This is a genomic window from Colwellia sp. BRX10-1 (genome assembly GCF_014077545.1).
Lineage (GTDB): Bacteria > Pseudomonadota > Gammaproteobacteria > Enterobacterales > Alteromonadaceae > Colwellia_A.
The window spans coordinates 57,672-115,342 of the sequence record NZ_JACGWC010000007.1 but is presented as its reverse complement, the minus strand read 5'-3'; the positions used below and the strand labels follow the sequence as shown (position 1 = coordinate 115,342).

The 57,671-nt window shown below is 37.4% G+C and carries 57 protein-coding genes (2 of these 57 cut by a window edge); 26 read left to right on the top strand and 31 right to left on the bottom strand.

The genetic code is table 11. From position 1 onward, the window contains the following. Both H4J75_RS08380 and H4J75_RS08375 read left to right on the top strand, forming a co-directional pair. Window positions 1-1,324, top strand: partial view of a sigma-54 dependent transcriptional regulator gene (locus H4J75_RS08380; RefSeq protein WP_182221854.1) — the 3' portion only. 77 nt of this gene lie to the left of the window's left edge; 1,324 of the gene's 1,401 nt are visible here — the last part of the coding sequence; its start codon lies off the left edge, out of view; its stop codon occupies window positions 1,322-1,324. Further along, window positions 1,317-2,654: a PAS domain-containing sensor histidine kinase gene (locus tag H4J75_RS08375; RefSeq protein WP_220465269.1), complete on the top strand. Its 1,338-nt coding sequence runs from the start codon at window positions 1,317-1,319 to the stop codon at window positions 2,652-2,654. The genes H4J75_RS08380 and H4J75_RS08375 overlap by 8 nt, the downstream gene beginning before the upstream one ends. Window positions 2,655-2,699: 45 nt before the next feature. Here H4J75_RS08375 and H4J75_RS08370 read toward each other — a convergent pair whose 3' ends face one another. Beyond that, on the bottom strand, window positions 2,700-3,878 hold the full coding sequence (locus tag H4J75_RS08370) for a lipopolysaccharide assembly protein LapB (protein WP_182216452.1): 1,179 nt from the start codon (window positions 3,876-3,878) through the stop codon (window positions 2,700-2,702). Between the two features lie 390 nt (window positions 3,879-4,268). On the opposite strand from H4J75_RS08370, the gene H4J75_RS08365 reads away from it, so the two are divergent. From H4J75_RS08365 to H4J75_RS08335, 7 genes are all read left to right on the top strand, one after another. Next, on the top strand, window positions 4,269-5,525 hold the full coding sequence (locus H4J75_RS08365) for a hypothetical protein (protein WP_182221852.1): 1,257 nt from the start codon (window positions 4,269-4,271) through the stop codon (window positions 5,523-5,525). A gap of 115 nt (window positions 5,526-5,640) precedes the next feature. Next, a complete protein-coding gene (locus H4J75_RS08360; RefSeq protein WP_182221851.1) occupies window positions 5,641-6,456 on the top strand; it encodes a CbbQ/NirQ/NorQ/GpvN family protein in 816 nt (271 codons plus the stop codon). Then, entirely contained in the window at window positions 6,449-7,066 is a 618-nt protein-coding gene (locus tag H4J75_RS08355; RefSeq protein WP_259366341.1) for a cytochrome c oxidase subunit 3 family protein, read from the top strand. The genes H4J75_RS08360 and H4J75_RS08355 overlap by 8 nt, the downstream gene beginning before the upstream one ends. 18 nt (window positions 7,067-7,084) lie before the next feature. Beyond that, window positions 7,085-7,339: a cytochrome C oxidase subunit IV family protein gene (locus H4J75_RS20490; RefSeq protein ID WP_182216457.1), complete on the top strand. Its 255-nt coding sequence runs from the start codon at window positions 7,085-7,087 to the stop codon at window positions 7,337-7,339. A gap of 82 nt (window positions 7,340-7,421) precedes the next feature. Further along, window positions 7,422-7,802, top strand: coding sequence for a hypothetical protein (locus H4J75_RS08345; RefSeq protein WP_182216459.1), 381 nt, complete (start codon window positions 7,422-7,424; stop codon window positions 7,800-7,802). A 135-nt stretch (window positions 7,803-7,937) separates the two neighbouring features. Continuing rightward, window positions 7,938-8,378, top strand: coding sequence for a cytochrome c (locus H4J75_RS08340; protein WP_146796219.1), 441 nt, complete (start codon window positions 7,938-7,940; stop codon window positions 8,376-8,378). Window positions 8,379-8,382: 4 nt separating this feature from the next. Continuing rightward, window positions 8,383-9,771, top strand: coding sequence for a cbb3-type cytochrome c oxidase subunit I (locus tag H4J75_RS08335; protein WP_182216461.1), 1,389 nt, complete (start codon window positions 8,383-8,385; stop codon window positions 9,769-9,771). 453 nt (window positions 9,772-10,224) lie between these two features. Here the strand turns inward: H4J75_RS08335 and H4J75_RS08330 are convergent, their stop codons facing one another. The 9 genes from H4J75_RS08330 to H4J75_RS08290 all read right to left on the bottom strand — a co-directional run bounded on the left by H4J75_RS08330 (window position 10,225) and on the right by H4J75_RS08290 (window position 17,110). Then, complete coding sequence (locus H4J75_RS08330) at window positions 10,225-10,485, bottom strand: LPP leucine zipper domain-containing protein (RefSeq protein ID WP_182216463.1); 261 nt, start codon at window positions 10,483-10,485, stop codon at window positions 10,225-10,227. Between the two features lie 78 nt (window positions 10,486-10,563). Next, the gene (locus H4J75_RS08325) at window positions 10,564-11,040 is read right to left on the bottom strand and encodes a potassium channel family protein (RefSeq protein WP_182221850.1); all 477 of its coding nucleotides are present in this window, start codon (window positions 11,038-11,040) and stop codon (window positions 10,564-10,566) included. Between the two features lie 25 nt (window positions 11,041-11,065). Then, window positions 11,066-11,395: a hypothetical protein gene (locus H4J75_RS08320; protein ID WP_182216467.1), complete on the bottom strand. Its 330-nt coding sequence runs from the start codon at window positions 11,393-11,395 to the stop codon at window positions 11,066-11,068. 3 nt (window positions 11,396-11,398) lie between these two features. Beyond that, window positions 11,399-12,037: a hypothetical protein gene (locus H4J75_RS08315; protein WP_182216468.1), complete on the bottom strand. Its 639-nt coding sequence runs from the start codon at window positions 12,035-12,037 to the stop codon at window positions 11,399-11,401. Between the two features lie 96 nt (window positions 12,038-12,133). Beyond that, window positions 12,134-12,823 carry a PspA/IM30 family protein gene (locus H4J75_RS08310; RefSeq protein WP_182216470.1) on the bottom strand — a complete coding sequence of 230 codons (690 nt, stop codon included), beginning with the start codon at window positions 12,821-12,823 and terminating at the stop codon, window positions 12,134-12,136. A gap of 23 nt (window positions 12,824-12,846) precedes the next feature. Next, window positions 12,847-13,260: a YjfI family protein gene (locus tag H4J75_RS08305; protein ID WP_070375922.1), complete on the bottom strand. Its 414-nt coding sequence runs from the start codon at window positions 13,258-13,260 to the stop codon at window positions 12,847-12,849. A gap of 135 nt (window positions 13,261-13,395) precedes the next feature. Further along, entirely contained in the window at window positions 13,396-15,102 is a 1,707-nt protein-coding gene (locus tag H4J75_RS08300; RefSeq protein WP_182216471.1) for a polyamine aminopropyltransferase, read from the bottom strand. A 117-nt stretch (window positions 15,103-15,219) separates the two neighbouring features. Continuing rightward, window positions 15,220-16,122: a DUF350 domain-containing protein gene (locus H4J75_RS08295; RefSeq protein WP_182216473.1), complete on the bottom strand. Its 903-nt coding sequence runs from the start codon at window positions 16,120-16,122 to the stop codon at window positions 15,220-15,222. A 22-nt stretch (window positions 16,123-16,144) separates the two neighbouring features. Then, on the bottom strand, window positions 16,145-17,110 hold the full coding sequence (locus H4J75_RS08290) for a hypothetical protein (RefSeq protein ID WP_070375925.1): 966 nt from the start codon (window positions 17,108-17,110) through the stop codon (window positions 16,145-16,147). 185 nt (window positions 17,111-17,295) lie between these two features. Between H4J75_RS08290 and glnE the strand changes: the two genes are divergently transcribed. Then, window positions 17,296-20,169 (top strand): bifunctional [glutamate--ammonia ligase]-adenylyl-L-tyrosine phosphorylase/[glutamate--ammonia-ligase] adenylyltransferase, encoded by a 2,874-nt coding sequence (gene glnE, locus H4J75_RS08285; protein ID WP_182221849.1) that lies wholly within the window; start codon window positions 17,296-17,298, stop codon window positions 20,167-20,169. Between the two features lie 31 nt (window positions 20,170-20,200). Here glnE and H4J75_RS08280 read toward each other — a convergent pair whose 3' ends face one another. Then, the gene (locus H4J75_RS08280; RefSeq protein ID WP_182216477.1) at window positions 20,201-20,881 is read right to left on the bottom strand and encodes a TcpQ domain-containing protein; all 681 of its coding nucleotides are present in this window, start codon (window positions 20,879-20,881) and stop codon (window positions 20,201-20,203) included. A gap of 116 nt (window positions 20,882-20,997) precedes the next feature. After that, the gene (gene lpxL / locus H4J75_RS08275) at window positions 20,998-21,936 is read right to left on the bottom strand and encodes an LpxL/LpxP family Kdo(2)-lipid IV(A) lauroyl/palmitoleoyl acyltransferase (protein ID WP_182216478.1); all 939 of its coding nucleotides are present in this window, start codon (window positions 21,934-21,936) and stop codon (window positions 20,998-21,000) included. A gap of 84 nt (window positions 21,937-22,020) precedes the next feature. Here lpxL and hldE point away from each other — a divergent pair, with 84 nt between their 5' ends. After that, a complete protein-coding gene (hldE, locus tag H4J75_RS08270) occupies window positions 22,021-23,445 on the top strand; it encodes a bifunctional D-glycero-beta-D-manno-heptose-7-phosphate kinase/D-glycero-beta-D-manno-heptose 1-phosphate adenylyltransferase HldE (protein WP_182216480.1) in 1,425 nt (474 codons plus the stop codon). A 118-nt stretch (window positions 23,446-23,563) separates the two neighbouring features. Here hldE and rdgC read toward each other — a convergent pair whose 3' ends face one another. After that, the gene (rdgC, locus tag H4J75_RS08265) at window positions 23,564-24,484 is read right to left on the bottom strand and encodes a recombination-associated protein RdgC (protein WP_070375929.1); all 921 of its coding nucleotides are present in this window, start codon (window positions 24,482-24,484) and stop codon (window positions 23,564-23,566) included. A gap of 135 nt (window positions 24,485-24,619) precedes the next feature. After that, window positions 24,620-26,365, bottom strand: coding sequence for a HAMP domain-containing sensor histidine kinase (locus H4J75_RS08260; RefSeq protein ID WP_182221848.1), 1,746 nt, complete (start codon window positions 26,363-26,365; stop codon window positions 24,620-24,622). Between the two features lie 318 nt (window positions 26,366-26,683). Between H4J75_RS08260 and H4J75_RS08255 the strand changes: the two genes are divergently transcribed. The 4 genes from H4J75_RS08255 (at window position 26,684) to H4J75_RS08240 (ending at window position 31,306) form a co-directional block, all read left to right on the top strand. After that, on the top strand, window positions 26,684-27,610 hold the full coding sequence (locus H4J75_RS08255; RefSeq protein ID WP_182221847.1) for a porin: 927 nt from the start codon (window positions 26,684-26,686) through the stop codon (window positions 27,608-27,610). 197 nt (window positions 27,611-27,807) lie between these two features. Then, the gene (phoB, locus tag H4J75_RS08250) at window positions 27,808-28,509 is read left to right on the top strand and encodes a phosphate regulon transcriptional regulator PhoB (protein WP_146796261.1); all 702 of its coding nucleotides are present in this window, start codon (window positions 27,808-27,810) and stop codon (window positions 28,507-28,509) included. A 48-nt stretch (window positions 28,510-28,557) separates the two neighbouring features. After that, entirely contained in the window at window positions 28,558-29,853 is a 1,296-nt protein-coding gene (phoR, locus tag H4J75_RS08245) for a phosphate regulon sensor histidine kinase PhoR (protein ID WP_182221846.1), read from the top strand. 487 nt (window positions 29,854-30,340) lie between these two features. Then, window positions 30,341-31,306, top strand: a complete 966-nt coding sequence (locus H4J75_RS08240; protein WP_182221845.1) for a PstS family phosphate ABC transporter substrate-binding protein — start codon at window positions 30,341-30,343, stop codon at window positions 31,304-31,306. Window positions 31,307-31,663: 357 nt separating this feature from the next. Here H4J75_RS08240 and H4J75_RS08235 read toward each other — a convergent pair whose 3' ends face one another. From H4J75_RS08235 to H4J75_RS08220, 4 genes are all read right to left on the bottom strand, one after another. Then, window positions 31,664-32,161, bottom strand: a complete 498-nt coding sequence (locus H4J75_RS08235) for a glycine cleavage system protein R (protein WP_182221844.1) — start codon at window positions 32,159-32,161, stop codon at window positions 31,664-31,666. Between the two features lie 36 nt (window positions 32,162-32,197). After that, window positions 32,198-32,578 carry a PilZ domain-containing protein gene (locus H4J75_RS08230; protein WP_070375936.1) on the bottom strand — a complete coding sequence of 127 codons (381 nt, stop codon included), beginning with the start codon at window positions 32,576-32,578 and terminating at the stop codon, window positions 32,198-32,200. 157 nt (window positions 32,579-32,735) lie between these two features. Then, window positions 32,736-34,415: an energy-dependent translational throttle protein EttA gene (gene ettA, locus H4J75_RS08225; RefSeq protein ID WP_070375937.1), complete on the bottom strand. Its 1,680-nt coding sequence runs from the start codon at window positions 34,413-34,415 to the stop codon at window positions 32,736-32,738. A gap of 208 nt (window positions 34,416-34,623) precedes the next feature. Continuing rightward, complete coding sequence (locus H4J75_RS08220; RefSeq protein ID WP_259366342.1) at window positions 34,624-36,132, bottom strand: leucine-rich repeat-containing protein kinase family protein; 1,509 nt, start codon at window positions 36,130-36,132, stop codon at window positions 34,624-34,626. A gap of 27 nt (window positions 36,133-36,159) precedes the next feature. On the opposite strand from H4J75_RS08220, the gene H4J75_RS08215 reads away from it, so the two are divergent. Together H4J75_RS08215 and H4J75_RS08210 are read left to right on the top strand one after the other, a co-directional pair. After that, the gene (locus tag H4J75_RS08215; protein WP_182221843.1) at window positions 36,160-36,615 is read left to right on the top strand and encodes a hypothetical protein; all 456 of its coding nucleotides are present in this window, start codon (window positions 36,160-36,162) and stop codon (window positions 36,613-36,615) included. Between the two features lie 188 nt (window positions 36,616-36,803). Continuing rightward, window positions 36,804-38,405, top strand: coding sequence for a YdiU family protein (locus tag H4J75_RS08210; RefSeq protein WP_182221842.1), 1,602 nt, complete (start codon window positions 36,804-36,806; stop codon window positions 38,403-38,405). A 128-nt stretch (window positions 38,406-38,533) separates the two neighbouring features. Here the strand turns inward: H4J75_RS08210 and H4J75_RS08205 are convergent, their stop codons facing one another. The 3 genes from H4J75_RS08205 to H4J75_RS08195 all read right to left on the bottom strand — a co-directional run bounded on the left by H4J75_RS08205 (window position 38,534) and on the right by H4J75_RS08195 (window position 42,772). Continuing rightward, complete coding sequence (locus H4J75_RS08205; protein WP_182221841.1) at window positions 38,534-39,715, bottom strand: chorismate mutase; 1,182 nt, start codon at window positions 39,713-39,715, stop codon at window positions 38,534-38,536. A 200-nt stretch (window positions 39,716-39,915) separates the two neighbouring features. Further along, window positions 39,916-40,308 carry an MAPEG family protein gene (locus tag H4J75_RS08200; protein WP_070375942.1) on the bottom strand — a complete coding sequence of 131 codons (393 nt, stop codon included), beginning with the start codon at window positions 40,306-40,308 and terminating at the stop codon, window positions 39,916-39,918. Window positions 40,309-40,360: 52 nt separating this feature from the next. After that, on the bottom strand, window positions 40,361-42,772 hold the full coding sequence (locus H4J75_RS08195; RefSeq protein ID WP_182221840.1) for a penicillin acylase family protein: 2,412 nt from the start codon (window positions 42,770-42,772) through the stop codon (window positions 40,361-40,363). 182 nt (window positions 42,773-42,954) lie between these two features. Between H4J75_RS08195 and H4J75_RS08190 the strand changes: the two genes are divergently transcribed. The 4 genes from H4J75_RS08190 (at window position 42,955) to msrQ (ending at window position 45,787) form a co-directional block, all read left to right on the top strand. Continuing rightward, window positions 42,955-43,506 (top strand): DUF2058 domain-containing protein, encoded by a 552-nt coding sequence (locus tag H4J75_RS08190; RefSeq protein ID WP_182216498.1) that lies wholly within the window; start codon window positions 42,955-42,957, stop codon window positions 43,504-43,506. A gap of 121 nt (window positions 43,507-43,627) precedes the next feature. Next, window positions 43,628-43,990 (top strand): glutaredoxin, encoded by a 363-nt coding sequence (locus H4J75_RS08185; RefSeq protein ID WP_182216499.1) that lies wholly within the window; start codon window positions 43,628-43,630, stop codon window positions 43,988-43,990. Window positions 43,991-44,092: 102 nt separating this feature from the next. After that, complete coding sequence (gene msrP / locus H4J75_RS08180; RefSeq protein ID WP_182221839.1) at window positions 44,093-45,112, top strand: protein-methionine-sulfoxide reductase catalytic subunit MsrP; 1,020 nt, start codon at window positions 44,093-44,095, stop codon at window positions 45,110-45,112. A gap of 81 nt (window positions 45,113-45,193) precedes the next feature. Next, complete coding sequence (gene msrQ, locus H4J75_RS08175) at window positions 45,194-45,787, top strand: protein-methionine-sulfoxide reductase heme-binding subunit MsrQ (RefSeq protein ID WP_182221838.1); 594 nt, start codon at window positions 45,194-45,196, stop codon at window positions 45,785-45,787. Window positions 45,788-45,848: 61 nt separating this feature from the next. Here the strand turns inward: msrQ and H4J75_RS08170 are convergent, their stop codons facing one another. The 3 genes from H4J75_RS08170 to H4J75_RS08160 form a co-directional block, all read right to left on the bottom strand. Then, a complete protein-coding gene (locus H4J75_RS08170) occupies window positions 45,849-48,080 on the bottom strand; it encodes a M4 family metallopeptidase (RefSeq protein ID WP_182221837.1) in 2,232 nt (743 codons plus the stop codon). A gap of 341 nt (window positions 48,081-48,421) precedes the next feature. Then, complete coding sequence (locus tag H4J75_RS08165; protein WP_182221836.1) at window positions 48,422-48,781, bottom strand: hypothetical protein; 360 nt, start codon at window positions 48,779-48,781, stop codon at window positions 48,422-48,424. 40 nt (window positions 48,782-48,821) lie between these two features. After that, the gene (locus H4J75_RS08160; protein WP_070375959.1) at window positions 48,822-49,100 is read right to left on the bottom strand and encodes a peptidylprolyl isomerase; all 279 of its coding nucleotides are present in this window, start codon (window positions 49,098-49,100) and stop codon (window positions 48,822-48,824) included. A 247-nt stretch (window positions 49,101-49,347) separates the two neighbouring features. Here H4J75_RS08160 and H4J75_RS08155 point away from each other — a divergent pair, with 247 nt between their 5' ends. Continuing rightward, on the top strand, window positions 49,348-50,241 hold the full coding sequence (locus H4J75_RS08155; RefSeq protein ID WP_182221835.1) for a hydrogen peroxide-inducible genes activator: 894 nt from the start codon (window positions 49,348-49,350) through the stop codon (window positions 50,239-50,241). Between the two features lie 174 nt (window positions 50,242-50,415). Next, window positions 50,416-50,784 carry a hypothetical protein gene (locus H4J75_RS08150; RefSeq protein WP_182221834.1) on the top strand — a complete coding sequence of 123 codons (369 nt, stop codon included), beginning with the start codon at window positions 50,416-50,418 and terminating at the stop codon, window positions 50,782-50,784. A 30-nt stretch (window positions 50,785-50,814) separates the two neighbouring features. Here the strand turns inward: H4J75_RS08150 and H4J75_RS08145 are convergent, their stop codons facing one another. From H4J75_RS08145 to H4J75_RS08130, 4 genes are read right to left on the bottom strand one after another with little or no spacing between them, the layout of a single operon-like run. Beyond that, window positions 50,815-51,210, bottom strand: a complete 396-nt coding sequence (locus H4J75_RS08145; protein ID WP_182221833.1) for a CBS domain-containing protein — start codon at window positions 51,208-51,210, stop codon at window positions 50,815-50,817. After that, the gene (locus H4J75_RS08140; protein WP_070375962.1) at window positions 51,207-51,557 is read right to left on the bottom strand and encodes a P-II family nitrogen regulator; all 351 of its coding nucleotides are present in this window, start codon (window positions 51,555-51,557) and stop codon (window positions 51,207-51,209) included. The genes H4J75_RS08145 and H4J75_RS08140 overlap by 4 nt, the downstream gene beginning before the upstream one ends. A gap of 4 nt (window positions 51,558-51,561) precedes the next feature. Next, the gene (locus tag H4J75_RS08135; RefSeq protein ID WP_182221832.1) at window positions 51,562-52,428 is read right to left on the bottom strand and encodes a DUF1538 domain-containing protein; all 867 of its coding nucleotides are present in this window, start codon (window positions 52,426-52,428) and stop codon (window positions 51,562-51,564) included. Continuing rightward, window positions 52,428-53,165 carry a DUF1538 domain-containing protein gene (locus H4J75_RS08130; RefSeq protein ID WP_182216512.1) on the bottom strand — a complete coding sequence of 246 codons (738 nt, stop codon included), beginning with the start codon at window positions 53,163-53,165 and terminating at the stop codon, window positions 52,428-52,430. The genes H4J75_RS08135 and H4J75_RS08130 overlap by 1 nt, the downstream gene beginning before the upstream one ends. Window positions 53,166-53,447: 282 nt before the next feature. Here H4J75_RS08130 and H4J75_RS08125 point away from each other — a divergent pair, with 282 nt between their 5' ends. Both H4J75_RS08125 and H4J75_RS08120 read left to right on the top strand, forming a co-directional pair. Beyond that, window positions 53,448-53,825 carry a PA2779 family protein gene (locus tag H4J75_RS08125; protein ID WP_182216513.1) on the top strand — a complete coding sequence of 126 codons (378 nt, stop codon included), beginning with the start codon at window positions 53,448-53,450 and terminating at the stop codon, window positions 53,823-53,825. A 52-nt stretch (window positions 53,826-53,877) separates the two neighbouring features. After that, entirely contained in the window at window positions 53,878-54,810 is a 933-nt protein-coding gene (locus H4J75_RS08120) for a PA2778 family cysteine peptidase (RefSeq protein ID WP_259366343.1), read from the top strand. 143 nt (window positions 54,811-54,953) lie between these two features. Here H4J75_RS08120 and H4J75_RS08115 read toward each other — a convergent pair whose 3' ends face one another. From H4J75_RS08115 to H4J75_RS08105, 3 genes are all read right to left on the bottom strand, one after another. Then, entirely contained in the window at window positions 54,954-55,418 is a 465-nt protein-coding gene (locus tag H4J75_RS08115; RefSeq protein WP_182221830.1) for a hypothetical protein, read from the bottom strand. Window positions 55,419-55,420: 2 nt separating this feature from the next. Continuing rightward, window positions 55,421-56,233 carry a PEP-CTERM sorting domain-containing protein gene (locus tag H4J75_RS08110; RefSeq protein WP_182216520.1) on the bottom strand — a complete coding sequence of 271 codons (813 nt, stop codon included), beginning with the start codon at window positions 56,231-56,233 and terminating at the stop codon, window positions 55,421-55,423. Window positions 56,234-56,550: 317 nt separating this feature from the next. Continuing rightward, a complete protein-coding gene (locus H4J75_RS08105) occupies window positions 56,551-56,688 on the bottom strand; it encodes a hypothetical protein (protein ID WP_182216521.1) in 138 nt (45 codons plus the stop codon). A 403-nt stretch (window positions 56,689-57,091) separates the two neighbouring features. On the opposite strand from H4J75_RS08105, the gene H4J75_RS08100 reads away from it, so the two are divergent. Continuing rightward, window positions 57,092-57,671, top strand: partial view of a GntR family transcriptional regulator gene (locus H4J75_RS08100; protein ID WP_070375969.1) — the 5' portion only. The gene runs 89 nt beyond the window's last position; only the first 580 of its 669 coding nucleotides appear in the window; it begins with the start codon at window positions 57,092-57,094; its stop codon lies off the right edge, out of view.

Below are 57,671 nucleotides of genomic sequence, written 5' to 3'. Positions count from 1 at the left end.
GAATTTTGATATTTTAGCGATGACCACGCCAGAAGCTGTTTTGGAAAATTTAAAGCGTGAAAGTGTAGATCTCGTTTTAATTGACATGAATTTTCAACAAGACACCACTTCTGGTGGTGAAGGGTTACAGTTAGTTGAGGCTATTCAACAGTTTGACGAAACTCTGCCTATTATTGTTATGACCGGCTGGGCAACTATTGATATTGCAGTTGATGCTATGCGGGCCGGCGCAAAAGATTTCATCCAGAAACCGTGGAACAATGAACGTATGCTAAGCGCTATTAATACGCAATTGAAATTAGCCAGTATCGATAAAAAGCTCAACCGACTCAATCAAGAAAATAAACTACTCCGCTCACAGTCGTTTCCTAAAAATAATGGCATTATTGCGCAATCACCCGTAATGAAAACATTGTTGTCATCGTTAGAAGAACTCGCAAAAAGTGATATGAGTATCTTACTTACCGGTGACAATGGCACGGGGAAAAGTATGCTTGCTTCTTATGTGCATCAACAGTCATCGCGAGCTGAAAATTCTTTCGTTCCAGTAAATATGGGCGCTATTCCAGAAAGCTTATTTGAAAGCGAAATGTTTGGTCATTTAAAAGGGGCATTTACAGACGCTAAAGAAAACAGGGTTGGCCGTTTTGAAATGGCAGAGCAAGGCACGTTATTTCTGGATGAACTTGCCAATATCCCGATGGCTCAACAAGCTAAGTTATTAAGAGTATTAGAGGAGAAAAAATTTGAAGTAGTCGGAAGTAGTAAATCACTGAGCGCGGATGTACGTATTATTTCAGCCACCAACTGTGATTTGGCAAAAGCTATTAGTGAACAGCAATTTAGACAAGATTTATTTTACCGTTTAAATACCATTCAACTACGTATACCTTCATTGCACGAACGTATTGAAGATATTGAGCCTTTAGCCCATTATTTTTTACAACGCTTTAGTGCTAAATATAATATTGTCGCCCCTGAGTTATCATCGGATGCTGTTAAAAAGTTACAACAGTATACTTGGCCGGGTAATATTCGTGAGCTAAGCCATCTTATGGAAAAACTACTTTTTACCTGTAAAAAATCGGTGATAGGTGGACGAGATTTATTACTTGAGGATATTCATCCTTCAGCAAGTGAACTTGATGAGAATAGAGGTGATAAACTCGCTAATTATTCGTCATTATCTTTAAATGAAATAGAAAAAATATCAATGATCGGCCGTTTGAAACATCATCGAGGTAACGCCACAGAAACGGCCAAATCTTTAGGGTTAAGTCGCAGTGGCTTTTATCGTCGTATGGGTAAACACGGCCTTGACTAATCAACAACGAAAACAAAAAAATGATCATAGCTTGCTAGCTCTGTTTTTGTGCTTGCCTTGTTTGCTTATAACAACCGTAGCACTTTATATAGCCAATGTGTCTGCTTATTTAATTGCTTTTATACTTATTATTTTGGCGTTAATTGCTGTTTTTATTGTTGTCATTTCTGAGCAACGTTCTCAGCAACAAATAAGAACCTTGGCCAATATTTTGGAATCAATGATTGATGGCGATTATAGTTTGCGTGGCCGAGAGCAAGAAAATAAGGCTTTTCAAGAACTACTCACTCTCGTTAATAACCTCGCAGACACACTGGCATTAAGTAAAATTGAAGCGAAAGAGAGTCGGCAGTTACTTGAGCGAATAATGCAACAAATGGATGCAATGGTTTTAGCGGTTGATGAACAAGGTCGGATTGTATTGGCAAATGATTCGGCCCAAAAATTATTACAAATAGATATGTCTCAACACGCTCATTTATTGCTGACAAGCCTAGTGATAGGGAAAGTTATTAGTGAAGCACAAAGCGGTATTATTGATTTTGAACAACCCCAGCTTAGTGGTGAACACTTCCTTTTTAAAGAATACTTTTTAAGTGAAGGCAAGCAACATCAACTCTTTTTAATCACCTCAGCACAACGATTATTATTAGAAAAAGAACGAAAATCTTGGCAAAGTTTATTGCGTGTTTTAAGTCATGAAATGAACAATTCTTTAACACCTATCTCTAGTATTAGCCAATCGATAAGTTCTAAATTACAAGATGGGCAGAAAGCCTTAAATCGCGAGTCTTTATTAACGGGGGTTGATATTATTAACGAACGAGCAAGTTCGCTTAGTTCCTTTATTGCCAGCTATAGTCAGCTTTCTCACTTGCCTGAACCCAATAAAAGTAGATTTGCCTTGCAAGGCTTTATTAGCCATTGTATTGCGCTTTTTAATGATTGTCGTATTCTATTTCCAGATAATTCTATTGATTTAGAGCAGGTAAATATTTACGCAGATAAAGCTCAGCTTGAGCAAGTCTTTATAAATGTCTTTAAAAACGCCAAAGAAGCCATGCAGAGAACTCGTAGCACAGATAAAATTATTGAAGTGTTTTGTCATGAGGATGAAAAATATTTTCACATTCACGTCTGTGATTCAGGTAGCGGGATAGCTAACAAAAATAACTTATTTGTCCCTTTCTATACGACAAAACCACAAGGCAGTGGTATTGGCTTAACGTTATGCAAACAAATATTATTTAATCATGATGGACTTTTATCCTTAAAAAACAGAGAAAATGTCGCAGGAGTTGAAGCTGTCATATCGCTTCCTAAAGGTTGATACGATAAATTATCAACTACACTCGATATTTACCAATATTACCGTTTAGATATTTCTAGCAATGCTTTGGTTAATATTATAGAGCTTTTTTTCATCAAGCTCATAGGTCCACTCCAGTGCTTTAACTAACATAGCTTGGGCCATCTCCATTTTTTGTTGCTTTATGTAAATACGGTATAGTTCCATATAGGCTTGGTTTAAATAGGGCGCTTTCTTCAATGCTTTTTTAAAGTGTCTTTCTGCTTGTTTAATATCATTGTTTTGTGTTGCGACATAAGCCTGAGTTAACGATTTATAGGGGCTAGGGTCGTCTAATTCTTCCATCTTACTTTGCAGAAAACTCACTTCTTCCATTCGCTGTTGAGACTTAAGTAGCATAATATAATTACTTAATAGTGCTATGTTTGGTTTTCCTCTATCTATACCTATTTTGTAGATTGCTTCTGCCGTTTTTACATCGCCAGCCCTACGATGAATAACGGCTAATAAATTAATTGTTTCGATATTTTTAGTGTCATATTTATAGGTGGTACTAGCATACATAAAGGATTTCGCTAAATTTTTATCAGCTAAAGCGTCAGCAGCTATATTCTTATAATACATAGCTACAAAGGTATTATAAGAAAACGTTCCTCCTCTACGATTATTTTTATTTGGGAAGTAATCAATGGTTATACCGGAGGGAGAAAAATAGAAAAAGTTATCATCAGCAACAAAAGAAGGATCATAAATTACTGTTTGTACATGCGAAGATGACAAAATAACATCTTCTTTTTTAGAAAAAATCGGTAAGGTATACACATTACGATATGAGAAATACAACCCCAAAAGCTTAGCATAAGCAGTTGTTAAAATGGCCAAACTCATACAGTTACCTTTATTAAGACGCATTACGGTAGTGGCATTATATGTTTCACCATAATAGGTAAAATTGGCCATGTTCTCGTTAAGTATCTGATAGAGTGCTTGGTGAGGTTCATAGCCCGTAGCTACTTTTTTCTCAAAATCTATTTTTACTTTTTTCTGTTGGTCTTGCGTTAGGTAAAACAGCTCTTGCTCATTTAATGGCGCTATTTTTGTTTGTTCAAATAAGTTGTAATTAATAGGAATATTGATGTGTTGTTTAATATCAGATTTTGAGCCATCTATAGATGTAGTTGAACAGGCTGAAAAACAAAAGATAATATCAAAAGTAAAATTATTTTTATGCGATGCATTTGTCATCCTTAACATTCGGGTATAGTTATCTCGTCTTGCCACGGGATAACTTAACTACGAAGAGCTCTGTACTTAAATTAACAGAATAATAACTTATAATAAAGTGCTGTTGAAAACTAATCATTACACGTCACTTTTATCGTTCCGTTTAACTACACGCTATGCTTTATCGATGCTAATTATAAGTTGGGCGGTGTAGATGCATAAAGATTAAAGTTGGCTAGCGTTTTTTTTCGCAGATTAAATCAACAAAACACTCCTCATTTGCTATAATCGATACACTTAATTGCAATACCTAATAAAACGTGGATTTTTCACGCTTTTTTTATATTATTTCTAATCTATGCTTAACCGTATTATTAGTGATAATTCCTTATACGGAGTTTATATAGTTTCATGAGAAAGTTGTTATCTTCACCTGTTAATATGCCCTTGTCTGATGCTGAAAATCAGGTTTATCAAAATGCCCTTAAATATGTCACGCCATTGAGCCTAAATTTAATGGCGGTTAAAGTGACACATCGTCCAGATGATTTTCTGGGCTGGTGTGGCGAGTTGGCCCGACTATGTCGTGAAGAACTTAATAAGGATCTTTTAGAAGATGAGCAACTTTTACCGCTTAAGAAGCTACAAGATATTCTTGAAGCTGGCTTTACGCTTAGTCAGTTTAAAATGGCTAGAATTGCTCCTTGGCCAATATTTGCCAGTTTTATTGAACAACAAAGCACGATTCATGCTTTAGATGAACGTTTACGTTTATTGAATTATCTTGACGAAATTCGCCAACAACCTTTAGCAGACTTAATTGTTGAAGACCGTTTAGCTTTTTCTGGTAAGCACACAACTCAGCATGACTACAGCATTTATAATTTTGATGTTGAATGGTTTGCGGGCACTAAAGGTGCAAAAGTTTTTCATACCTTGCTTGAGCAGTCGCCAGAAAAGTTTGATGCAGCATTAGCGCACATTCCTTTAACTGGAGAAGTAAGTCATGCAAACTACCAAAGTTTTGTTAACGACTTCCAACAAATTTTTAAAGAATATACGCAAACAAAAGCCCAAGGCGAAAAAGCGCCTTTAGCTGTAGCTACACGTCTATTAGCGATGCGCAGACCGGATCAATTTATTGCATTAAATAACAATAAAATTGATATTCTTTGCCAAGGCTTATCGATTGCTAAACTAAAAAACACAGATTTTTCATCTTACTGGCATGACATGATTGGTACTATGCGTACTTTTGCATGGTGGCATCAAGCACAACCAGAGATAGCTGAAGCAAACAGTGATGTAAGTGAGGGCGAAGAAAGCGCTCAAGATGAAGCTACTGGCAACAAAGAGAATCGTGAACTTATTCTTTGGAAAAATCGTGCGGTATTAATTGATTTGTTTTTATTTGCTGATGCTGACTTAGCACCAAATTCAAACTACATTAAGTTACGTGAAAAAATGCTTAATAAAGCGAAGTCGAAGTCAAAGGCGACGCCTAAAAAACGTAGTAAAGAGTCAGCTGAAATATTAGTGGACAAAGCGCTTACCTCAGAAGATCTTCCAGCGTACTTGCAGGGTAAACGTGACTCAATTATTATTCAGGTTAAAAATGGTAAAAGTGTTGAACAAGCTATCGGTTTAATGCGCGCAATTTTTGGCTAATTAATCGCTATTTTCATGCTCAATTGATCGGAATCAACTAAGGTCCATTCAAATTTGCAGCTAACTCATTTAGGGCGTATTTTAACGTTAAGTTAAATTACGCCTTTGAGTTTTTATGAACACCGTTAATCTTAAACCTTCGACCAAAACTGACGATTCTTTATATTATAAAGAACAAAAGAATGAAGTCTCCTTATTTGAATATGCCTATCACCATCAATTACCCGTATTAATTAAAGGGCCAACAGGTTGTGGTAAAACGCGTTTCATTGCCCATATGGCAGAAAAACTCAATAAACCCCTTTATACTGTTTCTTGTCACGATGACTTAACCGCTGCTGATTTAGTAGGTCGCCATTTAATTGGTCCCAACGGCACCTATTGGCAAGATGGTCCGTTAACAAAGGCTGTTCGTGAAGGCGGCATTTGTTATTTAGATGAAGTCGTTGAAGCACGCAAAGACACAACCGTTGTATTGCATCCATTAGCTGATGACCGTCGCGTATTACCCCTTGAACGCACCGGTGAGTTAATAGAAGCCGCCCCCGGTTTTATGCTGGTTGTTTCTTATAATCCCGGATACCAAAATATATTGAAAGGTATGAAGCCAAGTACACGTCAGCGTTTTGTGGCACTGCGCTTTGAATACCCTACTGCGGAATTAGAACAAGAAATTTTAATTAAAGAAGCAGGGGTTGATCCCCATTTAGCTTTTAAATTAGTTGAACTTGCCCAAGCTTTACGTCGTTTAGAAAAAAACGATCTCGATGAAGTTGCTTCAACACGTTTGTTAATCTATGCAGCGAAAATGATTTCAAGTGGTATGAATCCTATCGAAGTTTGTCGTTGTTGTTTAGCCGAACCATTATCAGATGATATTGATACGGTTAATGCTTTAATGGATGTTGCTAGAATTTACTTTGATGAGTAACAGCGTTATTACTTCAAAAACTTCAGAACTTCGCGAGGTTAAAGTAGCTGACAATATGGTTAATAAAAGACTGCCGGGTGATTTAGCCATGTGGTTTTTTATTCTTGCTGAACTTACTGTCTTTGCTATATTTTTTATTGGCTTTGCTATTACTGAGCAATTACATAGTGATATGTTCATTGCGAGTAAAGCTAAGCTTCACCCGATTGCGGGTTTAATTAATACGATTGCCTTAATCACCAGCAGCTTATTTGTTGCTTTATCTGTTCGAGCTATTCATCTTCATCAAGTTAAACAATCAATTAACTTACTCGTCATTTCACAAGTTATTGCCTGTATTTATTTAGCAGTAAAAATTTGGGAATATCAGTTTCTCTTCAATATAGGCATTGATATAGAGACAAATACTTTTTTTACTTTGTATTTTCTTATTACCTTCTTCCATTTTATGCATGTACTTTTAGGTATGGTTATTCTGCTTATTATTGGCGTAAATGCTAAGAAAGGTGCTTATCAAGAGGACGTCTCTGGCTTTGAATCGGGTGCAAGTTATTGGCATATGGTTGATATGTTATGGATTATTTTGTTTCCACTTATCTATGTTATTTAAAGAGGCGGTAATGACACTATGATCACTTTGAAACAAACAATTATAAGTTGGCTACTTTTAATTATATTGACCTTTAGTTCAGTTTATATCGGACAGGTTATAAAATCCCCAGAGTACTTAATTGCTTTTGTATTATTAATTGTTTTCCTTAAAGGGCAGCAAATTACCGATGTTTTCATGGAACTTCGCACAGCGCCTAAAATGTGGCGGATATTATTACTTGGCTATGTATTTATAATTCCTGCTGTTATTTGTGTAATTTATCTTTTGTAGTGATGTTTAAGGCGTTGGGCGGTCTATTCAGATTAATCATTGAGCTAAACAATAGTGTTACTTTTAGTTAAGAGAGGTTTATATGAAAAATTCAGTTGAGCAGTCATCGAACCAACACCATTCAGCCAAAGATGGCCGAGATGCTATTATTTATCAATCGTTATTTTTGATGAATTTATTACTTATACCTGGCCTGTCTTTTTTAATTTTAATATGGTTATTTATTAAAAAAAAGCACCAGAAAGGCTGGCAATGTATTCATCTATACCGCTCCATTCAATTGTCTATTTTAGCCGGCTTTTTTATTATCGTAATTCCGCTTGTTGTCTTACTAACAACTGATGCTTTTGAAGTGTCTTTAATGGTGATGATCATTTACTTTGTTACTATGCATGCCGCTTTTGTTTTGCTGGGAATGCTAAATGTTTCTAGGGCAATGGCGAAAAAACTTCCACTTTTTTGATATAACGCATACTTACCTTTTTTTTAGTCACAAATTATTACACATTCTTTAAAACTTGATAGAAATCAAGTCTCCTTATTTAAGAGCGGTTTATTATCCTCAAGCTTTATTATCGTTTTTACTAAGGAAAACACCATGTCAGAGCGTTTTACTAAAGGCATGGCTCGGAATATTTATTATGGAGGAAGCGTATTCTTCTTCTTAATATTTCTAGCTTTGACCTACCACACCACCAAAGTGATGCCTGAAAGGGATCACCGTGAAAATATTACCGAAGCTGTTGCTCACGGTAAAGAACTTTGGGAAGAGAATAACTGTATCGGTTGCCATTCATTAATAGGTGAGGGGGCTTATTTTGCACCTGAACTCGGTAATGTTTATAAACGCCGTGGCGGTGAAGCGGGCTTTAAAGCCTTTTTAAATGGTTGGATGAAAGCTCAGCCGTTAAATATCCCTGGCCGTCGTCAAATGCCAAACTTTCATCTTAGCGATAAAGAAATTGATGACTTAGCAGAATTTTTGAAGTGGACGTCAGAGTTAGATACTAATGACTGGCCACCGAATATTGAAGGATAATGCGATGAACACTTTAAAATATCAATCTCAAGCGGTCGCAAAACCTTATTTCATTTTTGCATTAATACTCTTTGTTGGCCAAATTCTATTTGGCTTAGTTATGGGGTTACAATATGTTGTTGGTGACTTTCTTGCTGGCGCAATTCCTTTTAACGTAGCACGTATGGTGCATACCAATCTACTAATAGTCTGGCTATTATTTGGGTTTATGGGGGCTGCTTATTATATGGTTCCAGAAGAATCTGAAACTGAACTTTATAGTCCTAAATTAGCTATTATCTTGTTCTGGATATTTGCCGCCGCAGGTGTTGCAACTATCTTAGGATACCTATTAGTCCCTTATTCAACTTTAGCTCACTATACGTTAAATGAATTATGGCCAACGATGGGACGTGAGTTCCTTGAACAGCCTACTATCACAAAAATTGGTATTGTTATTGTTTGTTTAGGCTTTTTGTTTAACTTAGGTATGACTATTTTAAAAGGCCGTAAAACAGCTATTAACATGGTGTTGATGACAGGTTTAATTGGTTTAGCCGTATTCTTCTTATTCGCATTCTATAATCCAACTAACTTAGCACTTGATAAGTACTTTTGGTGGTTTGTTGTTCATTTATGGGTAGAAGGTGTATGGGAATTAATCATGGGCGCAATTTTAGCTTATGTGTTGATCAAAATAACAGGTGTTGACCGAGAAGTTATTGAAAAATGGTTGTATGTCATTATTGCAATGGCGTTAATCTCAGGTATTTTAGGTACAGGTCATCATTTCTACTGGTTAACTACTCCAGAATATTGGCAGTGGGTGGGCTCTGTATTCTCAGCAATAGAACCTTTACCATTCTTTGCGATGGTATTGTATGCCTTTAACATGGTTAATCGCCGTCGCCGTGAGCACCCTAATAAGGCTGCGACACTCTGGGCATTAGGCACGTCAGTAATGGCATTCTTAGGTGCAGGTGTTTGGGGCTTCTTACATACATTAGCACCAGTAAACTACTATACCCATGGTTCACAAATTACTGCTGCTCATGGTCACATGGCTTTTTATGGTGCTTATGCGATGATCGTAATGACAATTATTTCATATGCTATGCCTAAGTTACGTGGTATCGGTGAAGCTAATTGTAATCGTGCCCAAGTACGTGAAATGTGGGGATTTTGGTTGATGACTGTTGCTATGGTTTTCATCACATTATTCTTAACAGGTGCTGGTGTATTACAAGTGTGGTTACAGCGTATACCAGAAAGTGGTGAAGCGTTAAGTTTTATGGTAACTCAAGATAAACTTTCAATATTTTATTGGCTACGTGAAATTGCCGGCGTGTTTTTCTTAATTGGTTTAATTTCCTTTATCTCAAGCTTTTGGGTGAAAGAAAAAGTAGCTAGCTAAGTACTAGTATATGTTGGTATTAATCAACAGAAAATGAAAGCCGGTTACTGAAAAGTAACTGGCTTTTTATGTTCAGGATGGTCTTTCTCATACATCCTGTTTTTCTAGGCATTAGTGTATCTCTGTACGTCTACGTTATGTCGTGATGCTGTGACTGCATGGATGCAATAAGTAGAGTAACGCAGGAGCAGTAACCGAGATGGCAAGGAACGACGATGTTCACAACGGTATGGCCATTTCTAGGCATTCATATAGTCACATGGTCTTGATACTCCTTGATGTCGATGTAAGAGTCGATAATGGTATTTCTTAGACAGGCTGTCCTTCAAGGCGTTTGTCCATCATTGCACGCCAATAGTCATAGTTTGTTGATACGAAAATAGCAGGCATAAAAAAACACGAGGCTGATATAATCAATCTCGTGTTTTATTTAATAGACCTATGGTCTAACCGTTATTTTTTGTAGCTAGAAGCAATGTTATCCATGCGTTCATTAGCATTAGCAACAGATGTTTTAACACCTTCTATTGTTTCTGTATTCATTGTTTGCTGACTTTTTACATCGGCAACTTCATCCGTTAAGGCATTAACTTTATTAGTTAGTGTATCAACCTTTTGGTTTAGGCTACTTACACTTGCTTCTAAAGCGTCAGTGTTAGCACAGCCTGTTGCCGTCATGATAAGTGCTGCTAGAGCAATAGTTTTAATTAACATAGTGTTTTCCCTTTTATTATATTTAAAAGACAAGTATGGCATAATATAATAAATTTATTACACATTATTTATTAATATTTACTTGGTTGATTTGTGAATAACTTCTTCAATTTTATTGGCTAATAAATCAATTTTCACTTCGAGTTGCTTATTATGATCAAGTATTTCTTTATTTTGTCGGCGCAATTCTCTATTTTTAACGTCTGTGTTAGAAAATCCAAAAAAACGATTAATGAACTGCGCGCCAATAAAACTCATTAATCCAACACCAATATAGAACATACACATAACAACGACCCTGCCACCTGTAGTTACAGGATAGTAATCACCATAACCTATGGTACTAGAGCTCACTTGTAGCGCCCAGAAAGCATCATTATATGTTTTTATATTGGCCGTAGGTGCGGGTAATTCGAAATGCAGTAACAGTTTCGCTGCTCCAGCCATAATCAAATAGAGTGTCAATATTGTTAAGATTAATATATATCGAGATTTATAATTCTTAATACCAAATTCATCGATAGTGTAATGTTTAAGTCTATGGCGCATCATCATAATGTTTATAATTTCATTTTTGCAGTTAACTATTATTGTTTTGCGTAACATGTAGAATTAAATCATCCATTAATTTACGCTTTATTTCAAGTTGTTGTTCAGGAGAAAGGCCGTATTTTAAGGCTAATATTTGGTAATCATCTTGTCCTAAACTTACGGTTAAACGAGGTCGTTTAGGTCTTTTATTCGTTGGTAGGCCAAGAATATCACGAATTTGGTCTGATGGACTCAGACCGGCATGTAATGCTTGAGTACGAATTGCTAATTGAATTTTTTCATCCATATCAAAAGCAACTTGCACCGCCTTGACTGCTTGAATTGAAGATTGCCATTTTTCAGGTAATTTTCTGCTCACAAATTAGCTCCCCGGGAAAATATCGATAATATCAGAAGTTGGACGGTATAACGTAATAAATAAGTCGGTATCACCATCTTGCCATACTTCAATATCAATACCGCGCGATTGCTCTTCATCAAGTAAGCTATAAAGTTCAAATTGCTCGCCTGCTTCATTTCCTTCATAGGCGCTTAAACTTTCACTACGATTATCTCTGCGGTGAAAATAACCTACTTTTGCAAAAACTTGTTGCTGGTATTGTGGACTACTCCAGCCTGATGTTAATAAAGAATCTGACTTTCTCTCTAGAAAGGCTTCACCAGGTTCATCAAATACGGTGGCAAACTCATCTAAATCGAACAGTGATTCGATATCTTGGTGCTGAATTTTAAGAGCAAATTTAAGGTAAGTTTTATCATCACTTTCGATGGTTAAGTAAAGCTCAAGGTTGTTCGCACCTTGTAAAACCCATTCAGTTTGTGTGTTACTTTCAAATTCGTAGCAGTTAATGGCTGATACTTGAAACTGTTGTTTACGTAAGGACTCAGGTAAGGCGAAACTGTCGGTCAGCACAATAATATCTTTAATCTTTAACTCTTCAGCTGAGTTAACTTGGCGTTCGTCTTCTTTCTTTTTAAATAGTCGCTTTAGAAAACTCATATTCAGATCCCAAAAATCCGCCTAGTTGTTGGGAGGAAAACAGCTAGGCGGTTAAAACGGTATTCGTTAGTCAATAATGGCTAACGAGCATGTGTGTTACTTTTGTTTAGCTTTTAAACGGTCTAATACTGAATTCGCACTATTATCTGTGCCACCAATACCGGCTTGCTTAAGTTGAGCAGCTAATGAATTATCTGAGTTTTCAGATTCTAACACTTCTGCCGCTTTCATTTGATCATCAAATTTCTGCTGTTTAGCTTTAATGCGTTCTAAAGAATCTTTAGCATTTAACAGCTTAGAATTACTTGATGAAAAGTTATCTGTGATTGCCGATGTTGCTTTTTGAACACTTTCTGTCGTTTTAACCATAGAAAGTTGACGCTTATATTCACCTACTTGGCGCTCACTTTTCTTCACTAGTTCTTTTAAACGATTAGCACTACCTGAAAAACTATCAAGTGCTTGTTGTTGAGATGCTAGATCATTTTCCAAGTTAGAAATTTTTTCAGCAACAGCTAATGCTAACGTTTCATCACCTTTTTCAAGAGCTTGTACTGCATAGCCTTCGTGCTCAGTGACTTCGCGCTTTAAACGGTCAACTTCACGGCTTGATGACATTTGTTGAGCCATAACACCAGTAAGGTCACGTTTAGCTTTAGTTAAGTGATTTTCTGAATCACGAATCTCTTGTTCAAAAATACGGGTAGCGTTTGAATCAACAATTGATTCTCCAACTTCTGAAGCGCCACCTCGAATTGCGGTCATTATCTTTTTAAAAATACTCATAGTTTTTTCCTTAGGGTGGTTAATTAAATTAGGTACTCGCCCATATCATCTATAATTTCCATCGCGTTATTACTTAAAACGCCTAATTCGTGTTCAATATCATGAAAAGACGAATTAATAGATAGGGCACCAAAAATTACGTATTTATCACCAATTTTTGAAAATGATGATAAAGGCATCGGAATATTCATTTCTAACATGCTTACGTGCATGTCTTGAAGGTATTCAGGTTTTACTTCTTCTACGCCCCATAAGTAGGTGATACATAGTATTTGATCATCGGTTACAGAAACAAAAATTGGTAATTCTTCACGGTCGATAACAGTAATTTGTAAAACGTCCACTTCGCCTGAAATAGGCTGACAATCAAAAACCATCCCGGTTTCAGAATTGTCCGCTAAGCTATTTAAGTGATCAGCAATTTTATGAATGTTCATGTGATTCCTTAGTCTGTATTTTTCGTTAATAAATCTAAAAGTAAATATCTCTCAGACATATTATGTCGTTGAGGTAAATTTAGCACTTTGACATAATATGTCAAGAGCCGATTTGCATTATTTGTTATTTATTTGTCATTCTTGTAAATAAGCATTGTTCAAACCTTGTTGATCGCGCCATGCTTTTTGATGTAATTGATAAATATTATGGCTACCTAAATAGTTAATAGGAACATCTGCTTGGTTCTTATAAAAGCTTTTCGAAAATTCGAATGAATTAATCACCATAGGTAGTGTTAGCCAATGATGTTCAATTGGTAATTTTTCTAAAGACTGTAAACGGTTAAGGGGGCTAGCACCACGTTTTGACGCTATCGTCCAACCCCATTCGCCAAAGCTTGGCACATTATCGTGATATTGCTGAACGTGAGCGAATTTAGCCGCTTTTACTGTTTTTCCAATCGCAATAAAAGCATCTTTGGCATGATATGGACTTGCCGATTGTATGCCAATTAAGCCGTCACCCGCGAGCAACTGATGTAAGCGCGCATAAAAATTAACAGAATAAAGTTTATTTAAATCAGGGTGGCTAGGATCAGGTAGGTCAACAATAATGCTATCAAAGGTTTGCTGTTGTTTTAACAAGTTATCAATCGCTAAAAAGGCATCTTCATTAATAATTTTTACCCTAGGGTCTTGTAAACTTTTCTGCGTTAACTGATTAAGTTGAGCCGCCAACGATGGTGATAACTTTTCGGTAGGATCCAAAAATATTTGCATTAATTCGGCGTCTAAATCAATTAAGGTGACTTTTTTGGGCGACCACTGCAAGACATCACGTAATGCTAATCCATCACCACCGCCAATGATTAATATATTGTCATGTCTAGCAGAACCAGCCATAACAGGGCTGACTAAATAACTGTGATAAATAAACTCATCAGCAGACGAAAATTGTAAACGGCCATTAAGATAAAAATTAATCACACTTGGCTGCTCTGCTCCCATATGTCGTTGGGTAAAGTTGAGTTGTTGATAGCGGGTCTTATCGGTATAAACAACTTTATCTAAATAGAGCAAGTTACTCATTTGATTTAACCAGCTATTACCAGACTGATAAATAACACCAATGGCGATCAATAATAAAATATGAAGTGAAACTAAGGTTTTTCGCCAGGTGAGTTTATCCCAAAAATGAAAGATAAAAATACCACCGACAATTAAGTTTAAGGCAGCAGTTAACGCACTGGCTTTACTGATATCAATGGATAATAAAAAAATAACCCAAATTGCAGCACCAATACCCGCGCCAACATAATCGGCGCCATAAATAGTGCCTAGGTTATTTTTTAAATGTTTTTGGTGAATTGATTCTCTAATACGTGCGATAAGGGGAATTTCCATACCAATGAAAAAACCTAAGATGAAACCAAAAAAATAGGGACTATTAAAAGCGAGCTGCGATAGTTGTTTTAAAAATCCACCCTGGGGCATAGAGTCGGGTGGCAAATTAAAGGTGTCTGCTAATACCTGTGGAAACGTTTGAGTGAGTGCTATTAAGCCACCAATAATTAAAATTGAGCTGCAACCTAAAAACGCGATGGTAAGCTCTAACCAAACAAAACCTTTGAATGCACAAGTGATCTTGCGTGCGGCAAAAGCACCTAAACCCATAGCGACAATCATCAAGCCTATCATGGCATAAATAGTACTTTCCATCGCGCCTAAGACACGACCAGCATAATGGGATAAAAGGTATTCATAGATTAAACCACAACCAGCTAAAACGGCCATGGTTAAAATAAGCAGTGTATCGTTCCAAAATAATTGTTTTTTATTCATAGTTATAAAGTACCTAGCACCATCAAATAAGGTCAATGGGTAATACTGTTCTTCCTGAAGATAAAAAAGCTTTAAGTGCTTATGCCCTTAAAGCTTTTTTGGTAAAAGAGGGGAAGGTTATGACATCAATGCGGTTAAAATGAGGGCAATTGAAATACTCGTTGCCATTTCAACACAAGCAACGCCTATATTTTGTTGTTGATCAACTTCTTCAACTAAATTAATTCCCCACAGTACAATACGTTTGGCAATGGCTGTTAATATTGCGACTAATAGAGTCATCACGACCGCAAATACAAACCAAGAGATTAAATTGTAAAATAAAGTTTCAGGTGAGTACGTAAGAAAGTGACTCGCTGCGGTAACGGCTAAAGCGGTACTAATTAATTGGCCAGCATAACGTATAGCAATTGCGGTTTGTCCACGTGTAAATGCTTCTTGTAAGCAATCACCTTGATTATTTTTTGCGTATTGGCGCTCTTTTAAGCGGGTAACTAATAATAAAATAGCTTGAGAGATAATAAAGCCGGCAATGATGGCAATAAAGGTATCAACGTCTAAACCATGCACCCAAAGTAAAACCGCGCGAATGATGATAGCCGTCGCAATGGCACCTGCAGCATCAACAATACCTATGGTTAAATTTTCATTGAGAATTTCTTGTGTTTTATTGATGTGTTGCAGTGATAATTTATCATGGATAACACGTCCAATTTTTATCAGTATCAAGCCTAATGTGCCATAAGCGAACATGCCAACAAATTCCATCCAGTAGCTTGGCGCATTTTCACCACTGATTGCACCTGTAAGAACAATACCTAAGGCGGCAACACTCCCTGCGACACTGATGCCAAAAGCAAAGTTATCTTTTTGTGCTAACTCTTGCGTAGAGTTAACTTTAGCCGATAAACCTGAAATAAAACGCATTGCACCTAATAAAACAATCGCAATAGAAATATCAATAACTAAGTAAATTAATAAATCTTGATTTAGGGCAGTAATTTCAAAAAATGTATTCATGTTAATTCCTATATCCTACTCGTTATTTGCCGCGTCTAAAGCTGCGAGATGTGGTGCTTTTGCTGTTTCTAAAGCTGGAGCTTTTTGAGTAGCTAGACTTCTTTGCGTATGAACTATTGGTACTAAATCGCTTTGCACTGGTTTGTGCCGTACTACTTTGTTTAGAAAGGCTAGATGACCCCGTCCGACTTTTACTGTAAGTACTGTTATATTTTTGACCGCGGCTTTGAAATGATTTTTTTGTACGGGTATCTAAATCATTTTGTTTTTTTAATTGGCTTGGTGAACTATAGCGAGTTCGGCCGTAATCATTATAATAACTGTAGTTTCTTGAACGACCCCAATCATTATATGAAGTGCGGCGAGAACCAAATACATCACCCATCATTGAATACATGCCATACCATGCCCAAAAAGACATACCATTGCTTCCTTGCGTCCAACTACCATAACTTGGATTGCCAATTAACTGTTCTCCGGTACCAAAGTCCTGAGCATTATTGGCTTGTTTGCTTTGTGCTTTTGATAACGAGTTAACGCGCGGCAAAACCCCATCAGACATGTCAGCAAGCACATTGAGTGGATCGCTTAATGCGTCGGAGTAAAGTACTGGGTCAGCGGCAAGATAAATGTTAACCAGTTCATTGAAGATATCTTCTTTACTGGCAAACATACTTGGTTGATTTTTAATGGTTGCTAAACGGTCAAGTAGCGACAAATACATTGGACCTTTTGTCGTCGCATCTTTGTTAAATTCGTTAATTAATTGCGTAAGATGAGGTTTTTGCTGTTGAAGTTTTTCAGCATATTGATGAATTAAACTGGCATTACGTACCTGACCATCCGTTAAGGCGTCAGCTAATTGTTGAATACGAAGCTCAGTGATTGGCGTTTGTTGTTTAATTTTTTCTTCGAAGGGATCAGAGCAACCGACTAAGAAAATAATCAAGCTTAAAAAAGCGTATTTGATGTGTTGCATTCCTGCCATAGTGTCCTCAAAAATGCTATTATTAACATATACTCAGGTTATTTGAGTACGAATTTGCTATCTATATGTGTAATATATATAACACGTTATTAATAGCATCATAGACATAATATGTCTATTAATTCGTGATTTCATTTGAAATTCTTCTTCCTTGTCTTTTGCATAGTTAACAAATGGGTCATTAAATGAATAAATCAACTCAGCTACCAAATATACTCTCCCTGCAACAGCAAAAAAGCACGCAATTGTTTAATCATCAATACCCCGGAGCAACCGCTAATTTGTCCAAGCAACAACTCGCTGATTTTCATCAAGCATTAATGGCAAGTGACTTTATATTAAACAGTGCATTGCAGTGCCCTGACATTGTGGTGTCTTTATTTTCAAGTGAACGTGTTTACCAAACTGACTGTCCCAATTATCAGCAAATGCTTACTGAGCTGATTGCCCCTTGTGAAAGTGAAGAGCAATTACATAAAATCTTACGGCAGTTTCGTTTACAAGAGATGGTTAATATTGCCGTTGCTGACTTGTTGTTTGATCTTGAATTAACCTTGTCGTTAGAGCGTTTATCCGAACTCGCTGACCAGCTTATTTTAGCCGCATTAAACTGGTTAACATTACTCTGCCAAGAAAAATGGGGCATACCCAACAGCAAAAATGGTGAGGTTCAACAACTATTAGTTTATGGGATGGGCAAGCTAGGTGGACGTGAATTAAATTTTTCTTCCGATATCGATCTTATTTTTACCTACCCAGAAATGGGAGAAACACAAGGTGCTAGGCGTAGTCTTGATAATCAGCAATTTTTTATTCGTTTGGCACAAAAATTAATTACTGCCTTACATCAAAAAACGGCCGATGGTTTTGTTTATCGCGTTGATATGCGTTTACGTCCTTTTGGTGAAAGTGGTCCGCTTGTTTTAACCTTTAATGCCATGGAAGATTATTATCAAGAGCAAGGGCGTGACTGGGAGCGCTATGCGATGCTCAAAGCGCGTCTTATTGGTCATGGCAAATATCATGACCAGCTTTCAACCATACTCAGACCTTTTGTTTATCGTCGCTATATTGATTTTAGTGTTATCGATAGCTTACGCCGTATGAAAATGATGATCGCCCAAGAAGTGCGTCGTAAGCAATTAAATAACAACATAAAACTGGGTGCAGGCGGTATTAGAGAAGTTGAATTTATAGTGCAAGTGTTTCAGCTTATTCGTGGCGGGCGGATAAAAGAATTGCAACACCGCCGCTTATTAACGGTGTTACCTATTTTGGTCGAGAAAGAAGTTATTACCGCTGAGAATGAAGCCGTGCTGACCGATGCTTATTGTTTTTTACGACGAGTAGAAAATATTATTCAAGCGTTAAATGATCAACAAACTCAGACCTTGCCAGATAATACCTTGGATCAAATGCGTTTATTATGGGCACTTAATCATAAACAATGTCAAACATGGCCAGACTTTCTTGAGTTTTTAGCGTTAAAAATGAACAGCGTTCATCAGGAGTTTTGTGCACTTATTGGCGAAGAGAGTCCAAATCATCAAGCGAAAGATCAGCATTGGACAGCATTGTGGGACAGTAAATGGTCAGATGAGGAGAGTGTTGCTTGGATCGAACAGGTCAGCTTCTTCGTTGATGCTAAAAAAATATGGAGTTTGCTCGCTGAATTTAGAGCTGAGATGGAAAAGCGCAGTATCGGTAATCGAGGGCGTGGCGTACTTGATAAATTAGTACCCGTTTTAATGTGGCACATACAGCAAGAGCATAGTGGTCACTTTACGCTAGAGCGGGTCTTAATTATTTTTAATAAGATATCAACGCGTACCGCCTATATTGAATTATTATTTGAAAATGAAGGCGCATTGAAGCACCTCATTAAACTGTGCCATCAAAGTAGTTGGATCGCAGAGCATATTGCCAAGTATCCGATATTATTAGATGAATTAATCGATCCTAAATTGTTACACAATCCGCCAGAGCTGAGTAGTTATTCTGCTGACTTAAGACAAGCAATGTTGCGGATACCTGAGGATGATCAGGAGGCACAAATGGACATGTTAAGGCAATTTAAGCAAGCCCAACACTTGCGAATTGCGACCGGTGATATTTGTGGGATCTTACCAGTAACTAAAGTTAGCGATCATTTAACCGCTCTTGCCGAAGCCATTATTGAAGAAGTTATTCATTTAGCTTGGCAACAGATGGCTCAGCGTTTTGGCGTGCCAGAGTCGACAGTTGGTGAAAACCATAAAGGCTTTTCTGCGATTGGCTATGGAAAAATGGGCGGTATAGAATTAAGTTATAGTTCCGATTTAGATTTGGTTTTTGTTCATAATAGTCAAAGTAATGAGGTTACTAACGGTTTAAAGCAGATCCCCGCTTCGCAATTTTACATGAAACTAGCACAGCGTATTATGCACATTTTTAATACACGTATGGCCAGTGGTATTTTATATGAATTAGATATGCGGCTACGTCCTTCTGGTAACTCTGGTTTGTTGGTCGTTCATGTTGATACTTTCGCACAATATCAGCGAGAAGAAGCATGGACATGGGAACATCAAGCGTTAGTCAGAGCTCGTACTGTATTTGGTAACCTTGAATTAGCTAATAAGTTTTCAGCCATAAGACAAGAAATACTGACTTGCGTCCGTGAACGAGCAAATGTCAGTGCCGATGTTTTAAAAATGCGTGCAAAAATGCGTGCGCATTTAGATAAATCAACATCGGCTGACACTGACATCAAGCAAGGCGAGGGTGGGTTAGTTGATATCGAATTTTTAGTCCAATTCCTTGTACTTAGCGAAAGTGCAAAGCACCCAGAGCTTTGCAAATATTCCGATAACTTGCATTTACTTAAAGGGCTACAGCACTGCGGAGTAATAAGTTCAGAGCAACAAAAGCAGCTAACGACTAGTTATTGCACGTTACGTGATTTTGGTCACCACGCGACCTTAAAAAATCAGCAGCAGTTATTGACTAAGGTGGACTTTGAAGTAATAGCTGAAAACGTTGCTGCTATTTGCCTGTCACTGTATGAAAAATCTTTATAGAAATGTCTGATAACTACAAAGACGTTATTATTTAGCGTCTTTGAGACTTTTGCGGTAATAAAATACACTCTTCATCTAGGTAGGGTATATCCAAATCAATCAGTACAATGGCTCGTTGCTGATGACAAAAATAGACCTTAATACCTTCGCGAAAGTGTCCTTCAACCGCTTTACCAACTTGGTAAGCTGTTTTGATGATTTCTTTATTAATACGAAAAGGGTCTTTGACCAAAAAATCTCTATTTAACCACCAAATAACTTCTAAACCCTCACTATTTGCATATTCTGAAAGTTTTTGAAAGAGTGTTTCACCTAAGCGAAATGGGTGGTTTTCATTGGTGCCACGCCAATTTTTTCGTAAGGGACGTGTGACCATGCGCCGAGCTTCTAGCAGTTTGACAATGTCACCCGTTGGCTCTTGCAAGTAAACTATATTATTGCGAATTTTTGGACCTGAACTGCCATCGTCACCATGTAAGTTGGCGTAAAAGCGAGATAAACCATCTGCCGCCGCATTGTTACTTTTTATTTTTGAAGTCGATGACTCTGATGCCAGAACGGCTTTATCTGCTGGTTTAATTGGCGCAACTTCTGCTGTTGCCTGGGTATCATCCGACAAAGAAGAAAATAGCTCTTCTTGGTTATCAAATAATAAAAAAGCTAAAGCAATTAGAATTGAACCAAAAATAATGTTGCGTAACCAAAAGTTCATATAAGGCTGTCTTAGTTATGAGGCCATATGGAAAATTCCAGTATGGTGTACTTATAATAAATACTACCATACTGAAAAGTTGTTATTTATACAATGCTGATGATTTCAACCATGACTTATTTGTAAAGTGAAGGGTCACCTTCATTAGGTCTTGTTTTAAAACGTCGATGTAACCACATATATTGTTCAGGCTTAAACATAATGGCTTTCTCTAGCTCTTGGTTGATGCGAATAACGTCAGCCTCGTCATTATCGGTAGGGAAATTCTCCATCATTGGCTTTATTTCTAAAGTGTATCCGCTGCCATCATCATTTCTGGTCGGTATGAGTATGTGACTTTGTACGTTTTTCTGGCGAGCAAAAATTAATGTACCCGTGGTTGTTGCTGCATCAGGTACAGCAAAAAAAGGCACAAATAAACTGCGATTTCGACCATAATCTTGATCGGGCAAATAAATACAAACTTCCTTATCACGTAGTGCCTTCATTAAGCCCTTAACGTCGCGCTTACCCAACATGTATTTATTGGAGCGGCCACGACCTCTAAACTGAAAAAATTCCATTAGTTGATTATTGTGGGGGCGATAAAAAACCACCGTAGGGTGTCCAGTACCCATGCCACGACAGTTAATTTCTACACTTAAGTAGTGCATGGTTAAGAGTAAAACACCTTTACCTTCTCGATGGGCTTTTTCTAGGTGCTCAAGGCCAACAATCTTTGTTTTTCGTCTAACTCGCCAATCTGGCCACCACCAGCCCATGCCGGTTTCAAATAAGGCGATGCCGGTATTTTCAAAGTTTTTCTTTAAAATACGGGTACGTTCTTGTGCCGACATTTCTGGAAAACATAGTTGCAAGTTTTTCATCGCAACCGTTTTACGACTTGAGCCTATTTTATACAGTAAGCGCCCGAGCATCCTGCCGAGCATTAATTGTAATTTATAAGGCAACCATGAAATGGTATAGAGAACAATTACCCCAAACCAAGTTAACCAATACTTAGGTAATAGGAAGGATATTTTAAAATCAGGTTGTAAAACTTTATTTTTACTCACGGGATGATGTCAACTCATTGAAATTCATGTGATACAATATTAACCATTATATCTGTATATCCATAAAGAGTTAAGAGGCATAGGATGAAAGTAGACATTCCCGCTTTTGAGCAAGCAAGTGTGTTGGTTGTTGGTGATATTATGTTAGATCGATATTGGTACGGTCCAACACATCGTATATCTCCAGAAGCCCCCGTTCCTGTTGTTAAAATTAATCAAGATGAACATCGCCCCGGCGGTGCGGCAAATGTTGCATTAAACATAGCTTCTATTGGTGGAAGAGCGACTCTTGTTGGCATTACTGGCGATGATGAAGCCGCTCAGCATTTGAAAAAAAAGCTATCAGCATTAAATATTAATTGTGAATTTGATCAACAAGCTAATATTCCCACGATCACTAAATTACGTGTGATGAGCCGAAATCAGCAGTTGATCCGCTTAGATTTTGAAGAGTCTCTTAGCGAAGTAAATAAAAAAGTACTTGAAGAAAAAGTAGCTGCTCAATTGGTTAATCATGACTTACTCTTGTTGTCTGATTATAGCAAAGGTACGTTATCTGAGGTTCAAAATTTAATTGCTATAGCTAAAAAGCAAGGGAAAGCTGTTTTAGTTGATCCCAAAGGTACCGACTTTGAACGCTATCGTGGTGCAACATTACTAACGCCCAATCTATCCGAATTTGAAGCTGTGGTTGGCGCATGTAAAACAGAAAATGATATTGTCACTAAAGGTCAGGCACTGTTAGTGCACCTTGATTTAGAAGCAATGTTAGTGACGCGCAGTGAACAAGGAATGACCTTGCTCCGTCGAGATCATGACGAATTCCATTTACCGACTAGAGCGCGTGAGGTCTATGATGTAACCGGTGCCGGTGATACGGTTATTGCGACACTTGCTTTGGCTATTGCAGCAAAAGCTGAATATACCCAAGCGAGTGCTTTAGCCAATATTGCTGCCGGTATTGTTGTTGGTAAATTGGGGACATCAACCGTGAGCGAGACCGAATTATTAGCTGAAATATCGACAGGGCAAGAAAGTGGTTTTGGTGTTGTCAGCGAAGAGCAATTAAAAATTGCGGTTAAATTAGCAAAAGCTCGTGGTGAAAATATTGTCATGACCAATGGCTGTTTTGATATTTTACATGCAGGCCATGTTTCGTATTTAGCCCATGCCGGTACTTTAGGCACTCGTTTGATTGTTGCTGTTAATGACGATGCTTCTGTAAAAAGATTAAAAGGCAGTGGACGACCGGTTAACCCTACCGACAGACGAATGGCAGTTTTAGCTGGTTTAGGCGCTGTTGACTGGGTAGTGAGTTTTTCAGAAGACACCCCTCAACGTATTATAAGCAACATTCTCCCCGATATATTAGTTAAAGGGGGGGATTATAAAGTTGAAGATATTGCTGGCGGTAAAGAAGTGATGGCCAATGGCGGCACAGTTAAAGTACTTAACTTTGAAGAAGGTATTTCCACGACCGATATCATCAACTCTATTCGTTTGAAGTAGTCTACCTATTTTAGCGGTATTATTAACTCGATTGATACTGAAGTAATAAAGTGAAGCAATGAAAAAGCAGCTATATTAGCTGCTTTTTTCTTTAGAGACATCAGTAACCTAAAGCGTATTAGCTCTCTAAGTAGTCTGTCGCTTTAACATTGAATTCAGCCAGTAAGTCATTAATCAAACGATTAATTTCTCCAGCCATTAAGGCAAAGTCTGCATCAAGTTTTGCTATAACGTCGTCACTATCGATATCGTCATTTTGTTCTTGTAAGACATCAAAAAACTTTAAACGCTTAATCGCTAGATCGTCACAAAGAATAAACGACATTGCTTCATCCCATTCAAGCGCTAATTTCACTACGTATTTATCAGCGTCTAAATGTGTTTTAATTTCATCGCTATCAAGATCTTGATTTTTAACACGAACTACCGCACCATCATCGCCTAAGGCATGAAACTCTGCTTCCATACCTAAAGTAAAGTTGTCTCCAATACTTTTCTCGTTTAACCAGTCAGTCATCAATTCATCAGGCGCTTTTTCTGGTGAAACACTTGTTACGGGTAAAGTACCAATAACTTTGCGCAACAAGGCTAATAAATCTTCAGCTTTACCGCGGCTACCTGAATTTACAACAATAAGGTTATGCTCAGCATTAATGTAAGCATGGGTATCGGTAACACGAGAAAACGCCCGAGGTAGTAGTTCAAAAATGATATCTTCTTTAAACTGTTCTCTTTCTTTTTTAGTTGCGCTGCGCGCTTGTTCAACTTCAAGTTGCGCAACTTTTGCTTCAATCATATCTTTTACAACGGGAGCAGGAAGAATTTTCTCTTCTTTTCTTGCGCAAACTAAAAGGTTACCGTTAGCGGCATGAACCGTTGAATGGCCATGTTTACCCAAAGCATTTACCCAACCAAAATGCGATTGCTCTGTTGACCCACAAGGGGTGAATAAATGTTCAGCTAAGTGTTTTTCTAATTGATCTTCTGATAATGCAAAAGGGCGAGTAAATGTGAAAAAGTATAGGTTTTTGAACCACATAGAAGTTTCCTGCGCCGCTGGAACACTAAGTGCACCGGCTGATAAATTTTAAAAGAGCAATATAGTAACTTAAATATCAGCTATTAGCACTCACTTGCAGAGTCTTACCGTTAAGATATCGCAATGAAGAATTTTTTAACGCATATCATTAAATTCAATATCATAGCTAAGACCTTGTCCAACCTCAGAATGTGCGACTATTGTGCCATTCAATGTGTCAGTAACTAATTCGTTAATGATATGAGTGCCTAAGCCTGTGCCTCCCGTACCACTTTTGGTGGTATAAAAAGGGTCAAATATTTGTGGCAATTTATTTTGAGGAACACCAACACCATTATCTTGGTAATGCAGATGTAGCCGTTCACCTTTTAGTTTTGCACTTATGGTAATCATGCCATTCTCTATACCATCAAAGCCATGGATAATAGAATTAATTATTAGGTTAGTAAATATTTGTGATATTGCCCCCGCATGGCAATAAATATCAATATTATCAACACAGTTTACGTTAACCGTATGTTTGGTTTTCTTTAATTTTGGCTGCAAAGATTGAATAATTTCATTTAGGTATTGTGCAACGTTAATCTTGCGTGTTTTATTACTCGTTTGATCAACAGCGACTTGTTTATAACTGGTGATCAAATCAGATGCGCGATTAAGATTGTTAAAGAGTAAATGTAAACTTTGGTCAGCATTTTTAGTGAAGTCATCTAATGAACGTTTGGTTAATTTTTGGTTGTCGACATCATTTTTTAATGAATTTAACAAATCTGATAAATAACTGGTTGAGGTAATACTGACACCAATAGGGGTATTAATTTCATGGGATATTTCAGCGGATAATTTTCCTAAAATAGCCATTTTTTCTGCATCAAGTAAACGTTCTTGCGCTTTTTTGAGTTCTAGAATCGAGTTTTTTAATTCTTGATTGGTCTTTGTTAAGGTTTGTTCTGTTTGGCTGCGGCGAATATTTTCTGCTTTTAACTGTTTTTGTTGCTCGATAAGTTCACGCTGTTGTTTATTCATTTCAAGCATGGTGGTACTTAGCGATGACGTTTTTTTAGCGACTTCTTGTTCTAATATTAAATTTTGATCGTCAAGTTTATGATTTGCCATTAATATCTCTTGCTTGGCGGTACTCAGTCGATTTTGATATTGCACCAGCTCATCGAGCAGATTGTTGTAAGCTCTTTGTAAAATGTTCAGCTCGTTATTTTCATAATTCATGGTATGAAGCTTTGATGCTTCGGGATCATCTATATCAAAATGGTTGATTTGTTCAGTAAGTTCATTAAGCGGATTTGTTAATAAGCTGGAAAAGGCGAGAGAAAATAAAATAACTAACGCGGCTGTTTTTACCATCGCATTACCGATTAAAAAATATATACCAACTTCAATACGATCGAAAATCACTTCATTACTTGATAAGAGAACGACGGTCCCCACTTTTGTTGTTCGACCAGAAAACTCAAAGATGAGTTGAAACGAATGGCCAAATAATCCTTCAGAAAAAGAGCTAATGGCAGTAGATTCACTATTTAAGGTTACTTTATCGGGTTGATTAAAAAGTTCACCCTCAGAAAACTCACCTAATTGTGCAATGATTTGGTCATTTTCATCGGTAACAATAATGCCTTTTATCATAGGAATGGCGACTAATCCCACAGCAATATCAACAGCTTGCTGTGTATTTAACTCCCAAACAGCACGTGTTAAACTGCTGCTAAATGTTTTTTCTAAGGTCAGTAACTCACTGTTTATGTGGCTCTTAGTGTTAATGTACTCAGCACCAATTTGCACGCAGGTGACAATAAAGGTTAAAACAAAATAAACCGAGAGCACTCGGGTCAATAGTTTTCGAGAAATGCTTGTTACCTTCATTTTATCTTCTTTATTATGATACCTAGCTTAATTCTAGACATTTTACGGTAGGTTAAAAGTATTTTCTGCTATATGAATGATTTTTATTCAATATAAGGTGTTTTATCTCTTTTTAAAGGAAATAATTTTTTCTTTTAAATTGCTGTGGCTTATACGAAGTCTTTCTTAGCTAAATTTATCAAATTGTCATAAACTTTTAAAAAATAATTCATAATGTCACAAAAATGTCATATAAATTAGGCAGAATATGCGGCAAATAATTAGTTAATTTAAATCGTTCTTAATATAAAAGACTCTGTCACCCAATAAGGTATATATATGAAAATTTCTTACAGCACTCTTGCAGCGGCATTATTATCAACTCTTTCTGTATCAGCGTTTGCTGGTGATGTTGATATCTATGGTAAAGCCAATGTTACAGTTCAGTCATCAGATGACGGTACTGGTACTTACTCTGAAGTTAAAAGTAACGCTTCACGTATAGGTTTTAAAGGTGGTCAAGATTTGGGTAATGGCCTTGAAGTTATTTTTAAAGCAGAGTTTCAAGTTGACCTTGATGGTGATAGTGATAAGGGTGATAGCATTACTGACCGTAATCAATACATTGGCTTGAAAGGTAATTTTGGTGAAGTATTGTTAGGTATTAACGATACCGTATTAAAACAGTCACAAGGCAAGGTTGACTTATTCAGTGATTTAAACGCAGATATTAAACAGCTCTGGAAAGGTGAGAACCGCATGAGCGACACGGTTACTTATAAATCACCTAAGGTTAACGGTTTTCAATTGGGTGTTACTTATATTGCAGAAGATGAGGTTGATGGACAAGATGGCACCTCAATGGCCCTTTTTTATGGTGATCAAGCGCTTAAAAAATCTAAGATCTATGCTGCTATCGCGGTAGACTCAGAAGTAAAAGGTTATGATGCGGCCCGTTTAACCGTGCAGGGTAAACTCGCTGGCTTTACCTTAGGTGCTATTGTTCACAGACAAGAAAAAGTTTCTGATGGCAGTGATGTCGAAGGTTTCTTGTTTTCAGCAAAATATGGCTTTGATAAAATTACAGTTAAAGGACAAGTACAAACGGCTAATTATGATGGCGGCGATCACCGTTCAGGTATGACCGTTGGCGCGGATTACGCCTTAGCGAAAAGTACTAAACTTTTTGCTTTTTACACGAGTTTTGATCTCGACAATGAAGCTGATCAAGATTACTTAGCGGCAGGCATAGAATACAAGTTTTAATTAATTACCGTATTGTAAAAATATAAAAAGCGACTTTTGGTCGCTTTTTTTATAACTAACGCTGTAGATGATGATTAATAAATTAAGCTTTTGGCTTAAAGATAAATGAATTAAACTTGTTGTGTGTAATATAAATGTCATAAAAAGTTATCACAATGGTCAATAAGTAAAGTGTAGTTAGACAACGGGAAGTTTACATGAATAGACAAATATTGGTTGTTGAAGATGAAGCGCCGATCAGGGAAATGATTACTTTTGTATTAGAGCAAAATGGTTTTAATGCTATTGAAGCTGAAGATTACGAACAGGCAAAAGCAAAGATTGTTGAGCCTTATCCTGATTTGATTTTATTGGATTGGATGTTGCCAGGAGGCACAGGTGTTAAGCTTGCTAAATCATTAAAACAAAATGAATATACGCGGTCTATTCCTATTATAATGTTGACTGCCCGTGCCGATGAAGACGACAAGGTTAAAGGTTTTGATGCGGGTGTTGATGACTATGTTACTAAGCCATTTTCGCCGAAAGAGCTTATAGCACGTATCAAAGCTGTTATTCGCCGAGTTTCTCCTACCGCGCTCGAAGAAGCCATTGAATTTCATGGAATGAAACTTGACCCCATCGCCCACCGGGTTTCAATTAATGACCGGTCACTTGAGCTTGGACCAACGGAGTTTCGTTTATTACACTTTTTTATGACTCATACCGAGCGAGTCTATAGCCGTGAACAATTACTTGATAATGTTTGGGGGACGAATGTTTATGTGGAAGACCGAACGGTAGATGTTCATATTAGACGATTACGTAAAGCGATTACTGGCGAAGGGCATGAAGATTTTATTCAAACCGTTCGAGGCTCTGGCTACCGATTCTCCGGAAAGCTTAAAACGAGTGTGTAATACATAAGTATGCATTTTATTATTATATATAGGTAAAAACGACTCACTATGTATTTTCGTTTATCCGTAAAAAGTATTATCACGCGTTTACTGACTATATTGTCGGTAAGCGCGTTCTTTGGTTTTTTAATTGGCCAAACTCTCCTCGTACTCTGTATCAGTACCTTGGTTATTTTATGTTGGCATTATCACCATTTATTTAAACTTATTAAGTGGCTGTGGCTAAGTAAGTCACTCTCTCCTCCACAATCTGAAGGTATCTGGGGGAAAATATATGATGGCCTGTACCGACAAATTAGACAGCACCGCCACAAACAAAGACAGTTAAACGAAAGAATTAGAAAATTCAGGGATGGTGCTGAAGCATTACCTGATGCTGCCTTAGTCTTATCTGATGAACTGACTATTTTGTGGGGTAATAAAAAAGCTCAGCGCATTTTAGGCATTCGTTGGCCCAGTGATGTTGGTCAACGTATTGACAACCTCATTCGTTTTCCTGAATTCTCTAAATATCTAGAACTCGGTAATTTTGAACAGCCCTGTCATATTATTTCACCCATTAACAGCGAATTACAGTTAGAGCTGCGCTTAATGGCTTACGGAAGTGACCAAGTACTCTTTCTTGCCCGAGACGTCAGTAAAATTAAAAGATTAGAAGAAATGCGGCGTGACTTTGTTGCCAATGTTTCTCATGAGCTCAAAACACCGCTTACCGTGGTGCGTGGTTATGTGGAAATGATACTGACCACTGAACATGCGCTCGAGCCTCATTGGCAAAAAGCTTTTAGCACTATTGAAACTCAAGTATCACGTATGGACCGCTTAGTAGAGCAGTTATTAGTTTTATCGCGTGTAGAAAATCATGCCGATGAAGAAAATAAAGAATTTGTTGATATGCCTAAACTAATTAAAACATTGGTCGACGATGCCACTTGGCTTAACCAAGATAAACAACACAAAATTACTGCTGATCTTAATGATGACTTATGGATTGAAGGCATAGATACTGAATTGAAAAGTGCGTGTGTTAACTTAATATCTAATGCTATTGCTTACACGCCTGCCCATGGTTCTGTTCACATTTTATGGCAACGAAGTGGTAACAAGGCTAAGTTTTCCGTTAAAGATAATGGTCCTGGTATTCGTCCTGAACACGTTAACCGGATCACAGAACGATTCTTTAGAGTAGACAAGTCACGTTCTCGTGACACCGGTGGTTCAGGGTTAGGTCTATCAATTGTTAAACATGTTTTACATCACCATAATGCCGAATTAGCCATTGAAAGCGAGTGGGGCAAGGGTAGTGAGTTTATTATTTATTTTGAAGCATTAAATAAAAAATAATCTTATGAACAGCACCTTATCCACTATCTGAACAGCACCTTATCCACTAGTGAATAAGGTGCTGATAGCGCTTTATTTGCTAAACGTGGCTTATTTACCAAGGTTAACTAACTTCAACACACGCTAAATTTTTATCATTATAATAATTATTGCCGCGGTATTTTTATCCTAATCTTTTATCTGAACATTCACGGCTTTAATGATGAACGCTATTATTTGATGTGTTAATTCTTATTTCGCCGTAAGTTCCAGTAATACTGCTCGTTATAAAGTCGTTGCTAGGGTCTAACTATTCGCCTTTATCTTTGAACAAAGGAGAGAAATTGATTAAATGTTGTTTATATACCCATATATTGATCACTGTAATATAAGTGTCATAAACCTTAAATATAATTGTCACATAAACTTTATATAGTGTTCATAAATTAATTAGCCCCAAACAAATTAATAATAATTTAATGGGACATCACTCTCAGTGGAGAATAACATGGGTTTTAAACGTGCTTTAGGCGTTATAGGTTTAGCAAGCTTGGTGAGTTTCTCATCATTAGCAATGGATAAAGATTTACCTGAATATAAAAAAGTCAGTGGTATTTCAGGTAACTTATCTTCAGTGGGTTCAGATACCTTAGCAAACATGATGACATTCTGGGCTGAAGAGTTTAAGCGCACTTACCCAAATGTGAATATACAAATTCAAGCCGCTGGTTCATCTACTGCGCCACCAGCATTAACAGAAGCCACTTCAAACTTAGGCCCTATGAGCCGTAAGATGAAGTCGCGTGAAATAGAAGCATTCGAAAAACGTTACGGTTATAAGCCAATGGCTGTTCGTGTTGCTATTGACGCATTAGCGGTATTTGTTCATAAAGATAACCCTATTAAAGGATTACGTATTGATCAAGTCGATGCTATTTTCTCAAATAACCGCAAATGTGGTGCTGATAAAGATGCAGACCGTTGGGGTGACTTAGGTTTAACAGGTGACTGGGAAGCAAAAGACATTCAACTTTATGGTCGTAACTCAGTTTCTGGTACTTACGGTTACTTTAAAAAGAAAGCCCTTTGTAAAGGTGATTTTAAAAACACAGTTAATGAACAACCTGGCTCAGCTTCAGTCGTTCAATCAGTATCCTCTTCACTAAACGGTATTGGATATTCTGGTATCGGTTATACAACTTCAGGTGTTCGTGCTTTAGCTTTGTCTAAAAAAGGTGACAACTATGTTGAAGCTAATATGGAGAATGCTATATCGAAAAAATACCCACTATCTCGTTTCCTATACGTTTATGTAAATAAGCATCCAAACAAGCCATTAGCGCCAATGGATGCTGAATTTTTAACTATGGTACTTTCTAAGTCGGGTCAAAAGATTGTTGAGAAAGATGGTTATATTCCATTACCGAACTCAGTTGTTCAAAAAGAATTGAAAAAATTAGGTATTAAGCTTTAAGAAAAAGCACCAGTACCACTTTGAAAAGGCCTGGCTTATGTCGGGCCTTTTTGTTTCTATTGCACTGGTAAATCCCTAAAGGTTCATCAAAATCATTAGGGGAGGTAAGGCCATTTTCAGTTAATACTTATTTTTAGTTTTTTAGTTTTTTAGTTTTTTAGTTTAGTAGCTAGGAGTTAACAGTAATTTTACGGGAGCATTATTGAAGGGGAAAGAGGGGGAATCTTGTTTACTGGATCCTTTTTAACATTAGGGTTAAGCCAGTCTATGAATAAAATATCACGGGATTATCAAGCCCAAAGAGGTATTGATAAGTGGGCTAATAATACCGTGTAGATTAAGTTACTATTCAACAGATTAACGAGAAATATCAATCATTAAATCGTCAGCAAGATCTTCTAATGCATTTATTAAGCTTGGTGTTTGTTCTTTATTAACCGCTAAGGTTATTTTTGCTTTAAATAGTGGCTGGCCAGTATGTGGCGCATTATCTTGCTCGCTGACAAGCTTTATCATGTTACCGCCTTGATGGTGAATAACCGCAGATATTTCTTCTACAATACCTTCTCGATCGTTTGCTGTTAGCTCTAAAACTACCGGTGACTCATCGTTTATTTGGCTAGGGGTAGTCTTTTCGATAATGACTTTAAAACCGTCCAGTGTCGTAATTGCACGAGTTAGGGCTTCACATTGAGCTTGCGCTACCGCTATTTCAAGTACACCAGCAAAACAGCCGGACAAATGATGCAAACTGCTGGTTTGCCAGTTACCTTGGTGTTGTTTAATGACTTTGGATAAGGTTTCGACTAAACCAGGACGGTCTTTGGTAATAAATGAAATAACTAAGTGATTCATAATGTTCCTCTATAAAGCAAGGCGATTGTCATCATATTAAGCAAGGCGTGATAATTGTGAAAGTTCTTTATGTAACTGGCTTTCATCACCTAAATTTAATTCAACTAACCGTCTTAAATGGGTGACACTGTCAATATCGATAGCATTACATTGCAAGCCTACTTCACACTGTAAACCTAGCTTGTCATTTTCTTCATGAACGACAGCAATATGCATTTCAACGATTGATTCGCCATTAACTAAGTCAAAATGTAATAAGCCTAACTTACCTTTTAATGACTTTTCAGCTTTAGGCATAGTGACCAAAGCGCCATTAAGTGAAATGTCGTGGATAGTAACTGGATAATTCTGCTGTTCAACCTCTAATATCGCATTGATTGAAAACAAAACTCGCGTGAATTGACGTCTATTTTCCATTGCTTAAGTTCAAATTATAAATGGGTATCTTTAGCATAGCTCCCTTTTAGCAAAAAGGCACTTTATTCGTGTGGATTTTTATAAAACCACAAAAATAAAGTGCCGATAACTATTTAATAACTAATAGGTAATTTAAAAATTATCTATTAGCCTTAGGTTAGCCAATTTTTTTGTATCTAATTCTGTGAGGCTCAGTAGCTGCAGGGCCCAATGTTTTCTTTAACCAAGCTTCATAGTCAGTAAAATTACCTTCATAGAAGTTAATTTTACCTTCATCACGGTAATCTAAAATGTGAGTTGCAATGCGATCAAGGAACCAACGGTCATGCGAGATAACCATGGCACAACCTGGGAACTCTAACAACGCTTCTTCAAGCGCACGTAAGGTTTCAACATCAAGATCGTTGGTTGGTTCATCAAGCAGTAATACGTTACCGCCGGTTTGCACTAGTTTAGCTAAATGAACTCGGTTACGTTCACCACCAGACAACTCACCGATGATCTTTTGTTGATCGTTACCTTTAAAGTTAAAACGGCTGACATAAGCACGGCTTGGAATTTCAAAATTACCAATTTGTAATATCTCATGGCCTTGAGATATTTCTTGGTAGACGGTTTTACTATTGTCCATGTCATCACGGAACTGATCTACACTGGCAAGTTTAACCGTATCACCTAGCTCGACATTACCCGAGTCTGGTTTTTCTGCGCCTGACATTATTTTAAACAATGTTGACTTACCTGCGCCGTTTGGTCCGATAATGCCAACAATAGCACCTTTTGGCACACTAAAACTTAAGTCATCAATGAGTACTCTGTCACCAAAAGATTTTGTTAAGTTATTAACATCTAAAACCTTATCCCCTAGACGAGGTCCAGGTGGAATGTAAAGTTCGTTGGTTTCATTACGTTTTTGATGATCTTGACTATTAAGCTCTTCAAAGCGCGCCATACGGGCTTTACTTTTTGATTGACGAGCTTTCGGATTTGAACGCACCCATTCAAGTTCTTGCTTAATGGTTTTTTGTAGTGCACTTTCACCTTTACTTTCTTGTGCAAGACGTGCGTCTTTTTGTTCTAGCCATGAAGAATAGTTACCTTCATAAGGAATACCATGCCCTCTATCAAGCTCTAGAATCCAACCCGCTACATTATCAAGGAAGTATCTATCATGGGTAATTGCTACCACAGTGCCTGGATAATCGTGTAAGAATCGCTCTAACCAAGCAACAGATTCAGCATCTAAATGGTTAGTTGGTTCATCAAGTAATAACATGTCTGGTTTTTCGAGCAATAAACGACAAAGCGCGACACGACGGCGTTCACCACCACTTAGCACCGCGATTTTTTGATCCCATTCAGGTAAGCGTAAAGCATCAGCCGCACGTTCTAAAACGTTATCAAGATTATGACCATCTTGCGCATTAATAATATCTTCTAAATCGCCTTGTTCTTTGGCTAAGGCATCAAAATCAGCGCCTTCTTCTGCATATTCGTTATAGACTTGGTCTAAACGAGCCATAGCATTTTTAACTTCAGCAACCCCTTCTTCAACAGCTTCACGCACTGTTTGGCTTTCATCAAGTTGAGGCTCTTGCGGTAAGTAACCTATTTTTGTACCGGCTAAAGACGTTGCTTCACCTTCAAAATCTTTATCAACACCTGCCATAATTCGAAGCAGCGTTGATTTACCTGAACCGTTTAAACCTAAAACACCAATTTTAACGCCAGGGAAAAATGAAAGACTAATATCTTTAAGTATTGTTCTTTTAGGTGGAACCACTTTTGATACGCGGTTCATCGACATGATAAATTTATCTGGTAATGGTTGTGCCATGAAAAACCTTATTATTTGAAGGAAAAATTAACTTGTCGATATTTTAGGTTAAAGGGGCTGGGCAAGCAAATGTGTTTGAATCGTTTTAGTACTGGTGTTTAAAAAAAATCGCTTTGTAGAGAATAAACTGGTTTTAAAAGAGAGCTTTTAAAACCAGTCATTCGATCTCACCGGTTATACGCCTAATAATATGAATTAAAAAATCAGGTTAAACGTGTACTTTTAATTGCTCAACGATAGCGAAAAAGGTGGGTCTTTTAAACGTATCGGCTTGCATACAACGCTCTTTTATTATCAACAGAGCTTGGTATTGCGCAGTGTTTTCTAAATGAGCAGACAAAGGCAATAAATCATCTAATAAACAGCCTAAAGCTCTCACTTCTATCGCTTGCATTGCTTTTTGTTGTGTTTCAGGCAAAACCTTCAAGTTAGAAGCGGCACCAAAATCACCAAACAGCATATTTGCGTTTTCATCGACCATAGTATTGTGAGCATAGATGTCACCATGGCTGACTTTATTTTCATGCAAATGACGTAAAGTATCAGCCATGCTAAGGACTATTTTTATTATCTGACTTGTTGTTAATGTGGCAGATGTAGGGAACGTATCACGAGTACAGCTTGTTAATGAAGGGGGTAAACCTAAGTTATAAAAACGCTGAGGAATTAACTCCATTATTAAAGAAAGTTGCTCTTTCGACATAATTTTAGCAATGACTTTGATTAAGTTTTTATGTTCACCGGCTTGCAAGCAATTATTTAGTTCATCAATAGGGTAACCATCACTGGTTATTTCACCTTTAAAAATCTTTACTGCTATATCGTCATCTGAATCAATGGTGATAGGTTTAGTTAACCATGTTGCTTGATGAATTATCCCTGATGCGCCTTCACCTAATTTTTGTTTTAGTTGAAAGTCTTGTGGTGAAATACTCGGTATCTGATCAATCACTGGTTTAACACTGCGCGTTAACTTATTACCCGAAAAAGCCAGCCACGCCAATTTAGGTAGTTGAAAGAGCCAATCGGGAAGTGTGATTAACTGATTAGCCGAAAGACGCATTAATTCTAAATTTTTACAGTTCTTCATACTATCGGGCAGTTGCTGTAATTGGTTGCCAGCCAATGCTAATTTTTGTAAACGGCTTAGCTTGCCCATTGAATGGGGGAGTGCTGATATTTTATTATCGGTTAATATCAACCAACGTGTTCCTGTTGGCAGCACGTCTTCATCTACTCGGCTTAATTGATTACCCTTGAAACTGATCATTTCTAGTTGTGGGCAAGCCGCTAAGACTTCAGGAATACTTTTAAAGTTATTATTAGTTAAAAATAATATCTTTAACTTCTTCAATGAAGAAAACTCAAAGGGTAAAGCCGTTAATTTGTTATTTGCTAAGTCTAATACTTCAAGAGAGTTTGCTAATGAAAAGATTTTTTGCGGAAATTCAGTTAAATTCTCACTGAGGGTTAAATGCGTTATATCTGAATATTTACCTGAATTGAGCTGGGCTAATGTTTGCAAGATAAAGCCTAATAGGGCGCTAGAATTTGCCGCTATTTTACCGCGAAACTGAACTAAGCTAAAGCGCTTTAATATTTTTGGCGTAAATTGGCTGTCCTTATGCGAGTATGAATGATTGTTTCCTGTTTGGTTAACGTTAAAGCGATTATTGTCATAATGACTTAACTCCTTTATTAACCTTAGTTTACTCATTTACCTTTCGATAAAATAAGAGTCGCCATGTATAAAATACAAAAAACAATGATTATTACCAGTGTCGTGATAGCTTTTTTCGTTGCTGTTTCAGCGAACGCACAGCATTACCAACAAGATATCGATAAAAATAGTATTGTAACGTTTAAACAGGTTATGCAGGCATTGTTATCTGACACCAAGATGATCACACAAGGAATTATTTTAGAAGACTTTAGCCTTGTTGAAAGTGCAGCACAGGGGATTATTAATCACCCAAAACCGGCAATGTCGCAACGGAAAAAATTGATGAAAGCCTTAGGATCAAAAGTCGCTATATTTAAAGGTTTTGACAAAGTTGTTCATGGTGGCGCTATCAAAATTAAGCAAGCGGCCAAAGAAAAAAATATGGTTGTTATTGTCGCTGAATATCAAGAATTAATACTGGCTTGTCAATCTTGCCATAGCACGTTTAAAGCTGAACTGACGATAGCTTTGCAATAGTCAGTGCTAGCTTTTACCTGAGTAGATATTACTTTTTAATGATATTTATAAGTGAATATATAAATAAGTATTAGAAAGCTGACAAGGGTATAACCCAAATCAGCTTTTTGTTTGAAATGAATATTGCAATATAGAAACTGACAGTCAATAATTCCCTTTCAATTCTATTTTTCAATTAGTCGCTTATTTTGTCTTACTTAGATTTCAATATTGAGAATAGCTTTTCTTCACAGTTACCTGAAGATTTAGAAGAGTCTATTTTTCCGCACCAAGTTCATGCCGCTGCTTTTTCTTGGGTATCGCCTAAAAGAACGTCAAATCCACAGTTGGTTACGACTAGTCGTGATGTTGCCTCAATATTAGGGTTAAGCGAAGAGCAGCTTAAAAGTGATGAATTTTTACAGTTGTTCACGGGGAATGTCGTGCCTGAAGAATTTGCCCCTTATGCGATGTGTTATGGCGGACACCAGTTTGGCCATTGGGCTGGACAATTAGGTGATGGCCGCGCCATTAACTTAGCTGAAGTAAACACTCCCTTAGATGGCCATAAAGTTCTCCAGCTAAAAGGTGCAGGACCAACACCGTTTTCACGAACGGCTGACGGCTTAGCGGTATTACGTTCATCGGTACGAGAGTTCTTATGTTCAGAAGCGATGTTTCATTTAGGTATTCCTACCACCCGAGCACTGAGTTTATCGTTAACGGGTGACAGTGTCGTTCGGGATATGTTTTATAACGGTAATGCGAAAGCTGAATTAGGCGCTGTTGTCTGTCGAGTGTCATCGTCATTTATGCGTTTTGGAAGTATTGAGCTACCGGCTTACCGTAAAGATAAGGCTTTGTTAAAGCAGCTCGTTGATTATTCGATAAAACGAGATTTTCCGCATTTATTAAATGACCACGAAAATGACTCGGTACAAGGTTACTTAGCTTGGTTTGATGAAATTGCCCAACGCACTTGTCGATTGATGGTGCATTGGATGCGGGTTGGTTTTGTTCATGGCGTAATGAATACCGACAATATGTCATTAATCGGTGAAACGATTGATTATGGTCCTTATGGTTGGATTGATAATTTTGATTTGTCTTGGACACCAAATACCACAGATGCCCAAGGTAAGCGTTACAGCTTCGGCAAACAGGGTGAAATTTCACAATGGAATTTATTTCAATTAGCGAACGCTATCTATCCATTGATAGAAGAATCTAAGCCACTAGAAGTGATATTAAATAATTACAGTAAAACGTATCAACAACAGTGGCATGAAATGATGTCGAATAAACTGGGTATTACGGCTGAAGATATAAACCATAAAGCGGACACAGCATTGTTTTTAGCACTTGAAACCTTGTTGGGTGATATAGAAACAGACATGACTATTTTTTATCGTTTACTGGCTGATTTTAGTTACGACAAAAAAGTTAAAGCAAATAACGTCAATCATTTTGCCGATTGTTTCTATCTAGACCAGCAGTTAACGCCACAGCATCAAGCACGTTTTTCTTCTTGGCTAGAAAGCTACGCTAATCGAATTCAGCACGACGAAAAAACAGCAGCACAAAGAAAAGCGGCGATGAATAAGGTGAACCCTAAATATGTATTGCGTAATTATTTAGCACAACAAGCCATTGAGCTTGCAGAGCAAGGTGATTTTAGTAAATTACATGAATTACAAAAGGTTCTGGAAAAACCTTATGATGAACAAGTTGAGTTTCATCATTACAGTGAGAAACGTCCTGAATGGGCGAGAAATAAGGCGGGTTGTTCGATGTTATCGTGCAGCTCTTAAAGCGTTGTTGAATAACGCTTAAAACTAAAACCTTACCGACCTGTGTTTTTCACGAGGTCGAGTAAGGTCAATATTGCTGGCGTAGAGACTTTATCAAAGCCATTAACTTAAAAGTTAAGCGACAACGGCTAAGCGTTTATCGCGCTACTTGGTACACTGGTTGGGCTAATATGTTCAATAGGATAACAGCCTAATATTTTAATGAAATTGGTAATTGAGGTTATTTCATTAATTGCCTCTTGCAGTACAGCACTCTTCAAATTGGCTTCAACATCAATATAAAACATTTCTTCCCATGGTCGCCCTTGAATAGGTCTAGATTCAAGTTTACACATGTTGATACCTTTTGCTTTTAAAATAATAAGACAATCAACTAAGGCACCTGCTTTTTGTCCTGTTGCCAAAATCAATGCCGTTTTAGCCGGGATTTGTTCAGCGACATCAATAGGTTTACGAGCGACTAAAATAAAGCGACTGTGATTTTCTGCTTGGTTAGCAATCGACTTTTCTAAAGCATGAAGCTTGTAGAGATGACCACCTTCTTCACTGCCAATAACGGCGACTGTAGGGTCTTGCAACTCATACGCTTGGGCCATTGCATCAGCGGTACTGTCACAATATTCGATGCGAATGTTTTTTTGTTTGTCGAGAAAATTACTGCACTGAGTAAAGGGTTGTCCGTGCGCGTAAATCGTTTTTATTTTGCTGAGTTGGGTATTTACTGCGGATAATAAGCAGTGCTCAATAGGCTGAGTTATCTCACCAACAATTGACAAGTTAGTGTGTTGCAGGGCGTCATAAACTTCGTTAATACTACCTGAACTGGTATTTTCAATGGGCAGCATACCGTAATCTACATGGCCAGATTCGACTTGTTGCATAATTTCTTTGAAACTTTGGCAACCGTATTCATTGATTTTTGCTGCACGGCGTGAAAAATATCTATGACTGGCTAAATAGCTATAAGAGCCCTTATTACCTAGAAAAGCGACGCTAACCGTAGGCACTTGGATATTGGGGTTGGCCAATGTTTGTAAGTAGGCTTGTTGATTTAATACTGAATCTTCAATAATTGTTTGATAAACGCTGGTAACATAGTGAGCGTCTAAACCAAGCACTTTACCTTGGTTAATTAAACGTATTAATAATTCTTGCTCGCGTTGTTGATCGCGAACGGGGCGTATCTGATGCGCTTTACTTTTTGCAACACTGAGAGTGAGAGAACGGCGTTGAGCAAATAACTCTAATAATTGCTGGTCAAGTTTGGTTATTTTTTCACGAATTTTATTCAGATCTAAATCTTCACTCACAGTACTTCCACCCTATATATTATTTTCGAAAATGGTTAAAAAGAAAGAATCCTGATGTTTTAGTAAAGGAAAGTCATGAAGGCGACTAAAACAAGCTATTAGCTAGGATATATAGCATTACTTTAGCGAGGGCGAAGAAATTGTTCAAGCCTTTATTGCTAAAGGCTTGTATTAAAAAAATCTATAATAGAAATAGATTTTTAGCTTTGCGGAAAACATTGCCAAATAATGGCAAAAGAAGACACGGTTGCTACTCCCCAGACAATTGAGCGCAGTAGTCCAATATTGAATAAATATAATAAGTTGTAAGCCACTCGAGCGACAACGTGGGTAATTGCTAAGAAGGTTACACTGTCGGTTATTGTATTTGTGGTTATTGCGAGTAAAACCGCAGGGACAAAAATAATCAGTGATTCAAAAGCATTTTGGTGAGCGGCGAGTGCACGGGCTCCAAAGCCAGTTAGTTTTGCTTGTTGCGCACGCGGGTGGTTATTGTCATAACCATCGAGTTTACTCATAGCTATTGCGACAGGGGCTTTAGCTAAATAAGGCAATAGAGTGGCTGCAAATAAACACCAGATAAGAATCGTCATACTTTTCCTCTTTTTATATTGTAGATATTAATTTTAATGTTGAAAATTTAGCTTAATAGCTCAGTAATGTCAGTGTATATTTTGTCTCACCCGGTAAGAAAGGTGAGGGCTTTCCTTGTACCCAATCATCATGACCTAAACCATAATAAGGGCTCCACGGGTGGCCAGACTGGCTGGTTGGCATATGTAATATTCCTGAGGCCTCATGACCCGGTGAAACCACCATACGTTGAGAGGCACCAAAAGACTTTCCTTGGACACGAGGCATATAGCTATCGCCAGCAAGAGGTATTGGCAGCATATCTAACCAACGACCAATAAAGGGTATAGCGTTACTAAGTGGGTGTTGTATTTTACTGGTGTTTTGTTGCCCCCAAGTCGCTTTAGCCAATGGTTGGTCTTGGGTCATATCCGTTAAGGTGGTAGAGAGTGCTCGCTCAAAAACTTTTTGCCAGTTATCTTCGGGCAACCATAAAAAGTTGCTTGGTTGTTCATTAATCATTTGCCAAAGCGGTGTTTCTACTTGGTGGCGAATGGTGTGAAAAGAGTAGCCATTATCTAAGTGAGTTAAGTTTTCGTTGAGTAGACTAAAAACATCATTACGCACATTCAAGCGAAAATTATTAACAAGGCGATAAGCAACCGAGTCTGTGCATGCACATAAATTATCAATATTAAGGGTTTCTTTCACTGCTTGCCAACGCGGATGATTGATAATCGCGTCTGGTGTTAGTACTTTATCAATTAAAAATTTCTGCCAACGTTTTAAAAAAATGGCGCGGTCGTCCAGCGCAATATCAAGTAAGTTTTGTTCTGAAAATACCTCTTTTGCAAGCAATCCCTCTCTGATTTGTTGTGCCCTTGCACCAAGTGCATAACCGCCGTTACCTAATTTTTCTAACATTTCCCCGCCAACCACACGAGCATTTGCGGTCCATAAACGATTATTTTGCGGATTTTTAATTTTAGGATACAGATCCGCTTTTAAATATCCCTGCCAATGATTGATACCGTCACCCCAATGTGTAGGTGTTTCACCAAACGAGGAGGATTTTTTTGGAATAGGCCCCATGATTGTCCAGCCAATATTTCCCGCTTTATCTCCGACAACTAGATTTTGTGCCGGAATACCTGCTTGGTTAGCAATGTTAAATGCCTCGTCAACGCTAGTGGCTAATTCGAGTTGAGTTTGGTGCAGATTTACGGCTTGTACATCATGAGCAACCCAGCGATAAGCTAATAATTGTTGGCTGTTGTTCGTTCCTATAACTGGCCCCCAAATTGTTTCTTTGACTATGATTTCCTGCGCGTCTTGACCTTTTACCGCAATAACATGTTTATGCTCAGTAAAGTCTTGATAGCCTGCAGGTGTTAAGTATTGGCTTTTATCTGCATTGGTATCTAAAATAATTATATCGCTCCAATCGCCGTAACTATTAGTAAACCCCCATGCAATATTACCGTTACTGCCAGCAATGATATTAGGTGTTCCCGGGAGGGTCAGTCCTGTTACTTTGATGGCTTTATTGTTATCGCTTTGATATTCAAAGGTTGCCCGAAACCAAGTGTTTGGTACGCGTATTCCTAAATGCATATCGTTAGCAACAATAGCACTTCCTGTTTTACTTATTTCCCCCGATACCGCCCAGTTGTTTGAACCTGGGAACTCCTCACCTTGATATTTTTGCTCAGGTATATCTGTTACTAAATTTAGCACCACATTAGCAGCTAAAGCATCTTGTTCAGATGAGGCTGAAGGCCATGCACGTGTTGGCATTTTACTTGATGGATACTGACTACCATCAATGGCTGCATCCCAGATACTGCCTTTAGGATTCAAAAATTTAAAGACATCTTCACCTAAGGTGTTTTTTATATTTCCTAAGGTTCTTTCACGGTCACCTGCCGCATATTGCAAGTCCATGTACATACTTAATACGGTTAATATGGTGTCTTCTTCTTGCCAAGAAACGGGAGCTTGTTGAAGTAATAAATATTCAAAAGGAGGTGAACTTAAATTATTTATGCCCTGATTCACACCACGGGTATAGGCTTTTAATAAGGCCAAATCTTTTTCAGGAAGTTGTGCAACTATCGCTCTAGCACGCTCACGAAAACGATGACGGCGGATCTCTTTATCATGTGGCAAGGCTTTTTCGCCGAATAAGCTGGCGAGTTCGCCTGCTGAATTACGGCGCAGTAGGTCCATCTGAAAAAAACGTTCTTGGGCATGTATAAACCCTGTGGCGACTGCAACATCGTTACGTTTCTTCGCTTTTATGGTGACAATACCCTGACTATCGCGCTCAACAATGGCCGTATCACTCAAGCCAAGTAATGTTCGCTTTCCTTCAAGTACCGGTAACGCGCTATCAATTTGGCTGTAAATCCAAGTACCTAAACTTGTAACAACTAAAAATAAGATCAGCAAGAAACCAATTAATATATGTTTAAATCTATTCATAATGTGGTGTATTTAGGATATTTAGACGTGCTAGATTACCTTATTATTTATAAAGTTAACATTTAATGATAGAAGATTATTATCGGTTTATGTACAAAGAAAAGCCGAGCTACTTTTTTATTGCTATTTTTCCCGATAGAATAGCAACAATTACTATTGATAAACCTAATTAAGGAGTTTGTATGGCATCTTTACAAGATCAGCTATTAAAAGCAGGCTTAACGACTAAGCAAAAAGCGCGACAAGCAAATACAAGCCAGCGTAAATCAAATAAACAAAAACGCAGTGGCGTAGCAAAAGACGAAAGTTTACAAGAACAAGTAAAGCAAGACTTAGCTAAAGCTCAAAAAGAAAAATTGGCGAAAGACACCGCGCTCAATGAAGAAAAAAAGCAACAACTCGCCAACAAAGAAAAAATGCTACGCATCCAACAAATACTCGAACACCATCAAATAAAAAATGTTAGTGGTGAAACAGAATATAATTACACCTTTAACAGTAAAATTAAAAAGTTATTTGTTAACGCGGTTACCCATAGAGCTTTAGTTAATGGACGATTAGCGGTTTGTGGGTTAACCGAACAGAGTTATTTAGTGACAGCTGAAACCGCAGCAAAAGTAGCGACTTTAGATGCTAGTGTTATTTTAGTACAAAATGATAAAGTGGAAAGTGATTTAGTTGAAGCTGACGATCCTTATGCCGATTATCAAATTCCTGACGATATGATGTGGTAGATAGCCATTTGCGCGAAATGAAAGCAGTGTTAACCAAGTAGTTATGTTAAACTCGCGCAAAATTAGGGTGGCTGTTTTTAGACAGTCTAGTGTTTTTTTTTAAATAAAGAGAAGTTGATTTATGTTTATTGTTCGCTGGATTATTGGTCGTATTATCTTATTGTTAAATTTTGTTTTTTCACCGAGCGGCCCAAAAAGAACAACTCAATTGCAAGCTGAAATAGATACAAGCACACAACACTTGAGCTTATATCAATTACCCGCTTGTCCTTTTTGTGTGAAAGTTCGTCGTTCTATAAAACGCGATGGTTTAAATATCGAATTACGTAATATTAATCAAAATGAGAATTATCGTGAAGAGTTAATCAAAGAAGGTGGAAAACGTACGGTACCTTGTTTGAAAATCACTGATGAAAACCAAAAGGTTACTTGGTTATATGAATCTTCTGCTGTGGTTGATTATTTACATCAATTTGCCCGTTAATTGATAGAACAGTAATATTATTTTATAAATAATGAAGTATTTCTCTATTTCTCGGGTCTATTGGTTTATCGTTAGTTAATTAATAACCTGAGAAGTCGCTTTATGTTAATTAAATCTCTTGGAAAATCTGCACTAAAAGAACATCAAGTTACCAGCGAAAGTGTTTACTTAAAGCGTAGGCAGCTTATTAAGCAAATGGGTTTCTTCGGTGCCGGTACTTTATTATCTTCAACTATATCTAGCACTGTAAACGCCCAAGGTTTAGATTTTTTTTCATCAGAACCAGAAAATACCTTTCAACGTTATCCCTTAAAGTTCACGACTGACGCTACTAATAATACTGAAGTGCTGACACCTGAAGCTAAGGTAACCAGCCATAATAATTTTTATGAATTTGGTATAGGTAAAAACGATCCCGTTAATAATGCGCAAAACTTCAATATTAAACCTTGGCAGCTCACGATAAGTGGTGAGTGTGATAAGCCTTATACTTTAGATTTAGATGATTTAACGAAAAGTTTTGCCCTTGAAGAGCGTATTTATCGGCTGCGATGTGTAGAAGCTTGGTCAATGGTTATCCCATGGGTTGGCTTTGAATTATCAAAACTATTAAAAAAGGCACAGCCGAACTCTCGGGCTAAGTATATTGCTTTTGAAACCTTACACGACCCAGAACAAATGCCAGGACAAGCAAGTAGACGGATGGGCGGCGGTATTGATTACCCTTATGTGGAAGGGTTACGTATTGATGAGGCGATGAACCCACTTACCTTAATGAGTGTCGGTCTCTATGGCAAAACATTACCAGCACAAAATGGTGCGCCAATCCGTTTAGTGGTGCCATGGAAATATGGTTTTAAAAGTATTAAATCGATTGTTGCAATAAAATTTGTTGAACATCCTCCTGCGTCAACATGGAATATTTTAGCCCCTAACGAATACGGCTTTTATGCCAATGTTAATCCTGACGTTGACCATCCAAGGTGGAGTCAAGCCAGTGAACGAAGATTAACTTCTGGCGGATTGTTTGCGCGTAACCGTATCGATACTTTGCCTTTTAATGGCTACGGTGAGGAAGTTGCCGATCTATATAGAAACCTTGATTTACGGAAAAACTTTTAAAAATAGCGACAGGGTAAAATCGTGAGTAGGGGCTTTATTGCCCCACTAATCTGTAGTAATAACTTGAGTCGTATCATCTCTATGAAGTATAAAGTTATTTTGTTTAAAGTTTTTGTCCACCTCGCGGCTTTTTTACCGCTAGCCAATGCTTATTATCTGGCTTTTACTGATCAACTAGGCGCTGATCCAGTTGAGGCCATTATTCATTTTACCGGTATTGGTGCGTTTAATTTATTGTTGTTAAGTTTAATGATAACGCCTTTAAGTAAGCGTTTTAAAATATCAATATTATTAAAAGTTCGCCGTTTAGTAGGCTTATATAGCTTTACTTATGCTTTCCTACATTTAACCAATTTCCTAGTGTTTGAAGTGCAGTTTGATTGGTCACTATTTGTGAGTGAAATACTTGAACGACCTTATATTACTATTGGTATGGCGGGGTTATTGATTTTGTTAACGCTTGCGATAACATCAATTTCGTTATTAAGAAAAAAAATGGGTAAAAATTGGCAAAAGCTCCATAATTGGGTTTACTTAGCTGTTGTTCTTGTTGGGATTCATTTTTATTGGTCGGTAAAGTCTGAAATCATAGAACCGAGTATTTATCTTTTTATTACTTTTCTTCTTTTAGCACTTCGTTTTAAAAAACTAAATAAGTGGATAAAAAAAGACTAGCCAAAAGCACCGGCTAGTCTTAACTTATTTATTATTTATAAAGTAATGACTATAAGTAAGTTTATGGATTTGCTTGCAATGTTAACGTCATACCTGAAGCTGTACTATAGCCAAATATATCTATATACCATGTACCTGCAGCAGGGTTTGTAAAGCTACAGCTTTCATTGTTACCATTTTTATAAGGTCGACAATCATAGGCAGAAGCTGTTGATTGTGCTCCTCGGCGAATATATAAGTCAGCATCACCTGACCCTCCTGAAAGGCTAATAGTCAGATCGGCATAACCTGCAGGTAAAACTTGAGTAAAGCGCTTCCACTGTCCTTTTGATACAGCAACATTCGACTCTGAACCATTAAGCGCAGGATTTCCTGTAGCAGCTTCTGTAAAACTACCTGTTAAGCTAACTCCCGAAAATGCTGAATAGGCTTTGACTCGAACATAATATGTTCCACCCGTTGATGTACCTGCACAAGACTCTACATTTCCGCCTTTATAAGGACGACAGTCATAGCTTGAATCGGTAGGTGCTGAACCAAACTTAACATACATATCAGCATCACCAGAACCACCCGTTGTTAAAAAGCTGATATCTGTTGCGCCCGATGGAACTTCCATCGTGTAAACAACGTCTGCATTTGTTGACGCACTTAGGTTCGTGGCAGCAACACCATTGGTTAATACATTACCCGTTGGAGGTGTTCCTGTTGTCGGACAAGCACCAACACCTACAGCACACCAAGCCGTTTCTACTGCTGTTTTTTCGGTAGCACCATATAAATCTTGTGCGGCTTGAGCTGTTGCCGCTCTTGCACCCGCAAAATTAGTATTTTGATTCATGTAGGTAACAAGTGCACGATAGAAAATCTTTTCGGCCTTTGCCATACCTATACTGGGTACTTGTGCCGTTGATTTGTTGCGCGGATGAGTACCACCGTCTACCAACAAAACATAAGCTAAATTAGCAATACCTGAGTTACCGTGAACACCACCTTGGTCATTACTATTACTTGGGTTACTTACAAAAGGAATGCGCTCTGGGTACCAATCTTTTGAGTAATTATCTTGAGTTGGATTATCCATGTAACGTAAGGCCTGACCTTGAGTGTTATATAAACCATCTCCCAATAACCATGAAGAACTTGTTGTGCCATTACGGTAAGCTTCGGCTGAGATACCAAGAATATCTGACCAAGCTTCGTTTAAGGCGCCTGATGCATTGGCATAAATTAGGTTTGCCGTTTTATCTGTGACACCGTGTGTTAATTCATGACCTATGATATCAAAGTCACTGGTAAAGTCGTTCATGCCACTAGATGCTTGACCATACATCATTTGTGAGCCCGTCCAATAAGCGTTGACTACACCTAAATCAACACTAGATACGAGTGTCATTCCATTGTTATCAAGGCTGTCGCGACCAAATTTACTTTGATAATAGTCATATACTTTTGACGCGCCATCATGTGCACGTTGTGCTGCGGCGTTACTGCCACAACTTTGTGTGTTAGTACATAACAAAGTACCTGGAGCCGAGTTTGCCGAACCGCCATTAAGCGTGTATGTCCGCCAATTTTTAGCAGAATGTACTTGTGGCTCTCTCGCTAAGATTTCAGAAGTATTCACATCAAAGTATATAAAATCACGACCAAAGTCTTCACCGCCATTATCCCATGATACTTCTAGTCTATAAGCGAGTTTAGTTTCTTCTGAAAGTGGTAGGTACACGTAAGCAAGCTCAGGAATATTTAACACGTCTCCAACACTTTCAGCAGCAACCAGTGCTTGTGCAGAGTCATTGCTTAATGCACTAGCGTTGTTCATTACTGAAAACGAAGGTAATGAATTAGTGGCTAATTTACCCGTAACTTTATAAACGCTACTTGCACTGTTACTTGCGTTAAAAGTATTTATTGGCGAATTAGTATGCATAATCATACTTGTACCATAAACTTTAATACCGTTAATCGTTTGATCAAAGTGAGTATGGCTTTTACCTAGTTCATCAGTCCATTGGCGTCGAACTTTAAATTTTTCATTACCAACTGAGCCATATGAACTTTGATTTGAAATGATGTTTTGAAAGGCTTGTTCTGCAGGGTTTTTGATTACCAGCGGGTAATTTCCAAGCACTGGACTTGGGCTTGCTGGTGCCATAACCGGTGTTCCGGTGTTTGTTTCTTGTTGCAGTGAACTGGCGCTCATTTCAACAGCTGTTGCGTTCATTGTTGCAGCGGTAAGTGCTGCGCCAATAAAGAATGAAAGTTGAGAAATCTTATTATTATTTTGCATTAAGTGTTCCTAATTTTACTTAATTTATACTTGCATTAAAAGCCAAGTGATATTTTTATTTTCCTCCCTCATTCCTTTGATTAATTTGTCCTCCAATGGCCTTGAGGATTTTTTAGCCAGTCTTTGCTGACAAATCAACCGTAACATTTATTTAACATTATTAGCAACAAATTGATCTGTTATTGATGTTTAATTAACGATTCTGTCAATGAATTATTGTTTAAAAAATTTATGCGAAGTGATATTTGTGAAATAGGCATGATTTATATAAGGAAAAACAAATAAAGATTCGAGAAAATAATGAAAGTATCTAACAAATTAATAAGGTATTAACGCGTTCGTTAATTAATAAAGGTTAGCGTGTTGGGTAGGCTATTGTTTAACGTTACAAAGGTAACCTTAGGTTGTTCTTGGTTATTAGGTACTAGGCCTTCAACAAGCGCGACAATGGTTGTTGATGGTGCATTAGCACTTCTAGACGTTACGACGACAGAAACGAGTTTTCGCCACTGGCAACCAACAAATCCACAAATATCACCAAGCTCGAGTTGCTGGTAAGTTATTTGAAAGTTAGTGATAGATTTATCAGCAAGGTAATGAATTATTTTTTCATCTGCTTTTACCGCGTCAATTGCAATAGAATTAGCTTGGCAGTGATTTGAAATCGATAAAAGCAGCATCAACATTATAATTTTTGCCATTGATAACCTTTCCTTTATCGATTTTTAAGCAAACTGACTATTAAGAGCGAGCCGTTACTTCTAATAAATGATAACCAAATTGCGTTTTTACTGGTCCTTGAACTGTGTTTAAATCAGCAGTGAAAACCACTTCATCAAATTCTGGTACCATTTGACCACGGCCAAATGATCCTAAATCTCCACCTTGCATTTTTGAAGGACAGTTTGAGTGCTCCTGCGCTACAACCGCAAAATCTGCTCCATCTTCGATTTGTGCTTTAAGCGTTAAACATTGCTCTTCTGTATCTACTAATAAATGACGTGCTGATGCTTGTGACATGTTGCTTCCTATATGATGGTGTAAATTAATCCTCTAACTTTACCGTATCTTTAGAAAAAATTAAAGAAATCGATGGATTGAATTAATATTCATCAACTTTATACTCGGTTTATTGATTAAAATGACAAGTTAACAATAAATTTATACTTTTGTCCTCGGGTCCTTATTCGGTGTTTGTTAAATCATAATCGTTTTATTTAATTGTGATGTGATAAATTAATCGTCATTACCCTTTGGACTTTGCCTTATGTTTTTACCGAATCTTAAACATTTACGCTATTTAATTGCGCTTTACCAAGAACAAAATTTTCATCGAGCAGCTAGTGCATGCTTTGTTAGTCAGTCAACCTTAAGCAGCGCTATTCTAAAATTAGAAGAACAGTTAAATTGTCAATTAATTGAACGTGACAACAAATCTTTTATATTTACTACTCAGGGCATTGAAGTTGTTGAAAAATCCCGACAGTTATTAGTCTCGGCCAACGAATTAGTCAGCTTTGCAAAACAACAAGGTAGTGAGTATACCGGCACCGTACGTATTGGTTGTATTCCAACGATTGCGCCATTCCTATTAACCGATTTTGTACGCGCCTGCCAAAGTAAACTTCCTGATTTAGCCTTGTTTTTACGTGAAGATACTACTGAAAACTTAATGAAGATGCTTAATAATGGTGAAATAGATGTGTTGATTCTAGCGTTGCCAATAGCAGTAAACAACTTTCATTGTCGATTAGTAGGTAAAGACAGGTTTTTTATGGCAGGTAATAAAAGGCTAGTAGAGACCTTTCAACAAACAGACAGTTATAAACATTTACCAGAACAGAGTATTTTCTTATTATCATCAGAACATTGCCTTACTGAGCATGCCTTGTCGGCATGTAAACTTGCTGATAAATCGCGTATTCATTCTTTTTCTGCGTCAAGCTTGTCAACATTGGTACAGATGACCGCTTTTCATCAAGGTTTTACTTTTTTGCCTGAAATGGCGGTAAAGAAAAATATTGGGGAAAATGAGGGGTTAACCATTGCACCATTAGATCAAGATTATTATCGAGAAATTGGTGTGTTATGGCGAAAAACGTCAATGAGAAATGTTTTATATAATCAATTGTCAGCTGTGATAACTGACTTATTAATTTAATTAATCAAACTAACTAATCGATAACTCAGCTCACGGTAACGATTTATTGAACAATAGCTAAAGCATTATTTGCTAGTTAATTATAGTTAAGTGGTCTTTGTTTGTTCTAGCATAAGTTAATTTTTATACTGCTTGTTATTATAATTGGGTTATCGTTATTTTAGGAAGTTGTAGATGTTATTTTTGTATTTATATATTGGCTATTGTTTGGTTAAACTTTACTCGGTTATTAATGTTCTATCACAGCAAAGTCTTGCTTTATCAGCCATTATATTTTCAATAGTGGTCTTCTTTATTTGGTCTTTTATACCTGTGTTAGGCTATTTGTTGGCCAAACTTATCGGAGCAAAAGGGCAGTCTAGTGGCTATGTTTTATTTATTATCGGTGTGGGTGTTGGCTTATTAGAGAATGCTTTATTTTATTTAAATGTTATTACACCTTATCAGGGAGACACCGGCACATTAATCGTTATGGGCGTATTTTTTATCACCGCTTATTTTTCTTTTAAAACGCCAAGATGTTTTACTCATAATAAAGCCTAAAGCATCACCTTAGACTTTATAACAGGGGTGCTATTCTATCTGGCTAAAAACCATATTAATGTAATCAACCATGCCAACAATTTCATTGTCTGCAACAACGGGGGCTAAGTGAATGCTAAAGCGTTCAAATAACCGAGCGCAATATCTTACATCCATATTTGGGTTAACACTTAAGATAGGTTTTGCCATTATTTCATATAAGTTTACCCGGTCGGGCGAACGGTCTTTTGCTAAGACCTCTTTCGCAATATCAGCAAGCATCACTAAACCGTATTCATCTTGAGGATTACGCTTATTGATAATTAAGGCATTAACATTATGCTTTTTTGCTAATTTAATACCTTCAGCAACAGTCATCATGCCATCAGCAAATTGATAGTTATCAGTGGTCATTGCATCTTTAACTTGTACTAATTTATGGATCATAGTTCTTCCTCAACTTTGCCTTTTAAGCGTTCTACTTGATGAGCTACGCCAACAGCATCTTCGACATTTAGTTGAATCGCAATACCTTTACCCGGATCTTGGTCAAACCCTGCGATTTTACTGATCCGTTCTAGAATTTTTCTTGATAAATGTTCTTCAACGACAAAAAGTAATACGTCTCTTTGTGTCTCAAGTTGCATACCAAAAAAGGTTCTTTGGCGTTTAATACCTTCACCTCTAGCATTATTTATTATCGTTGCGCCAGTGGCTCCAGCCATTCTGGCGCCTTTCATAACTTCGTCTGTTACACCGTCGTCAACAAATGCGACAATTAGTTTGAATTGCATGTGATCACCTGTTTAATTTATCTTGTCTTGAGCTTTTTGAGGGCTCTTGTTTTTTTCTTAAGCTGCGTTTATTAATATTAATTCGTTTTCTGTTTTCACTTTTTCGTTCGATTTGTTGGGCTTTTGCTTGGGTTAATTGTGCATAAGCCATTACAGCAATAATAGGAAATAAACTGGCAAAAGCGATTAAGCCAAAACCATCAATCAGTGGACTACGTCCCGGAATGGTACTGGCTAAACCTAAGCCTAAAGCGGCAACTAAAGGGACTGTGACTGTTGATGTGGTTACACCGCCAGAGTCGTAAGCCAGAGGCACAATTAGCTTAGGACAAAAAAAAGTTTGAATGACGACAACGATATAACCAGAGATAATATAGTAATGAATAGGATGACCAACCACGATTCGATAACTACCAAGGGCGATACCGATAGCAACACCAATCGCCACAGATATTCGTAAACTATTGGCCTTTATGGCTCCACCAGAAACTTCTTCTGCCTTTATTGCTACAGCAATCAATGACGGCTCAGCAATTGTAGTGCTAAAACCTATTGCAGATGCAAAAATATATACCCAGAAGTAATCTGACCAATGAATGCGAGTTAATACCTGTTCGCCAGTATGGATAAATTCTGGCGCTGTTAATTGTGTTGCCATCATTTTACCTAATGGAAATAAGGCTTTTTCTAGACCCAGTAAAAATAAAGCTAAACCAATTAATACATAAATAAAACCAAAGCCGACTTGTTTAATATGTGGAATGGGTTTGCGGATCACTAATAGTTGGAAACCTAAAATAATTGACAGTATTGGCAGTACGTCAATAATGGTGTTTTTTAAGGTAATTAAAAACTCAAAAAGTAAAGCCATTAATTGATCACCATGCCGTAAATCATCACAAAAACCATCGGGGTTAATGAAGCTAAAGCGATTAAGCCAAAACCATCGGTCATCGGGTTTCTACCTTTGATTGCCGAAGCTAAACCAACGCCCAGTGCAGTGACTAAGGGAACGGTAATGGTTGATGTAGTCACGCCACCTGAATCGTAAGCAATACCGATTATCCAACTTGGAGCAATCATAGTCATCATCACTACAAGTACATAGCCTCCCAAGATGAGGTATTGAATTGGCCAGCCACGTATAATACGTAATACACCAATCACAATGGCAAGCCCTACGGCAAATGCAACAGTAAAACGCAGTCCATTTGCATAGGAAATTTGTGCGGCTAAAGTATCTTTTATAATGCCACCAGAGGCGGCCACACTTGCTGCTTCTTTGGCTACAGCAATTAATGAAGGCTCGGCAACGGTGGTGCCAAAGCCCAGGCAAAAAGCGAAGGTAAGTAACCAACTAATGCTGCCTTTTTTTGCAAAGGCTTGTGCCATAGATTCGCCAATGGGAAATAGTCCCATTTCTAGGCCATAAATAAAAAAAGTCAGGCCGAGCACAACTAATGCTAAACCTACTAAAATATCACCAATATTTGGCATGGGTTGTTGGAGAACAGCAAATTGAAAAAAAGCGATCACTAAAATTATTGGCAGTAAGTCTTTGCAACTACCGAGTAATGCTTTTAAAAAAACGATAAGCTGTTGATTCATAAGAATAGTGTTTTAGTGGGTTTAGGGTATTATATAAAATGTGAAAAGTATTACTTTGTGCTGAATCAAACTAATTGTTTTATTTAAATTTAAGCTAAGCACAACGGATTAACCTTATATAAAATCAAGATGTCGCCTAACATTGTTAGGGTTTTCAATTATCTGTGCTAGAGTCATACTTTGATATATAACGGTTTGTGACTGGCTAAAGTAATTAACGCTTAGTCGTTAGCCTTATTTTATTTTACAAGTATCACTATTAATCATTAAGCGAGCAATAACATGAAAAAAATATCAATAGTATCCTGTGCAATATTTACTGTGTTGTTTAGCATCTCAAATGCTTTTGGCGCAGTTATCCCTTCAAGCAATGTTATTCAACAGCAGCAAAGTTTGTATAACACCCAACAAGTTTTAAGCTTACTTGATGGTGCAGAAGTTCAAGAAAAGTTAGTTTCTTTGGGGGTTAATGTTGCCGATGCTCGAACTCGAGTGGCTAATATGACACAACAAGAACTCAATACTTTTAATTCAACCCTAAACGATATGCCTGCTGCTAGCGGAGTCGTTGGTACTATAGTCACTGTGCTAGTGGTTTTAGCTGTTTTGGATGTAATGGGTATAACTGATGTTTATTCATTCATTAGACCCATAAATTAAATTATAGGTGTTAAATTATACCTTTTGTAAAGCTGGCCTATTGGTCAGCTTTTTGTTTTTAGCTAATGGCTGTGCAACGCCACCGCAAAGTAAGGCACTCTTGGCTTCACCGCCTGACATTACGACTAAACATCAAATTAACAACGTACCTTTCTTCCCCCAGCAAGATTTTTTTTGTGGTCCTGCAACGCTGTCTGAAGTTTTTAATTATTATGGGGTGGAAAAAGATCAACAAAGCTTAGCGGCTGAGTTATTTGTTCCAAAGTTAAAAGGTAGCTTTCAAATTGAGATGGTTGCTGCTGCTCGTCAAGCTGGTTTTGTTGCTTACGCACAAGAAGGTAATTTGGCTCAGTTATTGTCGTTAGTTAGCGAAGATATACCTGTTGTTGTTTTGCAAAATGTCTCAACGCCTTGGTATCCGATGTGGCATTATGCTGTGGTTACCGGTTATGACTTAAAAAAACAACTTATTACCCTGCATTCGGGTGACCTTGCTAATAGAGTTGCTGAGTTTAGTGTTTTTGAAAGAACATGGGCTAGAGGTAAATATTGGCTTTTAGCTGCGCTCCCCCCGACTAAAGCCAGTCAGTATTTGAAGCCATTCATTTATACGCGCGCAGCCCAAGATTTAATTTCAGTAGGGAAAAGCTCAGCGGGCATAACAGCGCTTACCCAAGCAACCAAGCAATGGCCAGATTATTGGCTACCTTATTTTTTATTGGGTAATTACTTTTTAAGCCACGATGTAAAACAAGCAAATTTTTGGTATCAACAAGGTTATAAATTAGCAACACAAGAGTCTGCTTACCTCAATAATTATGCTTATGCATTAAATGCGATAGGCTGTAACCAATTGGCAAAACAAACGATTGAACAAGCCTTAAGACTCGCACCGAAAGACGCAAACATTATTGATAGCCAACAAGCTATTTATCAAAGTAAAGAAACAGCACAATGTTCGATGTCATCTGTTTCACTGCATTAATGAGTTTAGCTTTTTCATGAACCTTTTAAAATTAATACTATGCGGTCAAGGAGACCTATTAATAACAAGTTTCCCCCTTAGTGTTAGTACCGCTCAGTATTAGTTCACCCTAGTGCCAATCTAAGTAGGGGGACTAATGGGGATCACTTAAATAATATGGTTGCTTTTTCTTTTGGTAATAAGGCGTCTGGCCGTTCTATTCGATAAAGACCATTAGTGTGCCTTTTTAATAACCAGAGACCTTCATTACCTATCTCTAAAACAACATCAGTACTCTTTAACATTCCATTAGCTGTGAAAGGTGGGAGTTCTATTAAAAGACTCTGTTGACTCGGTGATAGCCCTTTAAATACCTGTTCGATATAAATAGCACCCACACGAATAACTTGTTTGTTTGTAAGTGTTATATTTTGTTTATGTATTAGCTTTCCTGTTACGGCAACATCAGAAACTTTAACAAGCGCTTGCGAGCTTAAAAATATTTGATCGCCATGAGCGACAAACGAATTTAGTAGCATAAATAAAAAAAGTAAACACGTAAGTAGCTTAGTATAAAAGACTATTTTTTTTTGTACTATAGAACTATTTTTTAATAAAATAAAAGTCACCACTAATATTTTTTTCTTTTTACAATAAGCATAAGTAAGGCACTTAACAATAACAAAATAGTACTTGGCTCTGGAATAGCGGCGATTTGAACATCTCGAAGACCTACTCTCGTTATTAAAGTATCGAAATTTCTATTAGAGAAGGCACGGTCTAGTACTCGTTGCTCGTTTGGCATAGACGGTTGTGAAGCACCTGTTGCCATCAAACCATAATCCGACTCACCGGGGTTAAGTTCTTTTCCCCCTGGATGTGATAAGAAAAGAGAATGGCCAATTTCATGTGATGCTGTACCAGCTATCAGGTTAATCAGTTCTTTATTATTAGTGGCATAGCGGGCTAAGTCTGTTGCTATATTATTGGTGAAAATTGAACCAATAACCTTCCCTTGCCAATACGATGTTAAAGCACATCCTGAGCAGGCATGGCCTAAATGTGACTCTCCACTGGTTACGTTACCGAATTGAAAATACGAGAACTCATTATCGCCATTACTTGGGCCTGAACCTATTGTGCCAACTTCGAAATTAATATTTAGCTCTTTACCAGCCGATAAACCAGCATAGCTATAGCCAAAGAAGTCATTGCTGATCGCCGACGATATATTGTTAATAACGTCATTTAATCCCATGTTACTAAAGCCATAGATAGATTCATCAAAAGCATTAGTCTTAGCGCCATACATATCAGTAGAGTCGATAGTCGTGAAGTCTAAAATGATCGTGGTTGCTGCAGATTTTGGCATAAATACTGCCATTGCAGTAACCAATAACAGTAAAGTGAATATTCTTTTTTTTATTATTTGGTGGTTTTGCATGGTAAGCCTTTGTGTTTGCCAAGTTATATATGAAAAAAATTACTCTATGGAGCTTAAAATCAATTAAAAAAGGATTGTAGTTCGTTGTATAATACGACCAAGTTGTGGTTATCGCTATCTTATTGGTGATGTTATTATTTAATATAATATTGCGTTATTTTAACGCATAAAAATGCCAAGTCCCAGTTTTGTATTGTAATCTCCATCGTTTTTTTCGTCATAAAAGGGTGTTGATGTTAATAACTTTATACGTCGATTAATGCCCTGTAATAGTTGTGTTACTTAAAGAATTTTTAACTAGCTGGCTAGTCTTTATTTTATTTGTCATTAAAAGGGGGATGGGTAAATTGACACATAATAGTGCTAGCTGAGCTCTTTTCAAAGACAAGTAAATGGCTTTTAAAATGGGTGATTTCAGCAAGTGCTACTTTAAAGAGCTGATAATAATAATTCATAGAATTTATCCCTAATTAGAGGCCAACTTAAAGGCCAATCTTGTTGCAAGTGAAATACTTTAATATCGCGTAAAAATGATTTAGCGATTGTCTATGAAATCATCATTTAATTGACAATAAGGTACCAACAGAAGTTGAAGTGTATTCATAAAAAAAACAAGGTAAGCCATACGTTTAGCGCTAATTAAATGATCGTAATCACTGTTGGGAATGCAAATCAACTCCTCCCCCAATCATTGGTTATTAAAATCAGCCCTATGAGTCACTAACTAGATTATTAAGTCGGTAGGTTTGAAGTTATAACTTTCATTGATAACAACAATAAGCGGCTAATATTTGTTAGTCGCTTTTTTTTAGCTAATAAACCCTTATAATGTCAGCACACTTGCAAGAGAAGTACTTTATGACCATTGTTTATAAAACCCGAACTCAGTTAGTTGTTGAAACCCTTAGAGAGAAGATCCTCAGTGGCGAAATTCAAGCAGGACAACCTTTACGGCAAGCGGCATTAGCCGAAGAGTTAAATGTTAGTCGAATTCCGGTACGTGAAGCGTTACTACAATTAGAAGCTGAAGGTTTAGTTGCTTTTGAACCGCATAAAGGCGCTACAGCTACCGAGCTAAATGCTAGTCAAGTTGATGAATTATTTGAACTGCGTGCTATGTTGGAAGCTGACTTGTTGGCGTCATCAATCCCTCGTCTTACGGTTGAAAAACTTGACGAAGCGACAGAACTTCTTGGGAAATTAGACAAAGCGCTTGGTAAAGAAAATGCGGCTAATACCTGGAGCGAATTGAACTCTGATTACCATAACTGTTTATACTCAGGGGCAAATCGTCCGCAAACACAAGACTTAGTTAACACTTTGAATAAAAATGCAGACCGTTATATTCGCATGCATTTATTATGGGCAGGGGGTATTTCAAAAGCAGAATCTGAACACAATGAATTACTCGCTCTATGTAAAGCAGGTAATATTGAAA

Excerpts from the sequence above, each read along its gene's own strand:
- H4J75_RS08325 (WP_182221850.1), bottom strand. The coding sequence starts at position 11,040 with ATGATGATGCGCCATAGACTTAAACATTACACTATCGATGAATTTGGT.
- H4J75_RS08345 (WP_182216459.1), top strand. The coding sequence starts at position 7,422 with ATGAAAAATTCAGTTGAGCAGTCATCGAACCAACACCATTCAGCCAAA.
- H4J75_RS08340 (WP_146796219.1), top strand. The coding sequence starts at position 7,938 with ATGTCAGAGCGTTTTACTAAAGGCATGGCTCGGAATATTTATTATGGA.
- H4J75_RS08140 (WP_070375962.1), bottom strand. The coding sequence starts at position 51,557 with ATGCAATTCAAACTAATTGTCGCATTTGTTGACGACGGTGTAACAGAC.
- H4J75_RS08230 (WP_070375936.1), bottom strand. The coding sequence starts at position 32,578 with ATGGAAAATAGACGTCAATTCACGCGAGTTTTGTTTTCAATCAATGCG.
- H4J75_RS08160 (WP_070375959.1), bottom strand. The coding sequence starts at position 49,100 with ATGTCACAAGCATCAGCACGTCATTTATTAGTAGATACAGAAGAGCAA.
- hldE (WP_182216480.1), top strand. The coding sequence starts at position 22,021 with ATGAAAGTAGACATTCCCGCTTTTGAGCAAGCAAGTGTGTTGGTTGTT.
- H4J75_RS08145 (WP_182221833.1), bottom strand. The coding sequence starts at position 51,210 with ATGATCCATAAATTAGTACAAGTTAAAGATGCAATGACCACTGATAAC.
- H4J75_RS08125 (WP_182216513.1), top strand. The coding sequence starts at position 53,448 with ATGAAAAAAATATCAATAGTATCCTGTGCAATATTTACTGTGTTGTTT.
- H4J75_RS08215 (WP_182221843.1), top strand. The coding sequence starts at position 36,160 with ATGTATAAAATACAAAAAACAATGATTATTACCAGTGTCGTGATAGCT.
- H4J75_RS08200 (WP_070375942.1), bottom strand. The coding sequence starts at position 40,308 with ATGACGATTCTTATCTGGTGTTTATTTGCAGCCACTCTATTGCCTTAT.
- H4J75_RS08190 (WP_182216498.1), top strand. The coding sequence starts at position 42,955 with ATGGCATCTTTACAAGATCAGCTATTAAAAGCAGGCTTAACGACTAAG.
- H4J75_RS08255 (WP_182221847.1), top strand. The coding sequence starts at position 26,684 with ATGAAAATTTCTTACAGCACTCTTGCAGCGGCATTATTATCAACTCTT.
- H4J75_RS08220 (WP_259366342.1), bottom strand. The coding sequence starts at position 36,132 with ATGAGTAAACTAAGGTTAATAAAGGAGTTAAGTCATTATGACAATAAT.
- H4J75_RS08365 (WP_182221852.1), top strand. The coding sequence starts at position 4,269 with ATGAGAAAGTTGTTATCTTCACCTGTTAATATGCCCTTGTCTGATGCT.
- H4J75_RS08130 (WP_182216512.1), bottom strand. The coding sequence starts at position 53,165 with ATGAATCAACAGCTTATCGTTTTTTTAAAAGCATTACTCGGTAGTTGC.
- H4J75_RS08305 (WP_070375922.1), bottom strand. The coding sequence starts at position 13,260 with ATGAACATTCATAAAATTGCTGATCACTTAAATAGCTTAGCGGACAAT.
- msrP (WP_182221839.1), top strand. The coding sequence starts at position 44,093 with ATGTTAATTAAATCTCTTGGAAAATCTGCACTAAAAGAACATCAAGTT.
- H4J75_RS08240 (WP_182221845.1), top strand. The coding sequence starts at position 30,341 with ATGGGTTTTAAACGTGCTTTAGGCGTTATAGGTTTAGCAAGCTTGGTG.
- glnE (WP_182221849.1), top strand. The coding sequence starts at position 17,296 with ATGAATAAATCAACTCAGCTACCAAATATACTCTCCCTGCAACAGCAA.
- H4J75_RS08150 (WP_182221834.1), top strand. The coding sequence starts at position 50,416 with ATGTTATTTTTGTATTTATATATTGGCTATTGTTTGGTTAAACTTTAC.
- H4J75_RS08185 (WP_182216499.1), top strand. The coding sequence starts at position 43,628 with ATGTTTATTGTTCGCTGGATTATTGGTCGTATTATCTTATTGTTAAAT.
- H4J75_RS08335 (WP_182216461.1), top strand. The coding sequence starts at position 8,383 with ATGAACACTTTAAAATATCAATCTCAAGCGGTCGCAAAACCTTATTTC.
- H4J75_RS08300 (WP_182216471.1), bottom strand. The coding sequence starts at position 15,102 with ATGAATAAAAAACAATTATTTTGGAACGATACACTGCTTATTTTAACC.
- H4J75_RS08105 (WP_182216521.1), bottom strand. The coding sequence starts at position 56,688 with ATGAATTATTATTATCAGCTCTTTAAAGTAGCACTTGCTGAAATCACC.
- H4J75_RS08280 (WP_182216477.1), bottom strand. The coding sequence starts at position 20,881 with ATGAACTTTTGGTTACGCAACATTATTTTTGGTTCAATTCTAATTGCT.
- H4J75_RS08330 (WP_182216463.1), bottom strand. The coding sequence starts at position 10,485 with ATGTTAATTAAAACTATTGCTCTAGCAGCACTTATCATGACGGCAACA.
- H4J75_RS08170 (WP_182221837.1), bottom strand. The coding sequence starts at position 48,080 with ATGCAAAATAATAATAAGATTTCTCAACTTTCATTCTTTATTGGCGCA.
- rdgC (WP_070375929.1), bottom strand. The coding sequence starts at position 24,484 with ATGTGGTTCAAAAACCTATACTTTTTCACATTTACTCGCCCTTTTGCA.
- H4J75_RS08370 (WP_182216452.1), bottom strand. The coding sequence starts at position 3,878 with ATGACAAATGCATCGCATAAAAATAATTTTACTTTTGATATTATCTTT.
- H4J75_RS08290 (WP_070375925.1), bottom strand. The coding sequence starts at position 17,110 with ATGGCAGGAATGCAACACATCAAATACGCTTTTTTAAGCTTGATTATT.
- phoB (WP_146796261.1), top strand. The coding sequence starts at position 27,808 with ATGAATAGACAAATATTGGTTGTTGAAGATGAAGCGCCGATCAGGGAA.
- H4J75_RS08360 (WP_182221851.1), top strand. The coding sequence starts at position 5,641 with ATGAACACCGTTAATCTTAAACCTTCGACCAAAACTGACGATTCTTTA.
- H4J75_RS08310 (WP_182216470.1), bottom strand. The coding sequence starts at position 12,823 with ATGAGTATTTTTAAAAAGATAATGACCGCAATTCGAGGTGGCGCTTCA.
- phoR (WP_182221846.1), top strand. The coding sequence starts at position 28,558 with ATGTATTTTCGTTTATCCGTAAAAAGTATTATCACGCGTTTACTGACT.
- H4J75_RS08155 (WP_182221835.1), top strand. The coding sequence starts at position 49,348 with ATGTTTTTACCGAATCTTAAACATTTACGCTATTTAATTGCGCTTTAC.
- H4J75_RS08165 (WP_182221836.1), bottom strand. The coding sequence starts at position 48,781 with ATGGCAAAAATTATAATGTTGATGCTGCTTTTATCGATTTCAAATCAC.
- H4J75_RS08235 (WP_182221844.1), bottom strand. The coding sequence starts at position 32,161 with ATGAATCACTTAGTTATTTCATTTATTACCAAAGACCGTCCTGGTTTA.
- H4J75_RS08355 (WP_259366341.1), top strand. The coding sequence starts at position 6,449 with ATGAGTAACAGCGTTATTACTTCAAAAACTTCAGAACTTCGCGAGGTT.
- H4J75_RS20490 (WP_182216457.1), top strand. The coding sequence starts at position 7,085 with ATGATCACTTTGAAACAAACAATTATAAGTTGGCTACTTTTAATTATA.
- msrQ (WP_182221838.1), top strand. The coding sequence starts at position 45,194 with ATGAAGTATAAAGTTATTTTGTTTAAAGTTTTTGTCCACCTCGCGGCT.
- H4J75_RS08195 (WP_182221840.1), bottom strand. The coding sequence starts at position 42,772 with ATGAATAGATTTAAACATATATTAATTGGTTTCTTGCTGATCTTATTT.
- H4J75_RS08260 (WP_182221848.1), bottom strand. The coding sequence starts at position 26,365 with ATGAAGGTAACAAGCATTTCTCGAAAACTATTGACCCGAGTGCTCTCG.
- ettA (WP_070375937.1), bottom strand. The coding sequence starts at position 34,415 with ATGGCACAACCATTACCAGATAAATTTATCATGTCGATGAACCGCGTA.
- H4J75_RS08315 (WP_182216468.1), bottom strand. The coding sequence starts at position 12,037 with ATGAGTTTTCTAAAGCGACTATTTAAAAAGAAAGAAGACGAACGCCAA.
- H4J75_RS08135 (WP_182221832.1), bottom strand. The coding sequence starts at position 52,428 with ATGGCTTTACTTTTTGAGTTTTTAATTACCTTAAAAAACACCATTATT.
- H4J75_RS08295 (WP_182216473.1), bottom strand. The coding sequence starts at position 16,122 with ATGAATACATTTTTTGAAATTACTGCCCTAAATCAAGATTTATTAATT.
- H4J75_RS08110 (WP_182216520.1), bottom strand. The coding sequence starts at position 56,233 with ATGCAAAACCACCAAATAATAAAAAAAAGAATATTCACTTTACTGTTA.